General features: G+C 33.6%; 55 protein-coding genes, 1 tRNA gene and 1 rRNA gene (1 of these 57 running past the window's edge). 31 read left to right on the top strand and 26 right to left on the bottom strand.

Annotation, left to right across the window (positions count from 1 at the left end; genetic code table 11):
- Window positions 1-441, top strand: partial view of an NAD(P)-dependent oxidoreductase gene (locus EG814_RS18590; RefSeq protein WP_125723383.1) — the 3' portion only. It extends 201 nt beyond the left edge of the window; 441 of the gene's 642 nt are visible here — the last part of the coding sequence; its start codon lies beyond the left edge, outside the window; it ends in the stop codon at window positions 439-441.
- Between the two features lie 300 nt (window positions 442-741).
- Window positions 742-1836 carry a methylmalonyl Co-A mutase-associated GTPase MeaB gene (meaB, locus tag EG814_RS18585; protein WP_125723382.1) on the top strand — a complete coding sequence of 365 codons (1095 nt, stop codon included), beginning with the start codon at window positions 742-744 and terminating at the stop codon, window positions 1834-1836.
- Between the two features lie 52 nt (window positions 1837-1888).
- On the opposite strand, the gene EG814_RS18580 is transcribed toward meaB, so the two are convergent.
- From EG814_RS18580 to EG814_RS18570, 3 genes are read right to left on the bottom strand one after another with little or no spacing between them, the layout of a single operon-like run.
- Window positions 1889-3826, bottom strand: coding sequence for an LTA synthase family protein (locus tag EG814_RS18580; protein ID WP_125723381.1), 1938 nt, complete (start codon window positions 3824-3826; stop codon window positions 1889-1891).
- A 37-nt stretch (window positions 3827-3863) separates the two neighbouring features.
- Window positions 3864-4091: a hypothetical protein gene (locus EG814_RS18575; RefSeq protein ID WP_072973177.1), complete on the bottom strand. Its 228-nt coding sequence runs from the start codon at window positions 4089-4091 to the stop codon at window positions 3864-3866.
- A 28-nt stretch (window positions 4092-4119) separates the two neighbouring features.
- Window positions 4120-5505 carry an MATE family efflux transporter gene (locus tag EG814_RS18570; protein ID WP_125723380.1) on the bottom strand — a complete coding sequence of 462 codons (1386 nt, stop codon included), beginning with the start codon at window positions 5503-5505 and terminating at the stop codon, window positions 4120-4122.
- A 190-nt stretch (window positions 5506-5695) separates the two neighbouring features.
- Between EG814_RS18570 and EG814_RS18565 the strand changes: the two genes are divergently transcribed.
- A complete protein-coding gene (locus EG814_RS18565; protein WP_125723379.1) occupies window positions 5696-6214 on the top strand; it encodes a hypothetical protein in 519 nt (172 codons plus the stop codon).
- A gap of 176 nt (window positions 6215-6390) precedes the next feature.
- On the opposite strand, the gene EG814_RS18560 is transcribed toward EG814_RS18565, so the two are convergent.
- Window positions 6391-7269, bottom strand: coding sequence for a PPK2 family polyphosphate kinase (locus EG814_RS18560; protein ID WP_125723378.1), 879 nt, complete (start codon window positions 7267-7269; stop codon window positions 6391-6393).
- A gap of 220 nt (window positions 7270-7489) precedes the next feature.
- Here EG814_RS18560 and EG814_RS18555 point away from each other — a divergent pair, with 220 nt between their 5' ends.
- From EG814_RS18555 to EG814_RS18520, 8 genes are all read left to right on the top strand, one after another.
- Complete coding sequence (locus tag EG814_RS18555) at window positions 7490-8326, top strand: DUF6929 family protein (RefSeq protein WP_125723377.1); 837 nt, start codon at window positions 7490-7492, stop codon at window positions 8324-8326.
- 191 nt (window positions 8327-8517) lie between these two features.
- Window positions 8518-10674 (top strand): prolyl oligopeptidase family serine peptidase, encoded by a 2157-nt coding sequence (locus EG814_RS18550; RefSeq protein ID WP_125723376.1) that lies wholly within the window; start codon window positions 8518-8520, stop codon window positions 10672-10674.
- Window positions 10675-11084: 410 nt separating this feature from the next.
- Window positions 11085-11585, top strand: a complete 501-nt coding sequence (locus EG814_RS18545; RefSeq protein WP_125723375.1) for an RNA polymerase sigma factor — start codon at window positions 11085-11087, stop codon at window positions 11583-11585.
- A 2-nt stretch (window positions 11586-11587) separates the two neighbouring features.
- On the top strand, window positions 11588-12556 hold the full coding sequence (locus tag EG814_RS18540; RefSeq protein ID WP_125723374.1) for a hypothetical protein: 969 nt from the start codon (window positions 11588-11590) through the stop codon (window positions 12554-12556).
- 70 nt (window positions 12557-12626) lie between these two features.
- Window positions 12627-14786: a vWA domain-containing protein gene (locus tag EG814_RS18535; protein WP_125723373.1), complete on the top strand. Its 2160-nt coding sequence runs from the start codon at window positions 12627-12629 to the stop codon at window positions 14784-14786.
- Window positions 14787-15124: 338 nt separating this feature from the next.
- Window positions 15125-15712 (top strand): phospholipid scramblase-related protein, encoded by a 588-nt coding sequence (locus EG814_RS18530; protein WP_125723372.1) that lies wholly within the window; start codon window positions 15125-15127, stop codon window positions 15710-15712.
- Between the two features lie 114 nt (window positions 15713-15826).
- On the top strand, window positions 15827-16543 hold the full coding sequence (locus EG814_RS18525) for a 3-ketoacyl-ACP reductase (RefSeq protein WP_125723371.1): 717 nt from the start codon (window positions 15827-15829) through the stop codon (window positions 16541-16543).
- 93 nt (window positions 16544-16636) lie between these two features.
- Window positions 16637-17143 (top strand): hypothetical protein, encoded by a 507-nt coding sequence (locus EG814_RS18520; protein WP_125723370.1) that lies wholly within the window; start codon window positions 16637-16639, stop codon window positions 17141-17143.
- A 252-nt stretch (window positions 17144-17395) separates the two neighbouring features.
- Here the strand turns inward: EG814_RS18520 and mtaB are convergent, their stop codons facing one another.
- Window positions 17396-18730: a tRNA (N(6)-L-threonylcarbamoyladenosine(37)-C(2))-methylthiotransferase MtaB gene (gene mtaB / locus EG814_RS18515; protein WP_125723369.1), complete on the bottom strand. Its 1335-nt coding sequence runs from the start codon at window positions 18728-18730 to the stop codon at window positions 17396-17398.
- 484 nt (window positions 18731-19214) lie between these two features.
- Here mtaB and EG814_RS18510 point away from each other — a divergent pair, with 484 nt between their 5' ends.
- Window positions 19215-19739, top strand: a complete 525-nt coding sequence (locus tag EG814_RS18510; protein ID WP_125723368.1) for a hypothetical protein — start codon at window positions 19215-19217, stop codon at window positions 19737-19739.
- A gap of 68 nt (window positions 19740-19807) precedes the next feature.
- On the opposite strand, the gene EG814_RS18505 is transcribed toward EG814_RS18510, so the two are convergent.
- The 11 genes from EG814_RS18505 to hisS all read right to left on the bottom strand — a co-directional run bounded on the left by EG814_RS18505 (window position 19808) and on the right by hisS (window position 30062).
- Complete coding sequence (locus tag EG814_RS18505; protein WP_125723367.1) at window positions 19808-20338, bottom strand: GNAT family N-acetyltransferase; 531 nt, start codon at window positions 20336-20338, stop codon at window positions 19808-19810.
- A 6-nt stretch (window positions 20339-20344) separates the two neighbouring features.
- The gene (locus EG814_RS18500) at window positions 20345-21151 is read right to left on the bottom strand and encodes a Cof-type HAD-IIB family hydrolase (RefSeq protein WP_125723366.1); all 807 of its coding nucleotides are present in this window, start codon (window positions 21149-21151) and stop codon (window positions 20345-20347) included.
- A 124-nt stretch (window positions 21152-21275) separates the two neighbouring features.
- Window positions 21276-21494: a putative signal transducing protein gene (locus tag EG814_RS18495; RefSeq protein WP_125723365.1), complete on the bottom strand. Its 219-nt coding sequence runs from the start codon at window positions 21492-21494 to the stop codon at window positions 21276-21278.
- Between the two features lie 87 nt (window positions 21495-21581).
- Window positions 21582-22247, bottom strand: a complete 666-nt coding sequence (locus EG814_RS18490; protein ID WP_125723364.1) for a DEAD/DEAH box helicase — start codon at window positions 22245-22247, stop codon at window positions 21582-21584.
- A gap of 49 nt (window positions 22248-22296) precedes the next feature.
- Window positions 22297-23460 (bottom strand): sigma-54-dependent transcriptional regulator, encoded by a 1164-nt coding sequence (locus EG814_RS18485; protein WP_125723363.1) that lies wholly within the window; start codon window positions 23458-23460, stop codon window positions 22297-22299.
- A gap of 101 nt (window positions 23461-23561) precedes the next feature.
- The gene (locus EG814_RS18480; protein ID WP_125723362.1) at window positions 23562-24878 is read right to left on the bottom strand and encodes an ABC transporter permease; all 1317 of its coding nucleotides are present in this window, start codon (window positions 24876-24878) and stop codon (window positions 23562-23564) included.
- 70 nt (window positions 24879-24948) lie between these two features.
- A complete protein-coding gene (locus EG814_RS18475) occupies window positions 24949-25893 on the bottom strand; it encodes an ABC transporter ATP-binding protein (RefSeq protein WP_125723361.1) in 945 nt (314 codons plus the stop codon).
- 157 nt (window positions 25894-26050) lie between these two features.
- The gene (gene dnaJ / locus EG814_RS18470) at window positions 26051-27160 is read right to left on the bottom strand and encodes a molecular chaperone DnaJ (RefSeq protein WP_125723360.1); all 1110 of its coding nucleotides are present in this window, start codon (window positions 27158-27160) and stop codon (window positions 26051-26053) included.
- Between the two features lie 82 nt (window positions 27161-27242).
- Entirely contained in the window at window positions 27243-27821 is a 579-nt protein-coding gene (locus EG814_RS18465) for a nucleotide exchange factor GrpE (protein ID WP_125723359.1), read from the bottom strand.
- 328 nt (window positions 27822-28149) lie between these two features.
- Window positions 28150-28220: transfer RNA gene (locus EG814_RS18460), tRNA-Trp, on the bottom strand.
- A 414-nt stretch (window positions 28221-28634) separates the two neighbouring features.
- Window positions 28635-30062, bottom strand: coding sequence for a histidine--tRNA ligase (gene hisS / locus EG814_RS18455; RefSeq protein WP_125723358.1), 1428 nt, complete (start codon window positions 30060-30062; stop codon window positions 28635-28637).
- A 181-nt stretch (window positions 30063-30243) separates the two neighbouring features.
- Between hisS and EG814_RS18450 the strand changes: the two genes are divergently transcribed.
- Window positions 30244-31488, top strand: coding sequence for an ABC transporter permease (locus tag EG814_RS18450; protein WP_164515345.1), 1245 nt, complete (start codon window positions 30244-30246; stop codon window positions 31486-31488).
- 89 nt (window positions 31489-31577) lie between these two features.
- On the opposite strand, the gene prmC is transcribed toward EG814_RS18450, so the two are convergent.
- On the bottom strand, window positions 31578-32432 hold the full coding sequence (prmC, locus tag EG814_RS18445) for a peptide chain release factor N(5)-glutamine methyltransferase (protein ID WP_125723357.1): 855 nt from the start codon (window positions 32430-32432) through the stop codon (window positions 31578-31580).
- Between the two features lie 88 nt (window positions 32433-32520).
- Window positions 32521-33006, bottom strand: a complete 486-nt coding sequence (locus EG814_RS18440) for a GNAT family N-acetyltransferase (RefSeq protein WP_125723356.1) — start codon at window positions 33004-33006, stop codon at window positions 32521-32523.
- A gap of 131 nt (window positions 33007-33137) precedes the next feature.
- Here EG814_RS18440 and ribD point away from each other — a divergent pair, with 131 nt between their 5' ends.
- The 3 genes from ribD to EG814_RS18425 all read left to right on the top strand — a co-directional run bounded on the left by ribD (window position 33138) and on the right by EG814_RS18425 (window position 35521).
- The gene (gene ribD, locus EG814_RS18435) at window positions 33138-34184 is read left to right on the top strand and encodes a bifunctional diaminohydroxyphosphoribosylaminopyrimidine deaminase/5-amino-6-(5-phosphoribosylamino)uracil reductase RibD (RefSeq protein ID WP_125723355.1); all 1047 of its coding nucleotides are present in this window, start codon (window positions 33138-33140) and stop codon (window positions 34182-34184) included.
- Window positions 34177-34779 carry an HAD family hydrolase gene (locus tag EG814_RS18430; protein ID WP_125723354.1) on the top strand — a complete coding sequence of 201 codons (603 nt, stop codon included), beginning with the start codon at window positions 34177-34179 and terminating at the stop codon, window positions 34777-34779. Before ribD ends, EG814_RS18430 begins: the two co-directional genes overlap by 8 nt.
- 109 nt (window positions 34780-34888) lie before the next feature.
- On the top strand, window positions 34889-35521 hold the full coding sequence (locus EG814_RS18425; protein WP_125723397.1) for an IMPACT family protein: 633 nt from the start codon (window positions 34889-34891) through the stop codon (window positions 35519-35521).
- Window positions 35522-35552: 31 nt separating this feature from the next.
- Here the strand turns inward: EG814_RS18425 and EG814_RS18420 are convergent, their stop codons facing one another.
- Window positions 35553-35957 (bottom strand): acyl-CoA thioesterase, encoded by a 405-nt coding sequence (locus tag EG814_RS18420; RefSeq protein ID WP_125723353.1) that lies wholly within the window; start codon window positions 35955-35957, stop codon window positions 35553-35555.
- A 187-nt stretch (window positions 35958-36144) separates the two neighbouring features.
- On the opposite strand from EG814_RS18420, the gene dnaA reads away from it, so the two are divergent.
- The 12 genes from dnaA (at window position 36145) to scpA (ending at window position 47033) form a co-directional block, all read left to right on the top strand.
- Window positions 36145-37572 (top strand): chromosomal replication initiator protein DnaA, encoded by a 1428-nt coding sequence (gene dnaA, locus EG814_RS18415; protein ID WP_095931847.1) that lies wholly within the window; start codon window positions 36145-36147, stop codon window positions 37570-37572.
- 7 nt (window positions 37573-37579) lie between these two features.
- A complete protein-coding gene (locus tag EG814_RS18410) occupies window positions 37580-38047 on the top strand; it encodes a low molecular weight protein-tyrosine-phosphatase (protein WP_125723352.1) in 468 nt (155 codons plus the stop codon).
- Between the two features lie 61 nt (window positions 38048-38108).
- On the top strand, window positions 38109-38822 hold the full coding sequence (locus EG814_RS18405; RefSeq protein ID WP_125723351.1) for an SAM-dependent methyltransferase: 714 nt from the start codon (window positions 38109-38111) through the stop codon (window positions 38820-38822).
- Window positions 38823-38844: 22 nt separating this feature from the next.
- Window positions 38845-39276 (top strand): energy transducer TonB, encoded by a 432-nt coding sequence (locus tag EG814_RS18400; protein ID WP_125723350.1) that lies wholly within the window; start codon window positions 38845-38847, stop codon window positions 39274-39276.
- Between the two features lie 37 nt (window positions 39277-39313).
- Window positions 39314-40441 (top strand): methionine aminotransferase, encoded by a 1128-nt coding sequence (locus EG814_RS18395; protein ID WP_125723349.1) that lies wholly within the window; start codon window positions 39314-39316, stop codon window positions 40439-40441.
- A gap of 76 nt (window positions 40442-40517) precedes the next feature.
- On the top strand, window positions 40518-41399 hold the full coding sequence (locus tag EG814_RS18390) for an SDR family oxidoreductase (RefSeq protein WP_164515344.1): 882 nt from the start codon (window positions 40518-40520) through the stop codon (window positions 41397-41399).
- Window positions 41400-41775: 376 nt separating this feature from the next.
- Window positions 41776-42384, top strand: a complete 609-nt coding sequence (gene udk, locus EG814_RS18385; RefSeq protein ID WP_125723348.1) for a uridine kinase — start codon at window positions 41776-41778, stop codon at window positions 42382-42384.
- A 228-nt stretch (window positions 42385-42612) separates the two neighbouring features.
- On the top strand, window positions 42613-42945 hold the full coding sequence (locus tag EG814_RS18380) for an FtsB family cell division protein (protein ID WP_125723347.1): 333 nt from the start codon (window positions 42613-42615) through the stop codon (window positions 42943-42945).
- Between the two features lie 14 nt (window positions 42946-42959).
- The gene (locus EG814_RS18375) at window positions 42960-44324 is read left to right on the top strand and encodes a methylmalonyl-CoA mutase subunit beta (protein ID WP_125723346.1); all 1365 of its coding nucleotides are present in this window, start codon (window positions 42960-42962) and stop codon (window positions 44322-44324) included.
- A gap of 45 nt (window positions 44325-44369) precedes the next feature.
- The gene (locus tag EG814_RS18370; RefSeq protein WP_125723345.1) at window positions 44370-44606 is read left to right on the top strand and encodes a hypothetical protein; all 237 of its coding nucleotides are present in this window, start codon (window positions 44370-44372) and stop codon (window positions 44604-44606) included.
- Window positions 44596-44886 carry a type II toxin-antitoxin system RelE/ParE family toxin gene (locus tag EG814_RS18365; protein ID WP_125723344.1) on the top strand — a complete coding sequence of 97 codons (291 nt, stop codon included), beginning with the start codon at window positions 44596-44598 and terminating at the stop codon, window positions 44884-44886. Before EG814_RS18370 ends, EG814_RS18365 begins: the two co-directional genes overlap by 11 nt.
- A gap of 14 nt (window positions 44887-44900) precedes the next feature.
- Window positions 44901-47033: a methylmalonyl-CoA mutase gene (scpA, locus tag EG814_RS18360; protein ID WP_125723343.1), complete on the top strand. Its 2133-nt coding sequence runs from the start codon at window positions 44901-44903 to the stop codon at window positions 47031-47033.
- Between the two features lie 38 nt (window positions 47034-47071).
- Here scpA and EG814_RS18355 read toward each other — a convergent pair whose 3' ends face one another.
- The 4 genes from EG814_RS18355 to dapF form a co-directional block, all read right to left on the bottom strand.
- Entirely contained in the window at window positions 47072-47710 is a 639-nt protein-coding gene (locus tag EG814_RS18355) for a peptidoglycan-binding protein LysM (protein ID WP_125723342.1), read from the bottom strand.
- Between the two features lie 473 nt (window positions 47711-48183).
- Window positions 48184-49224: an endolytic transglycosylase MltG gene (gene mltG, locus EG814_RS18350; protein WP_125723341.1), complete on the bottom strand. Its 1041-nt coding sequence runs from the start codon at window positions 49222-49224 to the stop codon at window positions 48184-48186.
- 10 nt (window positions 49225-49234) lie between these two features.
- On the bottom strand, window positions 49235-49768 hold the full coding sequence (locus EG814_RS18345; RefSeq protein ID WP_125723340.1) for a GNAT family N-acetyltransferase: 534 nt from the start codon (window positions 49766-49768) through the stop codon (window positions 49235-49237).
- Window positions 49769-49847: 79 nt separating this feature from the next.
- A complete protein-coding gene (gene dapF, locus EG814_RS18340; protein WP_125723339.1) occupies window positions 49848-50630 on the bottom strand; it encodes a diaminopimelate epimerase in 783 nt (260 codons plus the stop codon).
- 160 nt (window positions 50631-50790) lie between these two features.
- Here dapF and EG814_RS18335 point away from each other — a divergent pair, with 160 nt between their 5' ends.
- Both EG814_RS18335 and EG814_RS18330 read left to right on the top strand, forming a co-directional pair.
- Window positions 50791-52191 (top strand): trypsin-like peptidase domain-containing protein, encoded by a 1401-nt coding sequence (locus EG814_RS18335; protein WP_125723338.1) that lies wholly within the window; start codon window positions 50791-50793, stop codon window positions 52189-52191.
- A gap of 173 nt (window positions 52192-52364) precedes the next feature.
- Window positions 52365-53813 carry a glyceraldehyde-3-phosphate dehydrogenase gene (locus EG814_RS18330; RefSeq protein ID WP_125723337.1) on the top strand — a complete coding sequence of 483 codons (1449 nt, stop codon included), beginning with the start codon at window positions 52365-52367 and terminating at the stop codon, window positions 53811-53813.
- Between the two features lie 56 nt (window positions 53814-53869).
- Here the strand turns inward: EG814_RS18330 and EG814_RS18325 are convergent, their stop codons facing one another.
- Window positions 53870-54328 carry an Lrp/AsnC family transcriptional regulator gene (locus tag EG814_RS18325; RefSeq protein WP_125723336.1) on the bottom strand — a complete coding sequence of 153 codons (459 nt, stop codon included), beginning with the start codon at window positions 54326-54328 and terminating at the stop codon, window positions 53870-53872.
- Between the two features lie 201 nt (window positions 54329-54529).
- Between EG814_RS18325 and ald the strand changes: the two genes are divergently transcribed.
- Window positions 54530-55648 (top strand): alanine dehydrogenase, encoded by a 1119-nt coding sequence (ald, locus tag EG814_RS18320; RefSeq protein ID WP_125723335.1) that lies wholly within the window; start codon window positions 54530-54532, stop codon window positions 55646-55648.
- A 123-nt stretch (window positions 55649-55771) separates the two neighbouring features.
- On the opposite strand, the gene pafA is transcribed toward ald, so the two are convergent.
- Window positions 55772-57391 (bottom strand): alkaline phosphatase PafA, encoded by a 1620-nt coding sequence (gene pafA / locus EG814_RS18315; protein WP_125723334.1) that lies wholly within the window; start codon window positions 57389-57391, stop codon window positions 55772-55774.
- 181 nt (window positions 57392-57572) lie between these two features.
- Window positions 57573-57671 (bottom strand): 5S ribosomal RNA (rrf, locus tag EG814_RS18310); the annotation flags it as partial.

Here is a 57671-nt window from a genome sequence, read left to right as displayed (position 1 = left end):
AACCCAGGATGGACTAACCCAAATATCTATGATGACTTTTTAGCTGGATCTAAAGCAATTCAGGAAGCGGTCAAAAAATCGGGTATAAAACGTTTTATCACTATTGGTGGTGCAGGAAGTTTATATGTTGCTCCAGACTTGCAAGCCGTTGATACGCCAGATTTTCCAAAAGAAATTTTTCCTGGGGCAAATGCAGCGAGACATTATTTAAATATCATTAAAGAAGAAAAAGATTTGGATTGGGCATTCTTTAGTCCTGCTTTTGAAATGCATGCAGGAACAAAAACTGGAAGAACTGGAAAATACCGTTTAGGTTTAGAAAATCCAGTTTTCAACGAGGAACAAAGAAGTATTCTTTCTGTAGAAGATTTAGCGGTTGTCATTGCTGACGAAGTTGAAACTCCAAAACACCACCAAGTTCGTTTTACTGCTGGTTACTAATTATTAAGCTACTAAGGCACTAAGACGCTAAGGTTCTAAGTTTTTTTTAGTCACGACTCGAGCGATAGCGAACAGGCGAAGCGATTCACGAATTTTCTTTTGAAAAACTTTATCTAGTATTATTCGAATTAATTCGAAAAAAAAATCTCAAAGATTTTAAAAAGAAAATTCCTGAATTCGTGGCTAACTTTTTTACACCTTTTGAGATTAACAAATTAGTGGCAATTCGTGTAATTCGTGGCAAACTAACTTTTTGAAACTGTTTTTGTTTTCTGTACTTTTACAAGAGAAAAAAATGCTGTGTCTGATTTAAAAAAACAATCGAGTGCTTTACATGAAAAAGCTGGGATTTCACAACCAGAAATTACCAATATTTCGGCTATTAATGAAATTAAAACCAGACGAAGACAGCAACCCTCTTCTCAAGAATTAATTGATGGTATTTTAGAAGGAAACAGAACTTCTTTGAGCCGTGCCATTACTTTAATTGAAAGTACCAATCCAGGTCATTTTGAAAAAGCCAGCGAAGTCGTTCAAGGCTGTTTATCTCGTGCGAATCAATCGGTTCGTATTGGAATTACGGGTGTTCCCGGCGTTGGAAAAAGCACTTTTATTGAAGCCTTTGGAAAACATCTGACGCAATTAGGAAAAAAAGTCGCGGTTTTGGCAGTTGATCCAAGCAGTTCGCTTTCGCATGGAAGCATTCTAGGTGACAAAACGCGAATGGAAGAATTGGTTAAAGATGAAAATGCTTTTATTAGGCCAAGTGCTTCTGGCGAAACTCTGGGCGGCGTGGCACGCAAAACTCGAGAAACAATTATTCTTTGTGAAGCGGCAGGTTTTGATACTATTATTATCGAAACCGTTGGTGTCGGCCAAAGCGAAACTGCGGTTCACAGTATGGTCGATTTCTTTCTGCTCTTAAAAATTTCTGGCGCAGGCGATGAACTTCAAGGCATTAAACGCGGTATTATGGAAATGGCTGATGCCATCGTAATTAATAAAGCAGACGGCGACAATATAAAAAAGGCCAATCAGGCGAAAGTGGAATTTAATCGGGCGCTACATTTATTTCCTCCAAAAAAGTCGAATTGGCAGCCCAAAGTAACGACTTGCAGTTCGTTGACAAAAGAAGGAATTCCTGAAGTTTGGAATACGATTTCAGATTATTTTGAATTGACAAAAGAAAGCGGATTTTTCGAAGAAAAAAGAAAAGAACAAAACCATTTCTGGATGATGGAAACCATCAACGAGCAATTGAAGCAAAATTTCTACAATCAACCCGAAATTATTTCACTTTTAGAAGAAAACAAAAAAGCAGTGCAAAACAATGAAATTTCATCGTTTGCAGCTGCTTCTCTTTTATTAAAATTATATTTTAATAAGAGGTTCTAAGGTACTGAGCCCCTAATCTTCTAAGGAAAAGCTCAGTAGCTTAGAAGCTTAGTTACTTAGAAGCTCTAAGTTTATACTTGCTTTCCTTGTAAAGATTCCCTGCGGTAATGACGTGCGCTAAAGCGTCTTTTGCTAAATCTTCATTTAATTTTACTGGAACCAAAGTGGTATCATTTTTAATTTCGAATTGAAGCGGTTTCAAATTCGGTTGCATAATAACTACCTGATTTTCTACTCTAAAAGCATTGATATCATTAAACTGCATGATAGATCTACCTTTTACTTTCGGATCTAATTTGGTTAAATTTCGTCCTACCATTGGTGTTTCAAACGGAATTCCTAAATAACCTAATAGTGTTGGCGGAATATCAATCTGACTTGCTAAACGATCGTAAACAGCTCCTTTTGCAACTCCAGGCCCCATAATAAATGCAGGAATATGGAATTTATTTATCGGAACTAAATTCTTGCCGTATGTTCTTGTATTGTGATCGGCGATTACAATAAAAATTGTATTCTTAAAATAAGCCTCTTTTTTTGCCATTTCGAAGAATTTTCCAATCGAGAAATCGGCGTATTTCATGGCGTTATTTACGGTCGCAGGCTTTTTATCGTAAGGCTTTATTCTTCCTGTCGGATATTCAAAAGGCTCGTGATTTGAAGTCGAGAACATTAAAGAGAAAAATGGCTTATCTCCTTTCGATTTAAAATATTGATTGGCTTTGGTTACCAAATCTTCATCAGAATAGCCCCAAGTTCCTTTAAAGGCATATTTATTTCCGTCAGATTCAAAATCTTCTTGATCGACAATATCGCTGAAACCATTTCCGTTGAAAAACGAAGCCATATTGTCAAAATTTGCCATTCCTCCATAAATGAAACTCGTTTCGTAACCTTTTTGTTTCAATGCTTCTGCCAATGTAAAAAAGCCTTGCTGCGAGTTTCCAAGCTTTACAACACTTTCTGATGGTGAAGGCAAAAATCCTGTTACGACAGCTTCAATTCCGCGAACGCTTCTGGTTCCGGTGCAATATAAATTGGTGAATAATGTTCCTTCTTTTGATAGTTTATCAAATTCTGGAGTTAATGGTTTTCCACCTAAGATTCCAACGTATTCTGCACCTAAACTTTCTTGCAAAAAGATAACCAAATTATATGGTTTCGCTTTAGCAGAATCTGGCTGCTGCACATGTAAAAACGGAATGTCAGCATCGGTAAAATCGTTTGGCTCTGCAACCATGTATTTCTTTACACGGGCAATCGCTTCGGCTTCCTCCATTTTACCATACATTTTGGTATTTCCTTCATTTTTGATAGAATAAGCCGCAAAGGCAACCGTATAAAATGAATTTAATCCCAAAGTATTGGTTAACTGATCTGTAGAAAAAACGGCGTTACTAGCGTTAATTGGGCGTTTTGAAGTCAAGCTCGAGCGCGCTCCAAAAAACAGTAAAAAAGCCACTAATGGAAACACCATTAATTTGAATTTATAATCTGTACTTGTGGTATAGAATAATTGTTTTCCCTTTTTGAAAGCAAAATAAATTACCACTCCCAAAATAAGGAAAGTCACAATAATAGAAGTCAAATAGCTTTTTAAAAGCATTCCGACTACCTCTTTTGGATAAATTAGATAATCTAAGAAAATCTTGTTCGGGCGGGTATCGTATTGTTTTACAAAATCTGGCGAAGCCAATTCTACAAAAAGAATCAGAAACAGAAACAGAAAACTATAAATTACCAAAAATCTGTTGGTAAATTTCATCCACTTATTCGGCAGAAAAGTAATGAGTAATGCTGGAAGAAACGACAAATAACAAAGTAATATCAAATCCATTCGAAGACCGATCGGAAAAATATACCAGAAATCTGGTGTTTGCACTACTCTTTCTTTAAAAAGAAAAAATAAAAATATCCGGCTCAGAGTTGTAATCAATAATCCAATTGCAATAAAACTAAAAACCGGTTTTAAAAAACGTAAATTTTTCATTAAAATAATATAAGAACGTAAAATCAGAAATAATAGATTACTCTTCGTAACGGTTTATTTCTCTGTCATAAAACTCATTTGCTTTTTCAATTAAACCTTCCATTTCGGCATTTAATTCTGCTTCGTCAAGATCTTCTGCTTCTTCTAAAAACTCAACCTCATCATCTTTCAAATTGATAATAAATCTTGGATAATCTAGATGAATGATGAAAATATCATCTGGAAAATCAGTATTATCTCCAAGTAAAAATTTAGGTAATTCCATGTTTATTTTTGTTTTAAATATTTCAAATTTAGCTATTTGAAACTGAATTAATAATTAATTTTTTAGTTAAATAATGAAAGCGAATGTATAACGAAATCGCCGCTGCGGTTAAACCTGCCAAAAGTCCGATCCAAACTCCCTGCGCTTTCAATTCGGTGTGTTCTCCTAAATAATACGAAATCGGAAAACCAATAACCCAATAGGCTACAAAAGTAATGTACATGGGCACTTTTACATCTTGCAGTCCGCGGAGCGCTCCTAAAACCACAACCTGAACTCCGTCAGAAATCTGAAAAACTGCCGCAATTAAAAGCAGTTTTGAGGCAATGCCAATTACTTCTTCGTTATCTAAAATCTGCCCTGTATTTTCCATATTCAAGAAAATATTAGGAAGATATTCGTGGAAAACGATAAAGAATATTGCAAAAACGGTTTCCAAAAATATAGCAAGCAAAAAGATTGAACGCGCTACAACAATCAGTTTTTTGTAATCCATCAAACCTCTTTGATTGCTGATACGAATCATAGAAGTTACGCTTAATCCCATCGCAAACATAAAAGTAAGCGATGCCAAACTCAAGGCAATCTGATTTGCGGCCTGACTTGTTTTACCGATATTGCCACATAGCCAGATGGAAGCGGTAAACAAAACGACTTCAAAAAGCATTTGCATGGCAGAAGGAAATCCGATACTGATAATCTTTTTTATGGTAGCTTTTTTTATTTCGTTAAAATTAAAACCATTAAAGAAGCGTTTTAAATCTTCTCTTCGCGAAAGCATGATATGCATAAACATGACCAAAAATATTCTCGAAATTACGGTTCCTAACGCAGCTCCGATAATTCCCATTTCTGGAAAAATCCAAATACCGTAGATTAAAACATAGTTTATAGCCACGTGAAGTACGTTTGCCATTACCATCGCATACATCGAATATTTAGTCAGTGACATTCCATCTGCAAATTGCTTATATCCTTGATACATTACTAACGGAATCAAAGAAAAAGCTACCCAGCCTAAATATGGTTTTGCAAGCACGATAACATCTGCCGGCTGATTTAGCAATTCCATAATCGGTTTGGCAAACATGATGACGGTAAAAAGCACCAGACCTAAAATGGTACATAGAAATAAACCGTGATGAAAAGCAGATCTAATTTTAGTATCATTTTTTTCAGCATCACCTTCGGCAACAATTGGCGTAATGGCTGTAGAAAACCCAATTCCTAGAGACATTGCTATAAAAATCATACTGTTGCCAAGTGAAACTGCCGCCAATTCTGTACTTCCGATTTTACCAACCATTATGTTATCGACAATACCAATTAAGGTGTGTCCGACCATACCCAAAATTACAGGATATGCTAGTCTTAAATTATACGAAAACTCTTTGGTGTACTGCTTTAAATTCACTTCTATTCTATTTTAGTCGGCAAAGATAGTCAGAAGCTTCGAATTCTATCCTATTAATAAAAACATATCCCATTTTTAAGACAAAAATAAGACCATGTCAATATTATGTAACGATTTTTAAAAATTGTATAACAAACCCCAAATGCCTTCCATATAATTTTACATTATAGAAATTTCAAATATATAAGCCATGAAAAAATTACAGATGTTATGCCTAGCTACTTTTACGTTTTTATTTGCCAACACGACTTTCGCTCAGGAGACAGAAGCGACAAATTATGATCAAGGTTTTAGATTAGGAGTTGGATTAAATGGAGGACTTCCAACAGACAACGACTATGACTGGTCTCTGGGTGGAGATGTACGTTTACAGTACGATCTTTCTAAAAAAACATCATTAACCTTAACAACGGGATTTACAAATTTATTTATGGGGAAAGACGAACTTGGAAATGACGTAAAAGATCTTGGATTCATTCCAGCTAAAGCAGGTTTTAAAGCTTTTGTCCTAAAAGATCAATTTTATGTTTTAGGCGAGTTAGGTGCTGGTTTTGCAGTAACAAATGGTTATGACAAAACAACCTTTTTGTGGGCTCCAGGTATTGGATATGCCAACAAGTATATCGATTTAAGTGTTCGTTACGAAGATTATCATGACTTTAGAACCAATCAAGTAGCCTTACGTGTTGCTTATGGTTTTAAACTATAAAAAATAGGTTTAATTTATTATTTTGTTTTTGGTAAAAACCCGACAGTCTGAGGAGTCTGTCGGGTTTTTTAGTTTTTTTTTTAGTCCATAGTTTATTAGTGCCTAGTACTTATCTCTTAGGCTCATCCGTAGCATAAAAAAACTAAGGACTAAGAGCTAAGGACTAACGACTATTTCTACTTCTCTCCTAATTCCTTTTTATACAATTCGATATGTATTGCGGTTTTTTCGTCCAACTCTGGTTCTTTAATATCGGTATGTTTTTTCATTTCTTCCCAAATAATTTTAGCTACAATATAGCGAGCCATATCTTTGTCGTCGGCAGGAACAATGTACCATGGCGCATGAGGTTTAGAAGTGCTATTGATGGCTTCTTCGTAATATTTCATGTATTCGTCCCAATAGCCGCGCTCTTTTAAATCGCCAGGCGAAAACTTCCAATTGTGCTTTTCTTCTTCTAAACGACGCAGTAAACGCTGGCGTTGTTCTTCTTTACTTAAATGCAGATAAAACTTCATGACAATTGTTCCGTTTTCACAAATATGCTTTTCGAAATTATTAATCTGGTCGATTCTTTTTTGCCAAAATTCTGGCGTAATGTCATCTACAGAATTGATGTCTGGTAAATTTTCAGCCAAAATATATTCAGGATGCACGCGTGTTACGAGAACATTTTCATAATGCGTTCTGTTAAAAATGCCAAATTTTCCTTTTTCTGGAAGCGCAATATAATGTCTCCACAAATAATCATGCTCCAGTTCGGTTGAATTGGGTGTTTTAAAACTATGCACCACAACCCCACGCGGATTAAATTCTTTGAAAACTTCTCGAATCAAACTATCTTTTCCCGAAGTATCCATTCCCTGCAGACAGATCAAAACGCTATATTTATTGTGCGCGTACATGACATCTTGCAAATCGCTTAATTTGGCTTGAACTTTATCTAGTTTTTCTTCTTTTTCTTCATCATCGGCTTCGATGTTTAATAAAGTCGGAATATGTTTTAATTTAATTTCATTTACAACTTTAAAATCTTTCGGGTCTATTGATTTCATATCTTTTTCATTTTTTGTCTTATAAATATAGTAATTTTACGAAGCATATTCCTGCTATTCATTGCAATACTTTTCAATAAATTGCTTTTTTCCAAAGCCATAACAAGAGCTTCCGCTGGTCGCTTTGTTCTGTCAGGAAAAAATGCAATTTCTTTTCAAAGCATTTCTTCCGAAATTTCGGGACTATCAGGGCTAGGCACTCATTTTCAAAACAACATTCATGGAAAAATTCACATTAGAAATATTATTTCAAATTATCGGAATCGGTTCTGCATCAGGATTATTTTACAACAATGACGCGCTTTACGTAATTGGCGACAACAGCGGATTCTTGTACGAATACAATATGCAGAATAAAGAATTAAATCAGCATGCTTTAATTGATAACCCAACTGCAAATATTCCGAAAAATCTGAAACCTGACTTTGAATCTCTAACACACCATAACGATACGCTGTATGTTTTTGGTTCCGGTTCTACCGAAAACCGAAACAAAATGATTGAGTTTGATATTAAATCTAAAACGGTTTTACAAAAAAATAACTTAGTCGATCTGTATGCTGTAATGCAGAATTTTGGCGAAATAAAACCAGAAGATTTTAATCTCGAAGGCGCTATTTTTGATGGCGAAAACTGGTATTTATTCAATCGCGGAAATGGCATTTCCAACAAAAACACCATTTTTACGATTCATGCTAAAAATCTCGGAGAAGAATTTGCACTGATTTCTGTCAATTATAAACTTCCAAAAATAAAAGGCGTTCGTTCTAGTTTTACCGATGCCGTTTTGGTCGACGATAAAATCTACTTTCTTTCAACCGCAGAAGACACTAAATCTACTTACGACGATGGCGAAATCTTAGGAAGTTTCATCGGAAGAATTGATGTAAAAACGATGAAAATAGATTTTACTCAAAAAATTACAGCAACCAATAAATTTGAAGGCCTGACTTTATTCAAAAAAGAAAATAATAAAATCGAGTTTTTGCTTTGTGAGGATAATGATACCGATCTTTTGGAAACTAAAATTTATAAATTGACTTTGCCAATTAAATAAAATTCCAATAAAAAAATTCCAAATTCCAATTTTACAGTTTCGCAGTTTCGCAGAGATGCACAAAAGAAGACACAGAGATACACAAAGTTTTTTTCTCTCGCAGATTTCGCAGATCAGGCAGATTTTTTATTATCTGCTAAATCTGCTAAAAAAATTAAACACCAAACAAACTATAATACCAATAGAAAACTATGATCAAAAAAACAACTTTAGCATTTTTACTTCTTACTGCCTGTCAAATATCTCAGGCTCAATTTAAATATCCTGCAACACCCGAAAGACCTGTCGTAGATGATTATTTTGGCACAAAAGTTACAGATTCTTATCGATGGCTGGAAGACATGAACAGCCCGGAAGTTCAAAAATGGTTTAAAGACGAGTCAGATTATACTAACTCTATTGTAAAAACAATTTCTGGACGCGATATTCTTTTTAAAAGAATGAAAGAAATTCAAGCGTTAGGTGGAGATCAATATGGTTCAATCAAACAGGTTGGAGACAATTATTATTATGTCAAGAACAAAAAAGAAGAAAGTGTAAATAAATTGTATTTCAGAAAAGGCAAAAATGGAACTGAAATTTTATTATTAGATCCTAATACCATCAAAAAAGGTACAACTATTACTAATTTTATTATTAGTCCTGATAATAAAAAATTAGCCGTAACTATATCTGAAGACGGTGCAGAAGTTTGTGATCTCAAAATTATGGATCTTCAGTCGAAAAAATTCATTACTGATAAACTTACTCCGATATGGAGCGAATTTAATTTTGAATTTACGCCTGACAGCAAATCCATTATATATACTCAAATGGCTACCAGAGATAATAAAAGTGATGATTTTTTGAAGAACATGAAATCTCTGCTGCATATAATTGGAACTGATCCAAAAACAGATAAAATACTGGCATCTAAGGATAATAATCCCGAACTTAATCTTTTGAAGGAACAGTTTCCTGAAACAAGCTTTTCTGATAATTACGATTATATCGTCTTAAATATTGGATCGACAAAAAATGAAGAATTCTCTTTTTATGCACCAATATCTGAGCTTTCTAAATCAAAAATAAACTGGAAACCCTTAGTTAAATATGAAGATGAAATAACGGGCAGTCATATTCTTGGCGATAAAATCTTTTTTATCACGCATAAAAATGCGCCTAACTATAAAATTGGATATACAAGTATAAAAAATCCTGATTTTGCTAATCCAACAATCTTAGTCCCAGAAACAGACAAAGTATTACGAAGATTACGAAAATCTAAAAATTTTATTTTTTATGCTTTAAGCGACGGAATCAATCAGGAAACTTTCCAAATTAATGTCAAAACTTTTGAAAAGAAACTTATTGAATTGCCAATTGGTGCCAATGGAGGTTTTGCTTTAAATCCTCGTCAAAACGATGAGATGAAACTTTTTAACAACAATTGGATCACTCCTACAGTAGATTATGATTATAATGCCATGACTGGTAAATTAGAAAAAAGTACACAATTATCTTCAAATGGTGCTTTTCCAGATTTTAACAAAGATTATGCTGTCAAAGAAATAGAAATACCAAGCCACGATGGTGTAATGGTTCCGTTATCAATTATTTATCCAAAAAATATTAAAATGGACGGTTCTACACCATGCTATATTACGGGATATGGCGGCTACGGATTTAGTCAATATCCCTATTTTGTTGGGCCTACTTTAATGACATTATTAGAACAGAATGTTGTTGTTGCTTTTGCCCACATTCGTGGTGGTGGAGAAAAAGGCAATAAATGGCACACCGACGGTATGAAAGCAAATAAACCAAATACTTGGAAAGATTTTATTGCCTGTTCAGAATATTTGGTAAAAGAAAAATATACTTCTAAAGAAAAACTAATTGGCAACGGCGTAAGTATGGGAGGTGTTTTAATTGGAAGATCAATTACCGAACGTCCTGATCTCTATAAAGTAGCACTTGTTGAAGTTGGCTGTACCAATAGTCTTAGAATGGAAACAACTCCAAATGGTCCAAATCAGATTCCTGAAATTGGAACTTTAAAAAATCCAGAAGATGTAAAACACATTCTGGAAATGGATTCTCAAAGTAAAGTAAAGAAAGGCGTAAAATATCCAGCGGTTCTAGTTCGTACGGGAATCAATGATCCGAGAGTTACTCCTTGGGAACCAGGAAAATTTGCTGCAATTTTACAAAACAGCACTGCATCAGAAAATCCAATTTTATTGCATGTTAATTACCAAAATGGACACCATTCAAGCGATCTTGATGTTTGGTATGGTGATGAAGCAGATATGTATGCCTTTGCTTTATGGCAGGTTGGCGATCCTAGATTTCAAATTAAAAAGTAATAATTGCTTATAAAAAAAATCCAATTTGGGTTTCGCAGAAATGCAAAAAGTTTTTTTCTCTCGCAGATTACGCAGATCAGACAGATTTTTTATTATCTGCTAAATCTCCAAAATCTGCGAGAGTATTTTTTTTAAATTCTATAAATTATTTAAGAATGTTTATCTGTAGCAAATATAATTTGTAAAAATTCGTGGCGAAAAAACTTCGTAGCAAAACAAAACGTTAGACGCACTGCAGTGCGTCTCTACAGAAAAACCTATGAATCTTTGTAACTTTGTCTCTTTGAACCTTAAAAAAAATATTTTAATATTTTTTTCACCCCTGTCCCAACCTTTTTATCTTTTTATCTCTCTATATAAGAAAGACAACAATTGTGATAAACGAGACTCAAATAGCAAACTGTAAAAAAATGCACCGCGATGCCCAGCGCGAGGTGTACGAATACATGGCGCCTAAGTTGTACCGCCTTTGCAAAAGATATTTAAAAAAGGAAGAAGAAATCGAAGAAGCGCTAGCCGATGCTTTCTTTACTATTTTCACCAAACTAGATCAGTTAAAAGAGGCTTATGCTTTTGAAGCTTGGGCTAAAAGAATAACTGTAAACCATTGTTTGGCATCCATTAGAAAAGCAACCAACTTTAATATGTATCTCGACGACGTAAAGCTGATTTCTCAGCCTTCTGTCGACGAATTAAATACGTTGGAAGAAGAAGATTTACTTAATTTATTAAACCATATTCCCGACGGCTGTAAAACTGTTTTTAACCTTTTTGTAATTGAAGGTTTCTCACATAAAGAAATAGCCGAAATGCTGAAGATTTCTGAAGGCACCTCAAAATCACAATTGAATGCCGCTAAGACCAAACTGAAAGAACTGGTTAATAAACTGTATTATCAAAAAGCAAAATAGTCATGGACAATCAAGATAAATTATTCGATAAAATAAAAGAAGCTTCGCAAAAAGCCGAGTTTCAAGACTTTCCAGGAATGGAAAAGGTCTGGTCGCGCGTTGAAGAAAAACTGGACAAAAAAGAAGATAAAAAAACAATTTCTCTATGGAAAAAAATCGCTGTTGCGGCTTCTCTCCTTTTACTTGTTTCATTAGGTTATCAGTTTTTACATTCAGATAAAGAAGTGGAAAACGAAACTCCAAAAGTAGTTTTAGAAGAAAAAGAAATTTTACAGCCTGAAAAACCGGCTTTAAACGAAAAAGCGATAACTACATCTTCAGATTCTGGAATTGTTTCTAACGAAGAAGCAGTTAAGATTTTAGAAAAACAAAACAAAAGTAAAGAACGAGTTGCTGTTCAAGAAGTGCTAATTCCGCAGGCAGAAGCTGTTCAATCTGTACCAGCGCCAAAAATAGATGCAGAAGTTGTCGTAACAGCAAATTCACTTCGTAAAAATGAATATTACGAAGAAGATAATAATCTTTCAAAAAAAGAAGTAACTCCAGATATGGGTTCTTCAAGTTATCCAGAAAGAGCGGCTGCTAAAGTTGCTTATTCTGCCGCACCGTCAGCTCAAAAAGCGAAGAGAAATGCTCCTTTGGTGGTTTTTAACGGAAATGCAATTGCCCATAGCGATGATGCCAAAAGAGATAAAATGATGCAGGCCGAAATGTCAAATTTTGAGCCCGAAAATGTAGATTCTCTAGTCGTTTTAGATGAACCTTTGTACATTATTGACGGCATTTATTATTCTGAACAAGATCTTTTTGGCAAAAACCCAACGAGTCCGTATGCGCCTTTAGATAAGCAGGAAATAAAAACAATAACCGTTTTGCAAGATCTTGAAGCTACTTCTAAGTATGGCGAAAAAGGTAAAAAAGGAGTTGTCATAATCACCACTAAAAACGGAAGACCGGCTCCTAAAAAATAATCTCAAGCTTTGTCAAAGTCTGCAGCTTTGACAAAGCAAAATCAAAACATTAATTCTAAAACTTATTATCATGAAAAGTCTAAAACTTATTTCATCAGCCATTGCTATGCTTATATGTTTCGTAACCATGGCGCAAGAAAGAACGATTACTGGAATCATTTCAGACGAAAATAAACAAGCAATTCCTGGTGCAACCATTTTCAATCAAACATCAAAAGCGACTGCTCAAACCGATTTTGATGGAAAATATAGCATTCAAGCAAAAACAGGAGATATGTTGGTTATCACTTTTATTGGTTATAAAACCCAAAGACAAAAAGTTCAAAACTCCAATATCATTAATATAAAAATGCTTCCAGAAATGTCAACCTTACAAGAAGTTGTGGTTGTTGGCTATGGCAGAAGCGATTCGGAGTACGAAGATCGTAGTTATGAACGCGCTGAAAGAAAAGCAAAAAAAATGGTTCAGACACAAATGCTTCAGGGATACGTTGCTGGAGTTCAAGTGCAAAGCAGCGCCAATTATACGCCAAGCCCAACACTTACTATTCGTGGAAACGCTAATATTGCTCCAAAAAACGAACCGATGTACATTATTGATGGAGTTCCTGCAAAAGCCAATCAAATGTCAAAAATTAATCCGAATGATATTGATAATGTTTCTGTTTTAAAAGATCAAGCAGCGACCTCAGTTTACGGAAGCAGAGCCGCAAATGGCGTTGTGGTTATTTCTACAAAAAATGAACTTTACAAAAATCTTACGGAAAAACAATTGGATAAAAAATTAAATATCATGCCAATTCCGACTGAACCGACTCAGGAAGATTACGATACTTTTGTTGAAAATGCTTTTGAAAGTCCAAAAACAGCACCACTTTCTACATTTTCTATAGATGTTGATAATGCTTCTTATACGAATATCAGACGATTTTTGAATAACGGCCAGCAAGTTCCGAAAGATGCCGTTCGTGTGGAGGAAATGGTGAATTTCTTTAAATATACGTATCCGCAGCCAAAAAACGAGCATCCATTTTCTATCAATACAGAAGTAAGCGACTCGCCTTGGAATTCGAAAAACAGAATATTGAAAATTGGTTTGCAAGGAAAAAATATTCTAACCGAAAATTTGCCTGCTTCAAATCTCGTTTTCTTAATTGATGTTTCGGGTTCTATGAGCGACATGAACAAATTGCCTTTATTAAAACAATCTTTAAAAATTTTGGTAAACGAATTAAGACCAAAAGACAAAGTTGCAATTGTTGTATACGCGGGCGCTGCAGGAATGGTTTTGCCACCAACTTCTGGCGATGAGAAAAAAACTATTATTGATGCTCTAGATAAATTGCAATCTGGAGGAAGCACTGCGGGCGGCGCTGGAATTGAATTGGCGTACAAAACAGCAACAGAAAATTTTATTAAAGGCGGAAATAATCGTGTAATTCTAGCAACAGATGGCGATTTTAACGTAGGCAGTTCTTCTAATTCTGATATGGAAAAACTGATTGAAGAAAAAAGAAAAACAGGCGTTTTCTTAACATGTTTAGGTTACGGAATGGGAAATTACAAAGACAGCAAAATGGAAATCTTAGCCGATAAAGGAAACGGAAATTATGCTTACATCGATAATATTCAGGAAGCAAATCGTTTTCTTGGAAAAGAATTTAAAGGTTCGATGTTTGCTATCGCGAAAGATGTAAAAATCCAGATCGAATTTAATCCGAAACAAGTTCAGGCGTATCGTTTGATTGGTTACGAAAACAGAAAACTTCGTCCAGAAGATTTTAAAAATGATGCTATTGATGCAGGAGAATTAGGAAGCAATCATACCGTTACGGCTTTGTATGAAATTATTCCTACTGGTATAAAAAGCGATTATTTAGCCGAACAGCCAGATGATTTAAAATACACTAAAACAGAACCTAATTCCAATAATTACAGCAGTGAATTGGCAACAATAAAATTCCGTTACAAAAAACCTGACGGCGAAAAAAGTATCGAAATGGTTCAGGTAATCGAAAATAAATCTGTTGTTTTAGAAAAAGCAAGCGATGATATGAAATTTAGTTCTGCCGTTGCTTGGTTCGGATTGAAATTGAGAGATTCAAAATTAATTTCAAATAAATCTTCAAATGATATTGCTCTTTTGGCAAAACAAGGTTTATCAAATGATGCTGATGGTTATAAAGCTGAGTTTATTAGATTGGTTGAAACTTCAAAACAATTTAATTAAATTCACATAATACAGAAGATCTTTGTCGAGGTTTTAAACTTTGACAAAGATTTTTCTTTTTTTTTACTCTGAATTAGACGCACTGCAGTGCGTCTCTACGAAAAAATCTTTGCGAACCTTTAAAATCTCTAATAAAAAATCTTTGCGAATCTTTGCGAAAAATCTTTGCGATCTCTGCAGTAAAAAAGATTGGGATAGACATATTATCGTCTCCACAGTGAATCTTTAAAACATAAAACTCTTTCACTTTTGCAAGCAGTATGAGGAATCCCTCAAAACATTCCATAAATATTTTTTTACATTTGATTTTTATTTACACAAATTTATTTTACACACGTATGAATCCTATTTTAAGCCAAAATCTATTTTTAGTAAAAGAACATATCGGAATGTTTAAAGCTGCAAACAATTACGATATCTACCATCCCGAAACCAATCAAATCATTATGAATTGCCGAGAAAACAATCTTGGTTTTTTCACTAAAGTATTCCGATTTACAGATTATAAAAGAGCCACTCCATTTAATGTTGAAATTACAACTGCTGATGGCGAAAAGTTAATTACAGTAAGAAGAGGCGTTGCCATTTTTAGATCGACCGTAGAAGTTTTAGACGAAAAAGATCGTTTGATCGGAACTTTCAAACAAAAATTCTTTTCTATTGGAGGAAGATTTGAAATTATGGATAAAAATGAAAAACCAGTTGCAACGCTTCAAGGAAAATGGACGGGCTGGGATTTTAAATTTTCTCACGAAGGAAAACAGCTTGCTCAAGTAAATAAAAAATGGGCAGGATTAGGAAAAGAGTTTTTTACGAGTGCCGATAATTATGCGCTTCAAATTGAAGATACCGTTGCAGCTGACAGTCCGTTGAGACAGTTAATTCTAGGAGCTGTAATGTGTATTGACATGGTTTTGAAAGAATAACCAAAAGTTGTTAAACTTAGATTAAGAATACCTTTTAAAGCATCATTTTAGTTTTCAAAAGCTTATTTTTGTAAGACTTATAATGATGCTTTCTGCATTCTAAAAATTACCATCATGACCGACTTAAAAAATAAAAATGCCTTTATTACGGGCGCAGGAAAAGGAATTGGAAAAGCTGTGGCAATTGCTTTGGCAAAAGAAGGTGTAAACCTGATTTTGGTTTCAAGAACTCAAAAAGACGTAGAACAATTGGCTGACGAAGCTTCTAATTTAGGCGTAAAAGCTTTGGCTTTATCTGCTGACGTTTCTGACATTAATTCTATCAATGAAGCCGTAGAACAAGCTTTAGTACAATTTAAACACATCGATATTTTAATTAACAGCGCCGGAATCGCTTCTTTTGGAAAATTCTTAGAGCTAGAACCAGAAGCCTGGGAAAGAATTATTAAGGTGAATTTAATGGGAACGTATTATACTACTCGTGCTATTATTCCAAACATGATCGAAAGACAAACTGGAGATATTATCAATATTTCGTCTACTGCTGGTTTAAACGGAAATGCTTTGACAAGTGCCTACAGTGCTTCTAAATTTGCTGTTTTAGGATTAACCGATTCTTTGATGCAGGAAATGAGAAAACATAATATTCGTGTGACAGCGCTTACGCCAAGTACTGTTGCGACTGATATGGCAAAAGACTTAAACCTGACAGACGGAAACCCAGAAAAAGTAATGCAGTCTGAAGATATGGCAGATTTAATTATTGCGCAATTAAAACTAAACCGAAGAGTGTTTATTAAAAACAGCAGTATTTGGTCGACGAATCCTTAAAAATAAATTCCAAATTTTTAAATTCCAAATTCCAAATCTCACCAAACGAGTTGGAATTTGGAATTTCAGTATTGGAATTTTAAAATAAAAAATATGGAACAATATTTAAGACAATTGGTCGAAATAGAATTTCAGGATAAGAAAGAAATCTTTACTGGTTTTCTAATTGATTATTCTGATGACTGGATTTTGCTTCGAAATAATCCGGTAGATTTTATTTTGGATGGTTTCGTGATTTTGAAAAATAAAAATATTGAAGCTGTAAACCGAGATCATGATTTGGCTTTTACCGAAAAAGTGATTCGGATGAAGGGTTTAAAAATCAATTCAGATGATATTATTCCGATTCGTGATTTAGCTTCGATTATCCATTATATTTCTGAAAAGTATGGCATTTTTCAAATTGCGAAAAAATCGTCAAAATCTGCTTATTTAGGAAAATTAATAGAATTGAATGACGAAGAATTGACCATTGATTTTCTAGATATCCGAGGTCAATTTGGCGGGGAATTAAGTTTTAATCCTGAAAAAATTCGCGTTATCGAATTTGATACGGATTATATTAATTCTTTGAAATTGGTGGTTGGGGAAAAGGAGTAATTTTTTATCCACAGAGATTCACGGAGATTTTTCGCAGAGATTCGCGGAGAATTTTTAATAAAAACGACAAAGCTCTTTATTAAATTAAAGAGCTTTGTCGTTTTTTTGTCATTTCTTCTTTTTTGAAAAATGACAAACTGTATGTCTAAACTTTGCCTTAAACGCACTGCTGTGCGCCTCTACAATATTGCAATTTCAAATTAACTTTGTGTATCTCTGTGAATTCTTTGCGAATCTCTGCGAAACAAAAAACTAAACCTCAGCCAATTTATTTAAAAACTCCAAACGAACACTTCCGTCTTCGTCGATTTTCGTTAGATTAATTTTCTGCAAAGTATTCACCAATTCAGGATTCCAAGGTGTTTTTACTTTTACGTAATTCTCTGTAAATCCGTGAATATAACCTTCTTTATTTTCTCCTTCAAAAAGAACTGTTCTATTAGTTCCCAACTGGCTTTCGTAAAAAGCACGACGTTTTTTTACTGATAATCCGCGAAGCATTTTACTACGTTTTGCCCTTACATTTGAAGGAACAACTCCTTCCATATCTACTGCATCTGTATTATCTCTTTCAGAATAGGTAAAAACGTGTAAATACGAAATATCCAATTCGTTTAAGAAATGATACGTTTCTAAAAAGTGCTCGTCTGTTTCTCCAGGAAAACCAACAATCACGTCAACGCCAATGCATGCATGAGGCATTACTTCGCGAATTTTGTTTACACGGTCAATATAAACTTCACGCAAATAACGGCGTTTCATTAATTTTAAAATATCATTGCTTCCGGATTGAAGCGGAATATGAAAATGCGGTACGAAAGTGCGGCTTTTTGAAACAAACTCAATGGTTTCGTTTTTCAATAAATTCGGCTCGATAGACGAAATTCTTAAACGCTCAATTCCTTCTACTTTATCTAAAGCTTGAACTAAATCTAAGAAAGTATGTTCGTGTTTTTTGTTTCCAAACTCCCCTTTTCCATAATCTCCAATATTAACTCCCGTTAAAACAATTTCACGGATATTCTGAGCCGAAATTTCTTTAGCATTTTTGAGTACATTTTCTAAAGCATCACTTCTCGAAATTCCTCTTGCTAACGGAATAGTGCAATAGGTGCATTTATAATCGCAGCCGTCTTGAACTTTCAAAAATGCACGCGTACGATCTCCAATAGAATAACTTCCTACGTAGAAATCAGCTTCAGCAATTTCGCAGGAGTGCACTTCACCCATGTCATTTTTGCTCAAATCATGAATATAGTCTGTGATTTTGAATTTTTCTGTTGCACCCAAAACCAAATCAACGCCATCAACAGCGGCCAATTCTTCTGGTTTTAATTGAGCATAACAGCCAACTGCTGCAACAAAAGCTTTTTCGTTAAGCTTCATTGCTTTTCTCACTACTTGCTTAAATTGTTTGTCTGCATTGTCTGTTACAGAGCAAGTATTAATGACATAAATATCTGCTATTTCTTCAAAATCGACGCGATCAAAACCTTCGTCATTAAAATTTCTGGCAATTGTAGAAGTCTCTGAAAAATTCAGTTTACAACCCAGCGTATAAAAGGCAACTTTCTTTCTATTTTCCATAATCTGTCTTAAATTAATGAAATCGTTGTCAAAAAATTTAAGGCTGCAAATTTACAAACAATATTCATCAAAAGAAAGCAATTAATGGACTTCGAATCAATAATTTGCATTAATGTTAATTTAGAAAGATTCAAAAGTTAATCTTTTCTCTATTTTTTTTGAAAAAAGAAGCTCTTGCATTTTTAACACTTTAAGATTGTGATAAGAATAAAATGACAAATAATCGATTAAATGCAAATTTTACCGATTAAATGCATTTTTTTAAGTTTTAACTTCAAAATTTCTTACATTTACCTTTGTTATAAATCTAGGGTGCAATAAATTCATATTAAGGTTTTTAATACGCTTTAATTAATTTAATAATAATTCCGGCATAACAATTTTGAATTTTACTCGTTATGTTGTTGTTTTGTATTACAAAATGAAATGGGAAAGCCGAAAACCAAAGAGAGTAGGCAAAATTAAAATACAAATACCACGCTTTATGAAAGCATTTTTACCCACGATCTGCTTGATGTTCTTAACCCTATTTAGTTCGCAAGCGCAAACTAATGCTCCAGCCGCAAATGCAAATCCATTTCCTACCATTAGCACATTGACGACTTGGGCGAGCTTTAACTCTCAACAGCAATTTGATGTTGCTATTCGTGCAGTTGGGTTTAAGTTTGAAGTTAAAGAACCAGGTGAAGGATCTACAGCTTATACCTACATTCGTAAAGTAACTGTTAATGAAGTAAACTATACAGATAGAATTGTATACAGAATTACAAATAATAATTCTGCAAGCATTATTTCTTTAGTTACTGCTTCTACTGACTTAGTTAGCTTATACACACCACAATTGGCAAGCTTTAAAAACAACAACTGTAAAACAGAAATGTCTAAAGACAAAAACACAACTTGCAGCTGTTACGAAAGTGCAAATTTTGCAATCGACCTTTGCGATGAGCGTGTAAAATTAACAATGGGTGACGGAAATAAATACTTCGTTTCTGTAGCCAAAAAATAATATTTAACTCTGATTTGTTTCCAAATCTTTACTGACTTTTAAGTATGTAAAGATTTGGAATACATTTCTTAGTTTGAGTTTGGATTTTTGAGTTCGTACCAAACTTCTAATTCTTCTTGATAAGTAAAAGAATTCACAAAGTGGAAACCTAATTTTTCGAGAATCTTTCTTGAGTTTTCATTTCCCGCATCTGCATAAGCATAAAGCGCTGCAACTTTCATTTCATTAAAAGCGTAATCTACAAAAGCTTTACCTGCCTCAGTTGCATATCCTTTTCCCCAGTGTTTTTCGATAAAACGGTATCCTAATTCATAAAAATCTTTATGGTTATTGATTTCGTCTGTAATATATTTAATTCCAGACCAGCCAATAAATTCATTCGTTTCTTTTAATACAACAGCCCATCTTCCAGTTCCGAAATCTTTGTATTGTTTTTGAACAAACTTGATGTATTCTATACTTTCTTCTATATGTTTTACCGGTTTATTCCCCACAAACAAATGCACATTCGGATTCGAATCTAGCTCGAACATCCCTTCAGCATCTGAAGCTACAAACTCCCGTAAAATTAAACGTTCGGTTTCAATTGGATTTTTCATCTCTTTTTAATTTAAAATAAAGCGTTGCACAACCTCAGCCACTCCATCATTATTATTGGAAGATACGATTAAATCTGCTTTATCGCGCAATTCTGGCGTCACATTATCTACCCAAACCCCTAAACCTGCATATTCTATCATTGTTAAGTCATTTCCTGCGTTTCCGACTGCAATTATTTCACTTCGATGAATTCCGAGTTTTTCCTCGGCTAAACGTTTTAAGCTCGCTGCTTTATCAATGCCTAATTGTGCTACTTCCAGAAAAAAAGGTTTTGATGTAGAAACGCTTAAATGTGGCATAAAATCGATTAGATCTTTTTCGACTGTTTTCAAATATTCTGGATCCTGCAATAAGATACATTTAACCGCAGGTCTGTCTACATACTCTTTAAAGCTAGAAACTTTACGATGCGCCATTCCCGTAATCTCTTTTTCGATTTCTATGTATTCAGAATCTGTTTCGCTAATAATTTCATCATCTAAATAAGTGATGATATGCGTATTCATTTTAACGCTGTAATCGTATAAAGCATGAATTTGTTCCACAGTTAATTTCTGTTCGAACAAAACTAAATTGTCTTTTACGCGACTTATTATCGCTCCGTTAAAAGAAAGCATATACGAGTCGTTTAAATCCAGCTGTAATTCTTTCGCGTAAGCGGTCATTGCAATTGTAGGCCTTCCAGAAGCCAAAACCACATACACACCTTTGGCCTGTGCTTCTAAAAGTACTTTTTTATTTAAATCTGAAATTCTGTGGTCATCAGTCAACAAGGTATCATCCATGTCGAGCACAATCATTTTGTATTGCATTTTTTATTAGTTTTCAGTGTTCAGTATTTTAGTGTTCAGTTTCTTCACTTTATTACCCAGCGTTCATTTTTTATTTCATTATCTAATTCGACTGAACACTAAAATACTGAACACTGAATACTTCTTAAATACTCATTCTAAACTGTTCAACAACTGGATTCGCTTTTGCGAAATCTGTTTCCTGAATAAATAATTCAACCGCCAAATCTGTTTGTCCAAATCCGCCCAAACGAGCCGATTGGATATTATCTTTTTTTACCGTTTCTACTCCAGCTTCTTCTAATCTTTCCTGCAAAGCAATTGCTAGTACTTCGCTTCCTGAAAACACTTTCATTAATCCCATGATATATTCTTTTATTTTAATTATGATTTTATTAAAATAAAAATCTCGGTTTTAGTTTAATGCAAACTGAAAACCGAGACTTATTATTTATTCTTCCTCTTCAATATCGTCTTCTTCTTCATCGAGCTCTTCTTCGCCTTCTTCGTCCATATCAAATAAGTACGGTTCCACAAGCATTTTATCTGCCAAAATTTCGATACGTTCTGTCAATTCTTCAGCAAAAATGATACGCTGTACTTTAGCAATACTATTCGAAATACGCATGATTTTTGTTTCATGACGTAATTTTAAGATCGGATCTGCATCATCCAGAATCATCATTTTTAAACGGTTTACATTGTAACCTGCCGTTGTAAACATATCATTCAGTTTAACTGGCGTACCAATTAAAACATCAATTCCTGTAGAAATATAGTTTTTATCATAATCCATATCTCCTTTTTCGTGTACACCGTAAATTTCCAGATTGGTATATTTTCCGTACTTGTTAAAAAGGTCTACCATTTCCAGAACCTTCGCTTTATCTTCTACAATAACCAAAGCTCGAGGCGATTCTTCTGTTTTTCCTGCCAATTGCTGAATCACATTCAAAACAATTGTAGTTGTTTTTCCGCTTCCTTTTGGAGAAATAATGACACAGTCGGCACCACTTTTTATGGTCGAAAAAGTTTCCATCTGCAAAGCATTGGCTTCTGTCAAACCATTTTCAATTAAACCGTCTTGTAATTTCTCGTTTATTTTTTTTAGTTTCATTTCTAATTTTAGAATTTAGATTTTAGATTTCTGATTGAAAACTAAATCATTATTTGCTTGCGAACATTTTCACGTCGGTTTCAGAGATTTCGTTTCCTCCCAAAATGATCAGTCTTTCTACCACATTACGAAGTTCGCGAATGTTTCCTGTCCAATCGTATTCCTGCAATAATTTTATGGCCTCCGCCGAAAATGACTTAACTGCATTTCCTTGTTCTGAAGCTATCTTTTCTGTAAAATGCGAAATCAAAGCAGGAATATCATCACGTCTTTCATTTAATGGCGGAACTTTAATCAAAATTACCGCTAATCTATGATATAAATCTTCACGGAAACGGCCTTCTGCAATTTCTGTTTTTAAATCTTTATTGGTTGCTGCAACAACACGAACATCTACTTTAATATCCTTATCTGCACCAACCCTTGTAATCATACTTTCTTGAAGGGCGCGCAATACTTTGGCTTGCGCCGAAAGGCTCATATCACCAATTTCATCTAAGAAAATGGTTCCTTTGTCTGCTGCTTCAAACTTTCCAGCACGATCTTTCACTGCCGATGTAAAAGCACCTTTCACATGCCCGAACAATTCACTTTCAATCAACTCGCTAGGAATCGCCGCGCAATTTACTTCAATTAAAGGAAAAGCAGAACGCTCACTTTTTTCATGTAATTGATGCGCCACTAATTCTTTTCCCGTTCCGTTTGGTCCCGTAATTAAAACTCTGGCTTCTGTTGGTGCCACTTTATCAATCATCACTTTGATATGATTAATCGATTCGCTGTCCCCAATCATTTCGTAGTTTTTGCTTACTTTTTTCTTCAGAATTTTATTTTCAACTACTAATTGTTTTTTGTCCAAAGCATTGCGAACCGTATTTAGCAAACGATTCAAATCTGGCGGTTTAGAAATATAATCGAAAGCTCCTAAACGCATGGTTTGAATTGCTGTTTCCATATCGCCATGACCAGAAATCATAACCATCGGAATTTCGGGTTTTATTTTTTTTACTTCTTCTAAAACCTCAACACCGTCCATTTTTGGCATTTTGATATCGCACAAAACCAAATCGTAATCGCTGTTTTTTATTTTTTCAAGTCCCACAGCCCCATCTTCAGCTTCATCTACCTGATACGAATCATTTTCTTCTGATAAAATTTTTACCAAAACTCTTCTGATCGCCGCTTCGTCTTCTATAATTAGGATTTTACTCATTTTTTTAAGGTTCTAAGGTTCTGAGATGCTAAGCTTCTAAGGTTTTTCTTTAGGGCTAAAATCTTAGCACCTCAGAACCTTAGTGTCTTAGCACCTTTAAATCAATATTTCAGCCATTTATACAATTCTTTCCACGTTGGTTTTTTGCCGTACATTAAAATACCGACGCGGTAAATTTTTGCAGCGAACCAAACCAAAAGGAAAAATGTAGCAAACAATAATGATACCGAAATTGCGATTTGCCACCACGGCACACCAAACGGAATACGCATTAACATTACAATTGGAGACGTTAACGGAATCATTGAAAAAATAACGGCAACACTTCCGTGCGGATCGTTTACTACTGTAAAAAAGCCGATGTAAACGCTCAAAATCAGCGGCATTAAAATTGGAAGCATGAACTGTTGAGAGTCGGTTTGATTGTCGACAGCCGCTCCAATTGCTGCGTAAAATGAACTGTATAAGAAATAGCCTCCAATAAAATAAATTACAAAGCCTATTATAATACTTGCTATCGGCAGATTCCATAATTCAGCAATATACATTTGCGCAGAACCCGAAAACTCATGTTGCGTAGACTGCATTAGTTCTGGCGAAATTCTGGCTGCCGGCCCAACATTTACTCCAAAAAACGCCGAAGCCGCAAACATTAATCCTAAACCAATTATGGCCCAGATTACAAATTGTAGAATTCCTGCCAATGAGGTTCCTACAATTTTACCAATCATTAGCTGAAATGGTTTTACTGATGAAATAATGATTTCGATAATACGGTTTGTTTTTTCTTCGATGACGCTTCGCATTACCATATTTCCGTAAATGATAATAAACATCATAATTAGATAACCAAAAGCGCCGCCAATTCCGATTTTAATTTCGTTTAAACCTTTCAGACTTTCTTCTCCAGAAGCTTTAATCAAATGAATATTCACATCTGATTGCGCTTTTTGGATGGCCAAAGTATCTAGTTTTGCCTCTTCAAGATTTAGCTTTGTAATTTTATTACCTATAATATCCTGAGTGTTTTCGATAAAAGAAATACTCGGACTATTATTAGAAATAAACTCGATTTTACTTTCTAATTCTTTTATATTTTTCGTTTTCGGAATAACAATTAATCCAGCGAAATTTTCTTTTGTAATGCTGTCTTTCAAAGCTTTTACCTCAATTTCAGATAAATTGAGATATTTAAATTCGGCTCCTTTTTTATTTTCCTTTAAAAAATCTGAGGCAAAAAGTCCTGTCTCGTCATGAATTGCAATACGTTTGGTTTCAGCTTTCATTGAGCTCAAATAACCAATAAAAATGGCAATAGCTACAAATAAAAGCGGACTCAAAAAAGTCATGACAACAAAAGATTTATTGCGGACTTTGGCAATAAATTCTCTTTTTATAATTAAAGAAATAATATTCATTTATATCTTAAATTTCAAATCTCAAATTCCAAATTCCAACTCTCAAAGTCTCAAATTTGGAATTTGGAATTTAATTATTGGAATTTAAATTTTTGTTTTCAGTTACCGTTTGAATAAAAATATCGTGAACACTCGGTATTTTTTCTACAAAATGCGTCACCTGCCCTCGTTGCGTCAGAAGATGTAACAACTCGTTTGGCGAGGCATTTCCAATCTGTATATTCAATTTCAAATCATCATTTAATGATTTAAAACTCGCAGGAGAAACGGTAAATTTTTGTGTAATGTCATACATCAAACCTTCAACATTATTAGTCAGAATTCCAACTTCAAAACTGTTGGTTCTAAATTGGCGTTTTACATCTCCGATTTTACCTTCTATCAGTTTATTTGATTTATGAATTAAAGCAATATTTTCGCAAAGCTCTTCTACGCTTTCCATTCTATGAGTCGAAAAAATAATCGTAGAACCTTGTTCTTTCAATGCCAAAATTTCATCTTTAATTACATTAGCATTTACAGGGTCAAATCCAGAAAAGGGCTCATCTAAAATGAGTAGTTTTGGCTTATGTAAAACACAAACCACAAACTGTATTTTCTGTGCCATTCCTTTAGAAAGCTCCTGTATTTTCTTGTTCCACCAGCCTTGAATTCCTAATCGGTCAAACCAATAATCTAGCTGTTTTTTAGCTTCAGCTTTAGAAAGGCCTTTCATTTGAGCCAAATACAGACATTGCTCTCCAACTTTCATAGAGCTATAAAGACCTCTTTCTTCAGGAAGATAACCAATAGTCTGCACATGTTTGGGCTGTAGTTTTTCTCCATCCAAAATTACTTCGCCACTGTCTGGCATTGTAATTTGGTTTATGATTCTGATAAGGGAAGTTTTTCCGGCTCCATTTGGGCCTAAAAGTCCATATATACTGCCTTTTGGTACATTTAATGAAACTTCGTTAAGTGCTACATAGTCGCCGTATTTTTTTACGACTTTATGTACTTCTAGTAAGTTACTCATGCTATTTTTAAGGATTTACTGCGTCACTTTGCCTATTACGGTTCAGCGACTGTAAAAGTAAATAATTCGAAGCGAAATTGTGTTATATTACGCAAAAAACCCATTCTAATTTATGCTAGAATGGGTTTTTATTATTTATAATGTTAGAAAGTTCCGATTATGAGAACATATCTTTCACTTTTTCAAAAAATGATTTCTCTGATTTCTCTGGACTTGGAGCAAAATGGTCGTCTGTCAAAGCATTTTCAAAGAATTGTTTTTGTTCTTTATTTAAGGTTTTTGGTGTCCAAACATTTACGTGAACTAGTAAATCTCCGCTTCCGTAACCGTTTAAACTTGGAATTCCTTTTCCTTTTAATCTTAAGATTTTTCCAGACTGAATTCCTTCTTCTAGCTTAATACGAACTTTACCGTTAATTGCTTCAATGTCTTTAGAAGCTCCCAAAACTGCTTCAGGGAAACTGATATATAAATCGAAATGAACGTTTTCACCTTCGCGCTTCAAGAATTCGTGCTCAACTTCTTCAATCGCTACAATTAAATCTCCTGGAATACTGTTTCCTGGCGCATCGTTACCTTTGTTGGCAACTTTTAATTGCATTCCGTCAACAACTCCAGCAGGAATTTTGATTGATACTGTTTCGTCTTCTTGAACCATTCCTTGAGCATCTGCTTCAGAAGGTTTTTTATCTAAAATTTGTCCAGAACCACCACAAGTATGACAAGTAGACGCAGATTGCATTCTTCCCAAAATAGTGTTAGTTACACGCATAACCTGACCTTGACCGTTACAAGTCGTACAAGTTTTATACGTTACGCCTTTAGCCTGAACTTTACGTTTTACTTTTACTTTTTTCTCAACTCCATTTGCAATTTCTTCCAAAGTAAGTTTTACTTTGATTCGAAGATTGCTTCCTTTCGCACGGCGAGGACCACCGCCTCCACCTCCAAAACCGCCAAATCCACCTCCGAAAATATCACCAAACTGGCTGAAAATGTCATCCATATTCATACCGCCGTGACCTCCGCCAAATCCGCCAGAACCATCAAATGCTTGATGTCCGTACTGATCGTATTTCGCTTTTTTCTGCGGATCACTTAAAACTTCATAAGCTTCTGCCGCCAATTTGAAGTTTTCTTCTGCCTCTTTGTCGCCTGGATTTTTATCAGGGTGGTATTTTAAAGCACTTTTTCTGTATGCTTTTTTTATTTCGGCAGCATCAGCATTTTTTGAAATGCCTAGTATTTCGTAAAAATCTTTTTTCATAATCTAGATTAAATCCCAAATTTTAAAATTCCAAAATCCAACTTTAGAAAGTTGAAAATCAAAATATAATTTTTGACTTTTTTTAGTTTCCAGTAACAACTTTAGGGTAACGAATAATTTTGTCACCTAATTTGTATCCTTTTTCAATAACGTCAACAATTTTACCTTTTAACTTATCAGAAGGTGCTGGAATTTGAGTAATAGCCTCAGCAAAATCTGCATTAAAATCATCGCCTGCTTTTACATCAACCTGCTCTAAACCTTTAGAAACCAAAGTACTTTTCAGTTTTTCGTGAATTAGCTCCACTCCTTTTTTAAGATTTTCGTCGTCAGATTTATTAATTTCTACAGCAGCTCTGTCAAAATCATCTAAAACTGGAAGCATAGCCAATAAAACTTCTTGGTTTGCTGTTTTAAATAATTCAAGACGCTCTTTTGAAGTTCTTTTTTTGTAATTTTCAAATTCGGCAAATAATCTCAAAAACTTATCTTTTTCTTTAGCTAAGTCTTGAGCTAATTGCTCCTCAACACTTAATTCTTCAACAATTAATTGCTCTCCATTAGCGTTATTCTCTATCGTTGCGTCATCTAATTCCTGATCGAATTCTGTATTTTCCGTAGTCATATTACTTTTATTTTTAAAAATATTTTTAAACTTCATTTTTTATTTCTGTTAGATTGCAAAAGTACTGCCAAATCTTAGAAAATGTCAAATTGTCACTTTATTAATTATGAGACATTTAAAAAACATAATTAAGTTGAAAAATTTATTATAATTTTAAGACTATTACGTTTTAGTTTATCTTATCTTTGAAACCAATAAAAAACATAAATTTTTACCACTAAAAATTGAATTTAAGGGTTGGCTTCGGCCTCTAAATAATTATTAATTCAAGTTTACCTTATATTAAAAAAAGCTTCGCCTATAGAGACGAAGCTTTTTTTTTTGCTTGAGCTTTTTATGACAGAGCTGTCATTTGTATGTTTTGCACGGGCGGAGGGATTCGAACCCCCATCAACGGTTTTGGAGACCGCTATTCTACCCTTGAACTACGCCCGTAACTTGAGGTGGCAAATTAAAAGCTTTTTTTCTTCTCTACCAAGTTATTTTATACCGATTTAAACCGATTTTAGTCAAGTCACTCTGAATCTTTAGATTATAAAAGCAAATAATTTATTTAAATCTTTAAAATCCGCTTGGAACAAGAAAATCTTTGCGTTCCCACGGTTGAAACCGTGGGCTATGTTTTAAATCAATTCAGGAAAATTGGTGCAATTTGTGGCAAAAAAATCTTCTTAATCTTTTAATCTGTGGCAAAAAAAACCTTGCGTTCCCACGGTTGAAACCGTGGGCTATGTTTTACAATGAATTTGTGAAAATTTGCGCAATTTGCGGTTAAAAAAATCTTTTTAATCTGTGGCAAAAAAACTTTATGCTCTTTGTGTAAAACCTTGCGCTTTTTGCGGTTAAACCTTACCCCAACAAAGCATTTTTCAATCCTTCAAAATCTACAGTTATCTGTTCTCCTGAAACTAGATTTTTTAACGCATAAGAATTTGAAGCAATTTCCTGATCTCCAACCAATACTGCAAACGGAATTAAACGTTTGTCTGCGTATTGAAACTGTTTCCCAACTTTTACACTATCAGGATATAATTCTACTTTTATATTTTCTTGTCTCAATTTTTGAATTGCCTGCGAAGCGTACAAAGCTTCTTTATCACCAAAATTTAAGAATATTGCTTTAGAAGTTGCTGCAACAGTTTCTGGGAATAATTGCAATTCTTCTAAAACCAAATAAATTCGATCCAAACCAAAAGAAATTCCAACTCCGCTCATATTCTTTAAACCAAAAATACCCGTCAAATCGTCGTATCTTCCGCCACCGCCGATAGAACCCATCGCTACAGTTTTTGGCGCTGCAACTTCAAAAATAGCTCCGGTGTAATAATTTAAACCGCGAGCAAGCGTCACATCCAAATCTAAAGTAGCTGTCGATAGTCCTAAAACCGCAACGTTGTCACAAATAAATTTCAATTCTTCAACACCTTTCATTCCTTCTTCAGAAGATGACAATAATTCAGAAAGCTGTGCTATTTTGTCTGTAAAAGTTCCTGAGAAACTAAAAAGTGGCTGCACTTTTACTAACGCTTCTTCAGAAATTCCTTTTTCGATCATTTCTTTTTTAACACCGTCTTCTCCTATTTTATCCAGTTTATCCAATGCAACTGTAAAATCAATTAATTTATCTGAAGCCCCAATTACCTCAGCAATTCCAGATAAAATTTTACGGTTATTGATTTTGATTGTAACGCCTTCTAAATCTAAAGAAGTAAAAACAGTATCATATAATTGAACCAATTCCACTTCCTGCCAAAGTGATTTTGAACCTACAACATCGGCATCGCATTGAAAAAATTCTCTAAAACGACCTTTTTGCGGATTATCTGCTCTCCAAACTGGTTGAATCTGGTATCTTTTGAAAGGAAATTCAATTTCACTTTGGTGCTGCACTACATATCTTGCAAACGGAACGGTCAAATCGTAACGCAACGCTTTTTCAGAAATTTTTCCCGTGAATTTATTTAATTCAATTCTTTGTTCTAAAGTTATTTTCTCAGCAGAATTCAGTTGTAACTCTTCAATTGATTCTGGCAATTCAATTTTACTTTTATTGTAGAAAAAGTTTCCAGAATTCAATATTTTAAAAATCAGACGGTCTCCTTCTTCTCCATATTTCCCCATTAAGGTATCTGAATTTTCAAACGAAGGCGTTTCAATTGGCTGAAAACCAAATTTTTCGAAATTCGCTTTTATAGTCTGAATAATATATTGACGTTTTGACACCTCGGCTGGTGAAAAATCTCTTGTTCCTTTTGGTATACTTGGTTTTGAAGCCATCTTCTTTTTATTTTAGATTGTTGATTTTAGATTTTAGATTTGTTGAAACCTTATATCTAAATTCGTTGACATTATTTTCTTTTAATTTGAATCGCCTGCAAATATCTTACTTTTTAAAATAAATAATAACACTTCGAAAACAAACTTGTAACAAAAACCGTATTTTCGTGACAAATTGGTCATGATGCTAAAATTATTTAAAGAAAATATTCGAATTGCGTTTGGTTCTATAAAAACCCAATTGCTACGTACCATTCTTACCGTTTTAATTATTGCTATCGGGATTACGGCTTTGGTCGGAATCTTAACTGTTGTTTCGGCTTTGGACAATACCATTTCGAACGACTTTGCATCGATGGGAGCCAATACTTTTAATATTAATCAATATGAAAATAAAGTTCGAAACCGTGGCGGAAACGAACGTGAAGTAATCAACCCGATTATTTCTTATCCAGAAGCTGTTGCTTTCAAATCAAAATACAAATACCCCTTTACAGAAACTTCTCTTTCTTTTACTGCAACTTCTACTGCAGAAGTAAAGTATTTAGGCGAAAAAACAGATCCTGAAATTACTATAGTTGGTGTCGATGAACACTTTATTACCAATTCTGGACTTGAAACTAGTTTAGGAAGAAGTTTTAACCAATTTGATATTGACAACAATACGTATTCTTGTATCGTAGGTTCAGATTTTGAAAAAGGACTTTTGAAAGATGTTAATCCGATAGATAAAATCATTTCTATTCGTGGTGCCAGATTTAAAGTTATTGGAGTTTTAAAAGAAAAAGGATCAACTTTTGGAAACAGTCAGGATTTAAGAGTTTTAATTCCGATTCAGGTTGCAAGATCTTTATTTACAGCACCCAACATCAATTACACGATTAGTGTAATGGTTTCTAAAAAAGAAGTTTTAGACGAAGCTATTGATAATGCTACGAGCACAATGCGAAGAGTCCGAAAACTAAGTCCGGTTCGTGATAATAATTTTGGAGTGGTGAGAAGTGATGATTTGATTAACCGCATTCTCAGCATAACGCAATATTTAAGCTGGGCGGCTTGGATAATTTCTATAATTACTATTTTAGGTTCTTCTATTGCTTTAATGAATATTATGATTGTTTCGGTTACAGAACGTACTCGCGAAATTGGTGTTCGTAAAGCTTTGGGAGCCAAAAGATCTACCGTTGCTTTTCAGTTTTTTATCGAAACTTTATTAATTGGCCAAATTGGAGGTATAGTCGGAATCGTTTTAGGAATTCTGCTTGGTTTTGCTATTGCAACCGCCATGAGTTTTGTTTTTGTAATTCCGTGGATGGCCATTTTTGCTGCTTTTGCAACAAGTTTTATGGTCGCAATAGTTTCTGGTTTATATCCAGCTATTAAAGCATCGAAATTAGACCCAATTGAAGCATTGCGTTACGAATAGTTTTAGTGTTCAGTGTTCAGTTTTTTAGTGATCAGTTTAATTCAGACTATAAAGAAAACTGAATACTAAAAAACTGAACACTGAATACTCTAAATATTCCCTTTTATCATTCGGTCATTATCATAAATATCTTTTCGAAGCTCAATTTCAGCGAAATTCATATTTTCAAGAAGTTCAATCATTTCTTTTCCAAGATACTGATTGATTTCAAAATACAATTTCCCTTTTTCCTTAAGTCCATTTTGTGCTAGCGAAGCAATTTTTCTATAAAAAATAAGCGGATCGTTATCTTCTACAAAAAGCGCCAAATGTGGCTCATAATCCAGCACATTCTTTTTGATTTCTACTTTTTCTAAATTTCGAACATACGGCGGATTCGAAACAATAATATCAAACTGACAGGTAAACTCTTCTGCTTCTAAAATATTCAAAAGCATAAAAGTAACATCTACATTATTTGTGATCGCATTTCTTTTAGCCGTTTCAATTGCTTTTTTAGAAACATCAATTCCGAAAACTTCTGCATTTGGAAGATTTTTTGCCAGTGAAATAGCAATACAGCCCGTTCCTGTTCCGATATCGAGAATTTTTATTTTTTTATTTTTATCTGGACTTGCGTTTTCATTAATAATCCATTCGACCAATTCTTCTGTTTCTGGCCTCGGAATCAAAACATTTTCATTTACTTCAAAATCCAAACCGTAAAAGTGTGTTTTTCCAAGCAGATATTGAATAGGAACTTCTTTTTTAAGCTGTTTTAACAGTTCGTCCCATATCACAAAATCATTTTCATCAAAAGCTAATTCATGATTTAAAGCTAAATCAATCTGACGAAGCTGGTGTTTATCTTCCAGAATCAGATAAAAAAAGCTCTCCGCTTCGTACGCATCGTAAAAAGGAGATAATTCTTTAATAAACTGAGTACGATATTGTTTAATCTTCATTTTTAATTTTTGAGCATTTTATATCAGCCGAAAACTGACATTTTATCTTTCAATAAGTCTTGCTAATTAAAATTTGTTACAATTGGAATTACAAAACTTTCAGCATCCATACAGGACAAGAACTATGCCCAGTACGACCTAACGGAGCATCAAGATATTCAAAACCAGATTTTGTATACAGCTTTTGTGCGGCATGCATAAATGGCATGGTTTCGATATAACATTTTTTAAAACCAAAAGCTCTAGCTTGATCCAGACATTTTTCCATCATTTGTGTACCAATTCCTAAACCTCTTGTTTTTGGCAAGAAATACATTTTCTGTAATTCGCATATTTCAGGATCGCCATTTTCTAAAGGAGCAATTCCTGCACATCCTACAATCTCTCCATCATTTTCGACAACAAAATATGCCGATTTGGTCTTGCTGTATTCTTCAAACATCAAATCCAGATACGGATCTTCGTATGCAGTTCCTACTTTTGGAATTTCCATTTCATCAAAAACAGATCGTATCAAACTTGCAACTGCCTGATTGTCTTCTTTTTTAATTGCCCTTATTAGCCAATTTACCATTTTTTTTACTCTAATTCATTATAAATACAAAAATAAAGATAGTTTTTTGATCCTATTACAACTTTTGCGATTGTTTCATAACTTCAATTTTTTGAGCTGATGATCAACTCAAAATTAATTACTTTTGCACTGTGAATATACATGAAAAATACATAAAACGCTGTATAGAGTTGGCTCAAAATGGTTTTGGAACTACTTACCCAAACCCAATGGTTGGCAGTGTAATTGTCTATGAAAATCAGATTATTGGCGAAGGCTGGCATAAAAAAGCTGGCGAACCGCATGCTGAAGTAAACGCAGTTAATTCTGTCAAAGACAAATCTTTATTGCAAAAATCTACCATTTATGTAAGTTTAGAACCTTGCAGTCATTTTGGAAAAACTCCTCCTTGCTGTGATTTGATTATTGAAAATAAAATTCCGAATGTTGTCGTAGGAACGGTTGATCCTAACGAAAAAGTTGCCGGAAGAGGGATAAAAAAACTGATCGAATCCGGCGCTAATGTCACAGTTGGGATTTTAGAAAACGAATGCAACGAACTGAATAAACGTTTTTTTACTTTTCATCAAAAAAAGCGACCTTATATTATTTTAAAATGGGCAGAAAGTCAAGACGGCTTTTTGGCTCCAGAAAAAACCACAGATCAAGAACGCAAGCCAATTTGGATTACAAATGAATATTCCAGACAATTGGTTCATAAATGGAGAACGGAAGAACAAGCCATTCTTGTGGGAACACAAACTGTTGTTGATGATAATCCGAAACTGAATGCTAGAGATTGGTTTGGAAATAATCCGACTAGAATAGTCATAGATCAAAATAATCGAATTGACGAAAGCAGTTTTATTTTTGATGACAAGGTAAAAACAATTATTTTTTCTAAAATTTCGAAACCTTCAAAAGAAAATACACAATTTGAAGCAATTGATTTTGATAAAAATATCATTCCTCAGATTTTGGATGTTTTGTATCAGAATCAAATTCAATCTGTAATTATTGAAGGCGGAAGGCAAACGCTGCAATCTTTTATAGATGAAAATCTTTGGGACGAAGCCCGAGTTTTTGTTGGAAAAGCAAGTTTTTCGACAGGAACAAAAGCTCCAATTATTTCAAGAAAAAACAGCTCGAAAACCAACATTTTAAGTGACGAATTAATACTGATTAGAAATTATGATTAATGCGATAATTTTTGACTTTGGAGATATTTTTATCAACTTAGATAAACCTGCCACAATTTCTGGTTTGCAAAAATTAGGAATGACGGAATGGAATTCTGAATTAGATCAATTAAATCTTTCGTTTGAAGTTGGAGCAATTTCGCCAGAAGATTTTGTTGGCGGTTTTCAAAAACAACTGCCAAATGCTTCTAAAGAAGAAATCTTAAAAGCTTGGAATGCTGTTCTAGCAGATTTCCCTTTTTATAGATTGGAGTTTCTTCAAGAGTTGTCAAAAAAATATCGTTTATTTTTATTGAGCAATACCGATTCGATCCACATTAATACATTTGAAGAAAAAAGCGGCGTTTCTTTCTACAAAGATTTTTACGCCTGTTTTGAAAAAGTATATTTTTCATTTGATATCGGAATGAGAAAACCAGATCCGAAAATCTATCAATTTGTTTTGGATAAAAATAATCTAATTCCTGAAAACACCTTGTTTGTTGATGATAAAACTGAAAATACAGACAGCGCCGCCACTTTAGGAATTAAAGTCTGGAATCTTCAAGTCGGAAAAGAAGATGTGGTTGATCTTTATAAAAAAAATATACTTTAAGAAAAAAAAGGCCACAGATTAAAAGATTTACACAGATTTTTTAGAAAAGGAATCCTTTAAAATCCTTTAATCTGTGGCTAAAAATAAAATACAATTAAGATTATCTCTTTTGGAAATTAACGACACTTATCAAACTATTGCAACTGCGTCTGAAGAAATACTGTTTAAAGAAAAAGGCAGTAAATTCTTTGGCTATGCATTTCCGATTGATCATGAAGACGAAGTAAAACCTATAATAGAAGAACTTAAAAAACAGCATCCGCACGCAGTGCATTATTGTTACGCTTACCAAATTGGCGTTGGAAACAAAATTTCGTATCGTGCCAATGATGACGGTGAACCAAGCAATACCGCTGGCGCACCAATTTACGGACAAATACAATCTTTTGGATTAACTAACGTTCTTGTTGTAGTCGTTCGTATTTTTGGAGGAGTAAAATTAGGCGTTGGCGGTTTAATAAGCGCTTACAGAACTACGGCTCAAGAAACATTACAGATTTGCGAAATTGTTGAAAAAACCATTGATGTCGAATTTTTAATTTCTTTTGATTATAAAAACATGAATAAAGTAATGCGCGTAATTAAAGAAAAGAAATTAGAAATCGTTTCTCAAGAAATGGAAATGGATGAAGATTCAGGTTTGCCAATTGGTAAGATTGTGACCAAAACACGAAAAAAAAATGCCGAAATCGTGTTCAGCATTTTTGATTTAATGTTCGAAATCGATATTAAATTAGTATAAAACGTTACAAAAAAGCATCGTGTTTTAACAATTATTCAAGTGTTTTAAATATATCCAAAATGTACTCCGGAGGAGCTGTTGGACGACCCGTTTTTAACGCAACAAATACTAAAATAAACGTCGCAGTTGTTAATAACTCATTTGTCTCATTATAGATTGCGCAGTCAAATTCAATCTTAACAGAAGAGTGGCTTTTGAAAGTGGTATGAATTGTTAAAAGTTCGTCATATCTTGCCGATTTTTTATAATTGATATTCATGTTCACAATCGGAAGCCCAATTCCGCTTTCTTCCATGCTTTTATACGAAACCCCTTTATTTCTAAGCCATTCCACGCGTCCAATTTCAAAATAAGGAATATAATTGCCGTGATAAACGACTCCCATTTGGTCAGTTTCTGAGTAACGAACTCGTACTTGAGTCTGGTGATTTTTCATTGATAAAATATTAAAAAAATTCAAATTTAAAAAGTCTTGTTACAACTTTTTTTTATAAAATTAGATACCAAAATATTTTTTTTTACAGAAATTTGTTCACATATTTGTTATCCCGAAATACGGAATAAAATTGCTCCTCTTTTATTAGGAGAATCTTTATAACAATAATAAAAATTTATCTGAATCTATGACTAAAACTGCTCAATCGGTATGGGAAAACTGTTTGTCCTTTATAAAGGATAATATTCAAGACCAAGCATATAAAACTTGGTTTGAGCCAATCAAATCAGTTGAGCTAACCGATAACGCATTATACATTCAGGTTCCAAGTAAATTTTTCTACGAATGGCTCGAAGAGCACTACGTAAAATTATTGAAAGTTGCGCTTACCAAAGAACTGGGAAAAAACGCAAAGTTACTCTATAAAATTAAAATGGAGAACACTTATGGCAATAAACAGCCGTTTACCGAGCAGCTGCCAAGTGCCAACAGAGTGCCAATGAAACCGCAAGAGGTTGATGCTCCGTTTAAAAACTTAAATCCTGAACTTAAAAATCCGTTTGTAATTCCTGGAATTAGAAATTTAAAAATTGAGTCTCAGTTAAATCCGAACTACAGTTTTGATAATTTCTTAGAAGGAGATTCTAACCGTTTGGCTCGTTCTGCGGGTATGGCTGTTGCCAACAAACCTGGAGGAACTTCATTTAACCCATTATTGATTTTTGGAGGAGTTGGTTTAGGGAAAACGCACTTAGCACATGCTATAGGCGTAGAAGTAAAAGATAAGTATCCGGAAAAGACCGTTTTATATATTTCTGCTGAGATTTTTACGCAACAATATATTGACTCTGTTAAAAAGAATAATCGTAACGATTTCATTCATTTTTATCAGTTAATCGACGTATTAATCATTGACGATGTTCAGTTTTTATCTGGAAAATCTGGAACACAAGATGTATTCTTCCATATTTTCAACTATTTACACCAAAACGGAAAACAAGTAATTCTTACTTCAGACAAAGCTCCTGTTGATATGCAGGATATTGAGCAAAGATTATTGTCTCGTTTTAAATGGGGATTATCTGCAGAATTACACCAGCCTGATTACGAAACTCGTATCTCAATTTTAAAAAACATTTTATATCGTGATGGTGTAGAAATGCCAGAAGATATTTTAGAATATGTTGCAAGAAACATTAAATCTAACGTTAGAGAACTTGAAGGTGCTATTATTTCGTTAATCGCTCAATCTTCTTTCAATAAAAAAGAAGTTACGATTGAATTGGCTAAAAGTGTTGTAGAGAAATTTGTTAAAAACGTAAAGAGAGAAATCTCTATCGATTATATTCAGAAAATTGTTTCAGACTATTTCCAATTGGATATTGAAACACTTCAATCTAAAACCAGAAAGAGGCATGTGGTGCAAGCAAGACAATTAGCGATGTTCTTTGCAAAAAAATTCACTAAAGCTTCTTTGGCAAATATTGGTTCACAAATTGGAGATCGCGATCACGCAACTGTTCTTCACGCTTGTAAAACAGTAGACAATTTAGTTTCTACAGACAAACAATTCAAAAAGTTTGTTGAAGATATCAATAAAAAACTAACGCTATAACGCGATCATGCCAATAAAAGTTTTAATGGTTTGTTTGGGGAATATCTGTCGATCTCCTTTAGCAGAAGGAATTTTAGCTTCAAAATTACCTCAAGATAAATTCTTTGTAGATTCTGCTGGAACAGGTTCTTGGCATATCGGACATTGTCCTGATAAACGCTCTATTGAAGTTGCCAGAAAAAACGGAATTAACATCAGCGCTCAAAAAGGAAGACAAATTCAGGTTTCAGATTTTGATGAATTCGATTATATATATGTTATGGATAATTCGAATTTTCGCGATGTAGCCCAATTAGCCAAAACTCCCGAGCATAAAGCCAAAATCCGCATGATTCTGAACGAATTATTTCCAGATGAAAATGTTGACGTTCCGGATCCTTATTACGGTGCCGTAAATGGTTTTGACAATGTTTACCAAATGCTGGACGAAGTAACTGATGTTATTGCAGATCAGCTTCTTAAAAAACACTCCTAATACAATTCAATTGTTTCTATAAAAGAGATAATTGAATTTTTTAATTTAAAACAAATACATTATGAAATCTTTCGGAAAACTATATTTAATTCCAACCACAATGGGCGAAAGCGATCCGATGGATGTTTTACCGCAAACCGTAAGAAGAACTATAGAAGTTATTGACCACTATATTGTTGAAAATGACAAAACGGCAAGAAAATCTATAAAAGCAGTTTATCCAGAGAAAAAACAATCAGAATTGGTTCTTTTTACTTTAAATAAAAGAACTGAAACCAGCGAACATTTAGATTTCATCAAACCTTTATTAGAAGGGAAAAATATGGGATTAATGAGCGAAGCTGGCTGTCCAGGAGTTGCTGATCCTGGTGCTGTAATTGTAAAATTGGCTCATGAAAAAGGAATTCAGGTTGTGCCTTTAGTTGGCCCTTCTTCTATTCTATTAGCGATGATGGCTTCTGGAATGAACGGCCAGAGTTTTACTTTTAATGGCTATTTGCCAATTGATAAAGACGAAAAAAAATCGGCAATTCGCCATTTTGAGAAATTGTCTTACGATAAAAACCAATCACAGTTATTTATTGAAACGCCTTATAGAAACAATAAATTGATTGAAGATCTTCTGCAGATTTTAAATCCGTCAACCCACTTATGTATCGCGACAGATATTACTTTACCAACTGAATTTATCAAAACTTTAAAAGTTTCGGATTGGAAAAAATTGAAAATTGATATTGATAAAAGACCTACTATTTTTATTATTCATAAAATGTAAACTAATCTTAAAATCATCATTCATGAAGAAGTTTCTAATTTTGTTTTTTATTTGTTCCATACAACATGTATTTTCTCAAACTGAAGAAGTTAAAATAACTCCAGAAAATCTCCATAATTATAAAGGAGAAGTTATAAGAGAAGAAGAAAACCAAGTCTATAATACAGCTGGGATAGAAGTGAGACCTGAATTTCCAGGAGGTCAACAAGCATTAGAACTTTTTTTAAAAGAAAACTATAAAAATCAACAAAAAAACCTGAAAGGAAGAGTATACGTTACTTTTATCATTGAAAAAGATGGATCTTTAAGTGATATAAAAATTTTGAGAGATATTGGATATGGAACAGGTGCAGAAGCAATTAGAGTTTTAAAAAAATCTCCTAAATGGACTCCTGGAAAACAAAATGACAAAATAGTTCGAGTTCTTTATTCTATGCCTATAACAGTAAATTAACGATTTCTCACATAAGTTTTCCAAATCAAACTTCATCATGAGTAAACTCCCAAACGTAACCACGAGCATTTTCACTGTCATGTCAAAAATGGCAGCTGAGTACAATGCAATAAATCTTTCGCAGGGATTTCCAAATTTTCCTGTTGACGAGAGACTAACTGATATTGTCGCAAGATTATCAAAAGAAAACGTTCATCAATATACGCCAATGGCTGGTTATCCGCCGTTAATGAATAAAATTGCCAAACTAACTTTTGATTCTTATAAAAGAACAATCAATCCAGAAACTGAACTTTTGGTTACTGCTGGCGCTACTCAGGGAATTTTCACTACAATTTTAGCCTTAGTAAAAGAAAATGATGAAGTAATTATTCTCGATCCAAGTTATGATTCATATGAATCTCCTGTTTTACTTTGTAAAGCCAAGCCTGTTCGCGTGGCATTAAATGATGATTATACACCAAATTGGGAAAGAATCGAAAAAGCCTGTTCTGCAAAAACAAGGCTGATGATCATCAATAATCCGCATAATCCAACTGGAAAAATTTTAACTGAAAATGATTTTATTCAATTAAAAAATCTTCTCGAAAAATATCCTGACATTATTATTCTTTCTGATGAAGTTTACGAATACATCACTTTCGAAGAAAAACATATTTCGGCACACACCAAAGATTTTCTTTTAGATAAATGCGTCATGGTTTCTTCTTTCGGAAAATCATTTCATATTACGGGATGGAAAATCGGTTATACGATTGCGCCTGAACATTTGATGAAAGAAATCAAAAAAGTGCATCAGTTTTTGGTCTTTAGCGTTAATAGCATTTCTCAATTTGCGATTAGCGAATATTTAGATGTTGTTGATGTGAATTTACTTGGAAAATTCTATCAGGAAAAAAGAGATTATTTTCAGAAACTGCTTCAAAACAGCCGTTTCGAATTAAAGCCTTGCGAAGGAACTTATTTTCAAGTTGCTTCTTTTTCCAATATTTCAAATGATTACGATGTAACTTTCTGCAAAAATCTCATTATTGATCACGGAGTTGCTGCAATACCAATTTCAACTTTCTATTCTGATCATAAAGACCAGAAATTAATTCGTTTTTGTTTTGCAAAAGATAACTTCACGCTTGAGTCTGCAGCAAAAAAATTATCTGAAATATAATTTTTTTCAATATTTTATAACATTATTATGCATGCATCCTATTTTATTTAACTAATATTGCAAAAAAAGAAAAAGTATGAGCTACACAGATAAGATGTTACGTGACGATGCTTTACAAGGCAAAGTCATTGTCGTTACAGGCGGCGGAAGCGGTTTAGGTAAAGCTATGACCAAATATTTTCTCGAATTGGGAGCTCAAGTAGCGATTACTTCTAGAGATCTAGAAAAGTTAAAAACTACTGCTGCTGAACTTGAAAAAGAAACTGGAGGTAAATGTTTACCACTTCAATGTGACGTTCGTCATTATGAAGAAGTAGAAAATATGCTTCAGGAAACTTTAAAAGCCTTCGGAAAAGTAGATGTTCTTTTAAACAATGCGGCAGGAAATTTCATTTCGCCAACAGAAAGATTGTCGGCAAATGCATTTGATACTGTGATAGATATCGTACTTAAAGGTTCTAAAAACTGTACGTTAGCCTTTGGAAAACACTGGATTGACACCAAACAAACATCGGCTACGATTTTAAATATCGTTACTACTTATGCTTGGACAGGTTCTGCTTACGTTGTTCCTAGTGCTACTGCAAAAGCTGGAGTTTTAGCTATGACTAGAAGTTTGGCTGTCGAATGGGCAAAATACGGAATCCGTTCCAACGCCATTGCTCCAGGGCCATTCCCTACAAAAGGAGCTTGGGACAGATTATTGCCAGGAGATCTTTCAGAAAAATTCGATATGGCTAAAAAAGTGCCATTAAAAAGAGTTGGAGATCATCAGGAATTAGCCAATTTAGCAGCTTATTTAGTTTCTGATTTTTCATCTTATATCAATGGAGATGTAATCACAATTGACGGAGGTGAATGGTTAAAAGGCGCTGGACAATTCAACTTATTAGAAGCAATTCCAGAAGAACTTTGGGATCAGCTTGAAATGATGATAAAAGCAAAAAAGAATAAATAATTACAAGTGCTTACTAAATTCAGAATATTTTTTTAAACTATACTGATTGCACGAAATCCCGAAGGTTTACTTTCGGGATTTTTTTTAGTTTTTTTTACCATGTAAGTTCATATAAGGAATTATAAGTTTAGAGTTTATTTATAAGTTCATTTTAGCTTAAAGAATTACACAACTTATTATTGACAGTCTATGTAATGTTCAAAAGAAATATCTATTCTTTTCTCATTATATATGATATAAATTCAGTGAAAACTATTTTCATTATCATCCAGGACTAAAATTAACTTACATCACTTATATGGTTTAAAACAAACAATATGTTTATTCAATTCAGTTAAATTATTATTTTTGCGAAACAAATTATAACATCAAATTTATGCTCATTATAGGAATTGCAGGAGGAACAGGAAGCGGAAAAACAACGGTAGTACACCAAATCATGAACGAATTGCCACATACTGAAGTTGGGGTAATTTCTCAAGATTCTTATTATAAAGAAACTACCAATTTGTCTTTTGACGAAAGAGCATTAATCAATTTTGACCATCCGAGAGCGATTGATTTCGAGTTGTTGGTAAAACACTTAAAAGCCTTAAAAGCTGGCGAAACAATTGACCAGCCTGTTTATTCTTTTATTCAGCACAATAGAACCGACGACACCGTTTCGACTCATCCAAGAAAAGTAATGATTGTAGAAGGAATTTTAATACTGACAAATCCAGAATTAAGAGATATGTTTGATATTAAAATTTTCGTTCATGCAGATTCTGACGAAAGATTAATTCGTCGTTTAAAAAGAGATATTTCAGAACGCGGACGCGATATTGACGAGGTTTTAAATCGTTATCAAACAACATTAAAACCTATGCATGAGCAATTTATCGAACCATCTAAGGCTTTTGCAGACATCATTATCCCGAATGACAAATACAATACGGTAGCAATTGATGTAGTTCGAGCTGTAATTAATCAGAGAATTTCATAATTTTTATCGTAAATTTAAACCATAATAATTAGGAGCTGATTGCTACGCCAATTCGCTTCGCTCGTGTCCCGCTATTCGTTACAAACGAAGTTCACTGAACTCCGCTTGAAATAAAAAAATAAGTGAAGTAATCTTTTGTGTCTCGTTAAAAAAACGAGGCACAAAAGGATTTTCACTACTATCGGGGCTAAAGACAACACTCAAATTCAAAAAAATATTCGTTTAAAAATGAAATTTAAAAATCCATACAAAGACAAGAAATGGTTCAAATACCTAGGAAACAAATATGTTTGGGTTTTGCTATTTTTTATCGTTTGGATGTTATTTTTAGACAATTACTCCTATTTTGACCATCGCTTTTTAGATGGACAAATCAATGAACTTCAGGATAATAAAAAATATTATCAGGAAGAAATCAAAAAAGATCAAGAGCAGATCAAATTGCTTAAAAATCCTGAACAAATTGAAAAATACGCACGCGAGAAGTATTTTATGAAAAAAGACAGCGAAGATATTTACATCATTCAATTTGAAGGAGACACGATTCAAGAAAAAGAATAATCAAACAACATAAAATGGCCACTAACCTATTCGACGATTTTAATCCGATTTCATCCAAACAATGGAAACAAAAAATTCAGTTTGAATTGGATGGAGCCGATTACAATCAGACTGTTATTTGGAATTCGCCAGAAGATATTCAGGTAAAACCTTTTTATCATAATGATGAATTTACAAAAGCAGCAAATGTAAATACACAAGTCTCAGATTTTAAAATCTGTCAGAATATCTTTGTTTTTGATATAGAAAAATCAATTGAACGCGCTTTAAACACTTTAGAAAGAGGTGCAGAAAGCCTTCGTTTTACTATTCAAAACGAAAAAATCGACATTGAGAAATTATTGGAAAATCTTCCTTTAGAAAATAGAACCGTTTATTTTCATTTCAGTTTCATTTCAATCGATTTCGTAAAAAAATTAGATACTATTTCTTTACAGAAAAAAGCACTTTTTTATTGCAATTTTGATCCAATCGGGCAATTAGCACGTGAAGGAAATTGGTTTTCCACTTCTGAAAAAACAAATTTTGATACTTTAAATCTGGTTTTTAAAAATACAACTAACTTAAATATACTAAGTGTAGATTTAGGATTGTATCAAAATTCGGGAGCAAATATCACACAACAAATTGCTTACAGCTTAGCGCATGCAAACGAATATCTAAACCGTTTTACTGATACTGCAAAATCAATTGTTTTTCAAGTTTCAGTTGGGACAAATTATTTCTTCGAAATTGCTAAACTTCGTGCACTTCGAATGCTTTTCGACTTAACTGTTGCAGAATATAATTCAGAAATTAAATGCCATTTATTGGTAACGCCAACCAAACGCAATAAAACGATTTACGATTATAATGTAAATATGCTACGCACGACGACTGAATGCATGTCAGCAATTTTGGGAGGTGCAGATGCAATCGCTAATTTACCATATGATGCTTTATATCATAAAGACAACGAATTTGGCGATCGAATTGCTAGAAACCAGCTTTTAATTTTAAAACACGAAAGTTACTTTGACAAAGTAGACAATCCAGCCGACGGAAGCTATTATATCGAAAGTTTAACGATGCAACTCGCCGAAAAAAGTCTAGCCTTATTTAAAGAAATCGAATCAAACGGCGGATTTTTAAAACTTCTAAATGAAGGAACAATCAAAAAGAAAATTCAGGAAAGCGCCAATAAAGAACAAGAATTATTTAATGCTAAAAAAGAAATTTTAGTAGGCACAAATAAATATCCGAACAAAGAAGACCAAATGAAACACGATTTAGAATTGTTTCCTTTCGTTAAAATCAAACCAAGAAAAACATTAATTACACCGATAATCGAAAAAAGATTGGCGGAGAAAATGGAGCAAGAAAGATTGGAATTAGAATAGAAATTGATTTCAAAAATCTATATTTGAATATAAACCTAAATAATTATGGAAGCAATTAGACAAATAATAACGGTTAAAAACCATTCAGTAACTGTTATTTTACCTGATGATTTTAAAGCAGATGAAGTAGAAGTAATTATTTTGCCTATTCAAAATAATGAATACAAAATTCCACAGTGGCAAATTGACCAAGTGAGAGAAAGGACAGAGAAATACTTAAAAAATCCAAGCGATGCGACTGACATTGATGATTTTTTAAAGGAAATTGAAAATGAATTATAAAATAGAGATTATTACAGAAGCAAAGTCAGATTATAAAAAGTCATTGCTTTGGTACAAAGACATTCACCCTAATTTAGCAATAAGATTTAACGATTCATTTAAAGCAAGCCTTGCAATTCTAAAAAAAGATCCATTCTTATTCCAAATAAGATATGACAAAACAAGAATTATCTTTTTAAAGACTTTTCCTTACGCCATACATTATTCTATTTACGATAATAAGATTGTTATAAAATCCATTTTTCACACATCCAGAAATAGTGAACTAAACCAATTTTAAATAATATTTTACAATTGAGAAAAGACCTTAAACATATTACGCTTCAAAGTCAAAAGTTGAAAGTTGAAAGTCAAGAATTAGAAAACTTGACCGAAAACTTTACGACTGCTGAAGGAATTGAAATCAAAAAAAACTATTCGGAGAAAGATATCGAAGATTTAGAATTTCTTGATTTCGGAGCTGGTTTTGCGCCTAACTTACGCGGTCCATATGCCACAATGTACGTAAGACGTCCATGGACAATCCGTCAATATGCTGGATTTTCTACAGCAGAGGAGAGCAATTCCTTTTACAGAAAAAATTTAGCCGCGGGACAAAAAGGACTTTCCATTGCTTTTGATCTTCCTACACATCGCGGTTATGATTCAGATCATGAAAGAGTTGTGGGCGATGTCGGAAAAGCAGGCGTTGCGATAGATTCTGTAGAAGACATGAAAGTGCTTTTCGACCAGATTCCGTTAGATGAAATGTCTGTTTCTATGACTATGAACGGAGCTGTTCTTCCAATTATGGCATTTTATATTGTTGCAGCTGAAGAACAAGGTGTTTCTCCTGAAAAATTAGCAGGAACCATCCAAAACGATATTTTAAAGGAGTTTATGGTACGAAATACCTATATCTATCCTCCCACTCCTTCGATGAAAATTATTGCTGATATTTTTGAATTTACGAGCAAAAAAATGCCAAAATTCAATTCGATCTCTATTTCTGGATATCACATGCAAGAAGCTGGTGCAACCGCAGATATTGAATTAGCTTATACTTTGGCAGATGGTTTAGAATATATCAGAACTGGATTATCTACAGGAATGACTATTGATGACTTTGCACCACGATTGTCTTTCTTTTGGGCAATTGGTATGAATCATTTTATGGAAATTGCCAAGATGAGGGCTGGACGTATGATTTGGGCTAAATTATTAAAACAGTTCAATCCAAAAAGTGACAAATCTCTAGCATTGCGAACACATTGCCAAACCAGCGGATGGAGTTTGACCGAACAAGATCCGTTTAATAATGTGGCAAGAACTTGCATTGAAGCTTCTGCGGCGGTTTTTGGAGGAACGCAATCTTTACATACCAATGCTTTAGATGAGGCTATTGCACTTCCGACAGATTTCTCCGCTAGAATTGCCAGAAATACTCAAATATTTCTTCAGGAAGAAACTAAAATTACAAAAACGGTTGATCCTTGGGCTGGCAGTTATTATGTTGAAAGCTTGACTAATAATATCGTCGAAAAAACTTGGAAATTAATTGAAGAAGTAGAAGAACTCGGCGGAATGACAAAAGCTATTGAAGCTGGAATTCCGAAACTTCGAATTGAAGAAGCTGCGGCAAGAAAACAAGCAAGAATTGACAGCGGACAAGATATTATTGTCGGTGTAAATAAATATCGTTTAGAAAAAGAAGATCCGTTGGACATTTTAGATGTAGACAATCAGCTAGTTCGTAAACAGCAAGTCGAACGTCTTGAAGAAATAAAACGAACACGGGATTCTGAAAAAGTAAATAAGTCACTAGAAAAATTAATCCTTTGTGCACAAACAGGTCAAGGAAACTTATTAGAAAATGCCATTGAAGCCGCTAGAAACAGAGCAACACTAGGCGAAATAAGCAATGCATTGGAAACTGTCTTTGGCCGTTTTAAAGCGCAAATTAAATCTTTTAGCGGAGTGTATAGTGCAGCGATAAAGAATGACGAGAATTTTGAGAAGGCAAAAAATCTAGCAGATATTTTTGCCAAACAAGAAGGAAGACGTCCTAGAATTATGATTGCCAAAATGGGACAAGATGGACACGATCGTGGAGCAAAAGTTGTAGCTACAGGCTACGCCGATGTAGGTTTTGATGTTGACATTGGCCCTTTGTTTCAAACTCCCGCAGAAGCTGCAAAACAAGCTGTAGAAAATGACGTTCATATTTTAGGCGTTTCATCACTTGCGGCGGGTCATAAAACATTGGTTCCGCAAGTTATAGAAGAACTCAAAAAACACGGACGAGATGATATAATGGTAATTGTTGGTGGTGTAATTCCGTCTCAGGACTATCAGTTCTTGTTTGACGCTGGAGCATCGGCCGTTTTTGGTCCAGGAACTAAAATAAGTGAAGCAGCTATAAAAATCTTAGAAGCCTTAATAGATTAAAAAAGAAAAATCCCTTAAAGGGATTTTTCTTTTTACGTTTAGTCATTAACTGTTGCGTTACTGTCTGCTTCTATAAAAGAAAGATCGTAACCTGCAAAATCTCTCATATAGCTTCTCAAAGAAGTTCCAAAAGCATCTCTAAAATGTCTGCTTCCTTTGTTTTTGAAAAAGTTCTTTACAGAACCTGCGCCACCTAAATGCGCCGCAGCTAAAATTCCAGATTCGGTAATTTCAATACCACTAATGATTTTGCCTTCATACCTTTTGATTTCATTTCTTAAAATCCATTTGTTTTTGGCTAACAAAGCTGTGAAGGCTTTTTCTTGTAGAGCAGGATCTTTTAAAAAGGCTTTATTATCATTAATTCCGATAGCTCTTAAAGCTTTAGAACCAAATTGATATTTGCCCATATAACCAAGAGAATTTACTAATCTGTACTTCCCTTGCGATTCTTTAAAAGCTACTGCTTCTTTAAATCCTATAAGATGATTTCCTGTGAATGGGACGTTTGTATTGGGATAATCATCCTTTTCTTTAGATGGAAAAATATATTCTGATCCATCTGTTTTTTCAATTAAAAACCAAGGTTTGGTTTCGTGGCTAGAGGGAATAAATCCCAAACTTAAAAATGTAATAATAACGACTAAACTCGCATAAAAATACCATTTCTTTATCATAAATTGTTTTTCTTCAAGACACTGTCACTCTCTTGAAATTTCTACGGTGCAAAGATAAGACATTTTTAAAATATGCTTAAAATCAAGGTTTTAGCGTTTTTAGCATAATTTCAAAAATCGCTTTCATCCCAGCTATAGTAATAGATTCCGAAAGATTTTGGTAACAATTTTTTAACCTTAAAAACCAAAATTTAAGGCCAAAAAAAAATTCATTTTATATAAATTTTAAGCATTTTTTAATAAAAAGAAAGAATTATCTTACTTAAAAAGATTATTTTTTCTTCAAATTTTGAAAGACAGTTTTTGAATATTATAAAATTCAACTTTAAAAATTGCCTATTTTTTTATTAATAAATATCAAAAAAACATACAAATTAGGAATTTCATATTTTTGGTTTTTAAAATATTTTAGAATAAAAAAACCGAAGTGAAATTCACTTCGGTTTTAAATCTTTTTTAGATCACTAAATTTTTTATCTTGTTACGCCTTGACTAGCGATCCAATCTGAATATTTTTTAGCATTTACATTGTGTTCTGCCAATGTGGCTGCAAATTCATGATATCCGAAACGTTCAACACTTGCACAGAAATAAATATAATCGTTTTTTTCAGGGTTTAAAACCGCTTCCAGAGCTGTAATATCTGGCATTGCAATTGGCCCCGGCGGAAGTCCTTTATTTACATAAGTATTATATGGAGACCTCATTACCAAATCATTATAAAAAACTCTTTTAATCACTTGATCAAAATTATTATCTCTCAGTTTCAAAGCATAAATAACTGTTGGATCAGCTTGTAATGGCATTTCTAAACGAAGACGGTTTAAGTAAACGCCCGCAATACGAGGTCTTTCGTCTTTTTTAACAGATTCTTTGTGAACAATTGAAGCCAGAATAGTTGCCTGAACTGGAGTTAAACCCTGCGCCTTAGCTTTTGCAATTCTTTCATCTGTCCAGAAATTATGATATTCCTTTATCATTTTATCACGGAATTTTTCTGCAGAAGTATTCCAATAAACCTCATAAGTATTTGGAATAAACATGGCAAAAACATTCTCTTCATTAAATCCGTTTGCTTCTAAGAAAGCAGGATCTTTAAATGCTTTTACTAATGATGTACTATCAGCTTCGATTTCGGCACCAATTCTTCCGGCAAAATTCTCTAAACGTTCTTGATTATTAAAAACCAATTTAACTGGAATATTAGAACGCATGGCACGAACCAAATCGATATTGTTCATGTCTTTCTTTAAAAGGAAACGACCCGATTTTACATTTTCTGGATAATCTCTTTTTTCTGCAACCATTTCAAAATTGTCAAAATTTTTGACATAAGGTGCTAAAATCTTTTTTACATCAGCATAGTTAGCATCTGTTGGCACATAAACGTATACTTCTTTTTCTTCAAATTTAGTATTAGAACTAAAAATTTTACTGATTAAAATAAAACCATAAATCAATAAAACTGAAATTATGGCTACGGCACTTATTGTGATTATTTTCTTTAGACTCAAAGCTTAAAATTTAAATTTGTTGATTAATTAACTGAAAAATTGCTTCATCTTGATAGTGGTTATGATACAAAATCCAATCTTTTTTTATCCCGATTTTCTTAAAACCAAATTTAGTAAAAAGTGCGACACTGGCTACATTTTGCACACCAATATTTGCATACAATTGATGGAGATTTAAATTATAAAAAGAATATTTAATTAAAAGCTCTAAAGCCTCAGAACCAATGTTTTTCTTTTGATTTTCTTCTTTCTGAATTACAATACCAATTCCCGCTCTATTATTTCTAGGATCAAAATCAAACAAATCAATCAATCCGACAGCAGGAAAATCTTCGTCTAGACATATTGCCAAACGAAGCTGTTTCGCCTCATAAATATCTTGATGAGCATTTTCTAAATATTGTTTAATCAAAAAACGGCTGTAAGGACTCTGCGTATTGCTGACTTCCCAAATATTCTCATCATTTTCTATCGAATAAATGAACTCTAAATCCTGAGGTTCAAGTGCACGCAAATAAATGTTTTCGCCTTTTAATGTAATCATTGACAATTTTAGATTTTAGATTGAAGATTTTAGATTTGCATTATAAACTTGGAATTTGGAATTTAAAAATTTTGGGGTTTTATATTTCAATTGTTCCTTTAAAAACAAATTTTGCAGGTCCTGTCAAGAAAACATTCGTGTAGCCATCATTATCTTTATCAAAAGAAACAACCAATTTTCCGCCTTCAACATTTAAGTTTATCGAAGTTTTATCGGTTTCTCCAATCGCATTCATAGCAATTGCAACGGCGGTAGCGCCAGTTCCGCAAGCAAGAGTTTCATCTTCAACACCTCTTTCGTAAGTTCTTAAAGAAAAAGTATCGTTGTCTACTTTTTTTACAAAGTTGATATTACTTCCTTTTTCGCCATATAATTCGCCATAACGAATTGCGGCTCCGCTTTCTTTAACATTATAATGTTCTAAATCGTCTACAATTTGAACATGGTGAGGTGAACCTGTATTTAAAAAAGTATAAGAATCTTTTTTCTGAATTTCGTTCACATCAATCATTTGCAAAGAAACAATCGAATCAGCATTAACAGAAGCATGGTGTAATCCATCAGTTGCGATAAAAGTCGTTTTATCATCAATTACACCCAATTGATTGGCAAAAGCAACCAGACAACGGCCGCCATTTCCGCACATCGAACTTTGGTTTCCATCAGAGTTGTAATAAACCATTCTGAAATCGGTTTCAGCATCATTTTCTAAAAGAATTAATCCGTCAGCTCCAATTCCGAAACGTCTGTCGCACAGTCGTTCAATAAGTTTCACATCGTCTTTTGGAAAGAAATCTGTACGATTGTCAATCATTACAAAATCGTTTCCTGTGCCTTGATATTTATAAAATTCTACTTGCATTTTTTAGTTGTTAGAAGTACAAAAGTACAAACTATTAATTAATGAAATGTTAATCATTGTTAAAGAGCGTTAAACCGTTTTTACAAATAATTTTTTGAAGTAATTTTACGTTAAATAAAACATGAACGTAAATCCTAATAACTTAATTACAAATTCTAATATGAAAAGATTTTCAGCCTTATTTTTAGTGTCATTATTAAGTGGTGCTATTACTCTTGGTGCTTACAAGTTATTATTTGAAAGCAACAATTCTTTTTTTGGCAAAGGAAATTCTGTTGTAACTCTTGCCCCTAACTCTTACGGAAAAAATGTTGGTTTAGGTGCCGAAATACTAGATTTTACTGAAGCCGCAGACAAAACAATTCATACTGTTGTTCACGTAAAAAATGTTTCTAGAAGGACTGTAAGCAACCCAATGCTAGAGTTTTTCTACGGATATGGTGGACAGCAGCAACAAGAACAAGTAGGAACTGGTTCTGGCGTAATTATTTCTGAAGATGGATATATTGTTACGAACAATCACGTAATTAAAGACGCTACAGATATTGAAATTACTTTAAACAACAAAAAATCATACAAAGCGAAGTTAATCGGTACCGATTCTAAAATGGACATTGCCCTTTTGAAAATCAATGCTGACGAAAAACTTCCTTACACCGCTTTTGCAAACTCTGACACTGTAAAAGTGGGTGAATGGGTGCTTGCAGTTGGAAATCCTTATAACTTGACCTCGACTGTAACTGCCGGAATTGTTTCGGCTAAAGCAAGAAATTTAGACCAAAGCGGAATCCAGTCTTTCATTCAAACTGATGCTGCTGTAAACCCAGGTAATAGCGGTGGAGCGTTAGTAAATGCTCGCGGTGAATTAATTGGAATTAATACCATGATTTCGTCTATGACGGGTTCTTATGTTGGATATTCTTTTGCTGTTCCTTCTAATATTGCACGCAAAATTATTGAGGACATTATGGAATATGGAAATGTACAAAGAGGTATTCTTGGTGTTGAAGGTGGCGAATTGAATGCTACAGCTTCTAAAGAATTAGGAATTACAGAAACTCAAGGTTTTTATATTAATAGAGTTTCTAAAAATTCTGGTGCAGAAAAAGCTGGTTTAACAAAAGGAGACATTATCGTAAAACTTGATGAGCAGAATATTTCAACTTATGCCGATTTATCAGGCTACATTAATACAAAACGTCCAAACGATGTGGTTAAAGTAACTTATATTAAGGACGGAAAAACGAAAACAGTTCCTGTAACTTTAAGCAAAAACGAATTTTACAGCGCTGAAGTAAAAGGAATTGAATTAGAAAATATTGATGCTGCTGACAAGAAAAAATTCAGAATTGATTATGGTGTAAAAATTAAAAACATCACCAATGAGAATTTAATGCAATATCAAAACGAATTACTAGGAAACATCATTTTGAGCATCGATAATGTAAAAGCAACAAACGTAGAAACAGTTTCGAAACTTTTAAGTAAAAAAGACGAAGGACAAAGTGTTCGAATTGAAATGATCAACAGAAATGGAGAAATTTTCAGAATCATAATTTAATTTACAATTTACAGTTTTTGAACTAAGACTGATAACTTCAATAAAGGCCATCTTAAAAATTTTAAGGTGGCTTTTTTATTTTAAAAATAAATTCGAAAATAGTTTACGAAATCGATTGAAATAGATACTTTTGCCCAAAATTTTAAAATAGTGAGCATTTTATTTTTTCAATTATGAGTAACAAAACATTGTACCAAAAAGAGGTATCATTACAAGTCGACCGACGAAAAGCCGGCGTAGAATTAATCAAAACCATAAGCGATTTATGGTATGACAAATCAATCGAAATGGTTTTATTCAAAAATCAATTATTGGATAAAAACGTAAGCGACATTATCAATCTTCATCAATATGCTGGTGAATTTGTAGGCAAACCAATAACCATTTTCGATTCGGTTGAAATCGCAAAAGTGGTTTTATCTTTAGATCTTCCGCCAGCAAAAATAGATCTCGGCAAATTGACTTACGAGTATCGTTTAGAAGATGAAAAATATCCTGATGCAAGATATTTTGTTATTGAAAAATTGAAAAAAGCAAAATCTTCAAAAGAAATTCAGCCAAAAGATGTTGTTTTGTATGGTTTTGGAAGAATCGGACGCTTATTGGCAAGAGAGCTAATGTCTAAAACTGGAAAAGGAAATCAACTACGACTTAGAGCAATTGTAACACGTGATAAAAATGATGCATCGAGTTTAGAGAAACGAGCTTCTCTTTTAAGATACGACTCCATTCACGGAGATTTTCAAGGATCTGTAATAGCCGATTCTAAAAATAATGCTTTAATTATTAACGGCACAACAGTTCATATTATTACCGCAAATTCTCCTGAGGAAATTGATTATACCGCATACGGAATTAATGATGCTTTAGTGATTGATAATACAGGAGCATTTACAACAGAAGAAGCGTTAAGAAGACATTTAAACTCAAACGGAGCAAGCAAAGTTTTATTGACCGCTCCTGGAAAAGGCGTACCAAATATTGTTCACGGTGTAAATCATAATGATTTTAATCCTGATGAAACAAATATTTTTTCTGCCGCATCTTGCACAACAAATGCCATTACTCCTATTTTAAAAGTAGTTGAAGAAACATTTGGTGTTGTAAAGGGACATTTAGAAACGATTCATGCATACACCAACGACCAAAATCTAGTTGATAACATGCATAAAAAATACCGTCGAGGAAGAGCTGCGGCTTTAAATATGGTTATTACCGAAACTGGAGCAGGAAGCGCTGTCGCAAAAGCTTTACCAACTTTAGAAGGAAAATTAACTTCAAATGCAATTCGAGTTCCTGTTCCTAACGGATCTCTTGTAGTTTTAAACTTAGAGGTTAAAAAAGCAACCTCAATTGCAGGAATCAATAAAATCATGAAGAAATATGCTCTTGAAGGAGAACTGGTGGAGCAGATAAAATATTCTTTAAACAACGAATTAGTTTCATCTGATATAGTTGGAACTTCTGCGCCATCTATTTATGACAGCAATGCGACAATTGTTTCAAAAGACGGAAAAAACATCGTATTATACATTTGGTATGATAACGAATACGGATATAGCCATCAAGTTATTCGTTTAGCAAAATATATTGCCAAAGTAAGACGTTATACTTATTATTAATTCAACCAAACTAACTGTTTTTTAAAACCATCAAGTTAATCTTGGTGGTTTTTCTTTTATATAGGAAGTACAGTTGTGCTTTTTACTTCAGAAATAACAAAAACTGTATTTATTAAGGAAACTTCAGGAAGCACCGATAATTTTTTTTGATGAAAATGATGATAGCTTTCCATATCTGGAATTATAATTTTAAGCATATAATCAAAGTTTCCAGAAACATAATTACACTCCACAACTTCTGGCAAATTCAAAATGGACTGGTTAAATCCCTCTGAAGTGTCATAAGTCTGCTTAGTGAGAGTAACTTGACAGTAAACAGTCAAATTATTTCCTAATTTTTTCTTGTCTAAAAGGGTTACATATTTCTCTATAATCCCATCTTTTTCAAGACGTTTCACTCGATCGTGGACAGGCGTTAAAGACAAATTTATTTTGTTTGCAATATCTTTTAAAGTGTAATGCGCGTCTTCCTGCAAGAGACGTAAGATTTTTTTGTCAATTTCATCTAAAGGCATAACGAAAACGTTTTATTAAAATTAGTACTATTTAGTCTTTTTTTCTTTTTGAAGAATATATTTAGAATTAAAACAGAATATTTTTCTGTAAAAGTAAAAAATAAAATAATATTTTCTTATTTATCATGTCCTAAACCATAATTTATTCTCTATCTGTAGATTTGTAAAACAATTTCAACAAAAACAAAAAATTATAACAAAATGATAATAGGTGTTCCTAAAGAAATAAAAAATAACGAAAACAGAGTTGCTTTAACTCCTGCAGGTGTTTCTGAAATGAAAAAACACGGACATACAGTTTATGTTCAATCTACTGCTGGTTTAGGTAGCGGTTTCGCAGATGAAGAATATGTAGAAGCTGGTGCGGTAATTTTACCAACAATTGAAGAAGTTTATGCAATTGCAGAAATGATCATCAAAGTAAAAGAGCCAATTGCTTCTGAGTATCCATTGATCAAAAAAGATCAATTATTGTTTACCTACTTCCACTTTGCTTCTTCTGAAGAATTAACACATGCAATGTTAGAAAAAGGGGCTGTTTGTTTGGCTTACGAAACTGTAGAAAAAACAGACAGAAGTTTGCCATTATTAGTTCCAATGTCTGAAGTTGCAGGTCGTATGGCAATTCAGCAAGGTGCTAAATACCTAGAAAAACCACTAAAAGGAAGAGGAATTCTTTTAGGAGGTGTTCCTGGTGTACCGCCAGCAAAAGTATTAGTTTTAGGTGGAGGAATTGTAGGAACTCAGGCTGCAAAAATGGCTGCTGGATTAGGTGCTCAAGTAACTATTATGGACTTAAGCTTACCACGTTTACGTCAATTAGACGACATCATGCCTGCAAACGTAAATACCGAAATGTCTAACCACTACAATATTACAAGAGCAATTAAAGATGCAGACTTAATTGTTGGAGCAGTTTTAATTCCAGGAGCAAAAGCACCTCACTTAATTACTCGTGATATGCTTAAATTAATGCGTCCAGGAACTGTTGTTGTTGACGTAGCTGTAGACCAAGGAGGATGTATTGAAACTTGTACTCCAACTACTCACGAAAACCCAACTTTTATTATTGACGATATTGTTCACTACTGTGTAGCTAATATGCCAGGAGCTGTTCCTTACACTTCTACTTTAGCTTTAACAAATGCAACTTTACCATATGCGGTACAATTAGCAAACAAAGGATGGGAAAAAGCATGTGCAGAAAATGAAGAATTGAAAAAAGGATTAAACGTAGCTAATGGGAAAATCCTTTACAAAGGAGTTGCGGAAGCATGGAATCTTCCTTTTAACGAAGAAATAGTATTAGCAAACGCATAGGCTAATACTTAAACAAGTGCTTACTAAATCACTTTTACAAAAGGCTTTTCTTTATTGAAAAGCCTTTTTTTATGGCATAAAAAAACCTGTCACGAAGACAGGTTTTTAAAATATAATCAATGATTATTTTTTATTATCTAAAACTTCAGTCATAACCTTAGCTTCAGTTCCATTTGGAAAAGAAACTTTTATTTTCTGCGCTATAGTTGGAGCGATTTCTGTGATTGCTTTTTTATCGTAAGATTCACCTTTTTTAATGTGCCATCCGTAAAAAATTGCTGGAACATGCGTATCATAACTGTAAATAGTTCCATGAGATGTACCGGTAGATGTATACTCAATAACTCCTGGCTTATCTACAATAACCAAATCTCCATTTTGCGTAACGTCGTAACCTTTCGCTACAAAATTTAAAGAATAATCATTTCCAGCATTTGCCAGAACTTCTTCTTCCGTATAAACTTTTTTAACTTGTGGCTGAGTAATTAAGAAATCTTTGAAAGCTTTCTTTACACTTACAAGTTCTAATCCTTTATCTTTTATAATCTGTTTATTAAAAAACACATTAAAATTAGAATAATTTTGAATCAAATCTACTCCAAAAGCCTTAGTTGAAAAATCCTGTAGGCTTTTCTTAACCTCTTTAGAAGGATAATTATCTACATTATATTTACGATCTTTCAAATAAATTACGTTCTCAGCTCCTGCGTGATCTGCGGTTAAGAAAAGTAAATAATTACCTTTACCAACTGTTTTATCAAGATAAGCCAAGAAATCAGCAATTGTCTGATCCAATCTCAAATAAGTATCTTGCAATTCCATTGAACGGGGCCCAAGTAAATGCCCTACATAATCTGTAGAAGAAAAACTAACCGTAAGAAAGTCTGTTATATTATCTTTTCCTAATTCTTCTTTTTCAATCGCTCTTTTTGCAAATTCAGCAAGTAAATCATTCCCAAAAGGAGTAGCTCTAATAACACCAGCATCATTCTTCTCATACATCGATTTCAGATCATAAGGAAAAACTGGCGCTGCACTACCATATAATTTTCCTTCATAAGGATTATTATCTTGAAGACTTTCATTGTAAACCGAAGCTGGCTTATACAAATCCCAGCCTTTATTGATATATTTTAAGTAGTTCTTTTCATTATTGAATTCGCTAACCCAATCAGGTAATTTTTCACCGTAAAATGAACTAGAAATAAAAGATCCTGTTTTACTATACCAAAATGCCCAGTTAGCAAAATGACCCGCTGGCAATATAGCACCACGATCTTTTAAACTCATTCCAATTACTTTTCCATTAAAATTGGTAGCCATTCTAACTTCGTCAGTAATTGTAGTACTTTGAAGGTTTTTTGGAGACATTGCACCTTCTTCGGCAGTACCATCTCCTACAATTTTAACCTCTGCATCATCTGTGCAATACATTTCTTTTCCAAGAGTTCTACTAAACCATTCGTTACCGACAATTCCGTGAGTAGCAGGCGTAGTACCCGTATAGATTGAAGCGTGTCCAGGAGCCGTGTAAGTTGGCATATAATTATAATGCATATTTTGGAACGTAAATCCATCATTCATTAATCTCTTAAAGCCGTTTGGAGAAAAATCATCTGAAAAACGATATAAATATTCCATTTTCATCTGATCTACAACTATACCCACAACCAACTTTGGACGTTGTTGCGCACTTAAACCTGTTACAGCTAAAAGTGCTAACAATAAAATGTTTTTCTTCATATTAAAATAAATAATTTGAAGACAAAAGTACTCATTCAAATTCGAAAAGTCTAAAGTATCAATATTTACCTCAAACAATTGACTATAATTTAACACTTCTAAAACTAGGGTAAATATATTTTTCTCATAAAGATGTTATAAAACAGAAAACCCCGTTTCGCTGGAAACAGGGTTTTCAAAAGAAAGGCGACGACATACTCTCCCACAATGATGCAGTACCATCTGCGCAGGCGGGCTTAACTTCTCTGTTCGGGATGGGAAGAGGTGAGCCCCGCCGCAA

Source organism: Flavobacterium ustbae, from assembly GCF_003946915.1.
GTDB classification, from domain to species: Bacteria; Bacteroidota; Bacteroidia; order Flavobacteriales; family Flavobacteriaceae; genus Flavobacterium; species Flavobacterium ustbae.
The sequence above is the reverse complement of the archived record's forward strand: the minus strand, read 5'-3'. Positions and strand labels throughout refer to the sequence as shown.

What these genes read in the sequence shown, in the direction of transcription:
- EG814_RS18580 (WP_125723381.1), bottom strand. Translation starts at nt 3,826, where the DNA reads ATGAAAAATTTACGTTTTTTAAAACCGGTTTTTAGTTTTATTGCAATT.
- EG814_RS18575 (WP_072973177.1), bottom strand. Translation starts at nt 4,091, where the DNA reads ATGGAATTACCTAAATTTTTACTTGGAGATAATACTGATTTTCCAGAT.
- EG814_RS18565 (WP_125723379.1), top strand. Translation starts at nt 5,696, where the DNA reads ATGAAAAAATTACAGATGTTATGCCTAGCTACTTTTACGTTTTTATTT.
- EG814_RS18560 (WP_125723378.1), bottom strand. Translation starts at nt 7,269, where the DNA reads ATGAAATCAATAGACCCGAAAGATTTTAAAGTTGTAAATGAAATTAAA.
- EG814_RS18555 (WP_125723377.1), top strand. Translation starts at nt 7,490, where the DNA reads ATGGAAAAATTCACATTAGAAATATTATTTCAAATTATCGGAATCGGT.
- EG814_RS18550 (WP_125723376.1), top strand. Translation starts at nt 8,518, where the DNA reads ATGATCAAAAAAACAACTTTAGCATTTTTACTTCTTACTGCCTGTCAA.
- EG814_RS18545 (WP_125723375.1), top strand. Translation starts at nt 11,085, where the DNA reads ATGCACCGCGATGCCCAGCGCGAGGTGTACGAATACATGGCGCCTAAG.
- EG814_RS18540 (WP_125723374.1), top strand. Translation starts at nt 11,588, where the DNA reads ATGGACAATCAAGATAAATTATTCGATAAAATAAAAGAAGCTTCGCAA.
- EG814_RS18535 (WP_125723373.1), top strand. Translation starts at nt 12,627, where the DNA reads ATGAAAAGTCTAAAACTTATTTCATCAGCCATTGCTATGCTTATATGT.
- EG814_RS18530 (WP_125723372.1), top strand. Translation starts at nt 15,125, where the DNA reads ATGAATCCTATTTTAAGCCAAAATCTATTTTTAGTAAAAGAACATATC.
- EG814_RS18525 (WP_125723371.1), top strand. Translation starts at nt 15,827, where the DNA reads ATGACCGACTTAAAAAATAAAAATGCCTTTATTACGGGCGCAGGAAAA.
- EG814_RS18520 (WP_125723370.1), top strand. Translation starts at nt 16,637, where the DNA reads ATGGAACAATATTTAAGACAATTGGTCGAAATAGAATTTCAGGATAAG.
- mtaB (WP_125723369.1), bottom strand. Translation starts at nt 18,730, where the DNA reads ATGGAAAATAGAAAGAAAGTTGCCTTTTATACGCTGGGTTGTAAACTG.
- EG814_RS18510 (WP_125723368.1), top strand. Translation starts at nt 19,215, where the DNA reads ATGAAAGCATTTTTACCCACGATCTGCTTGATGTTCTTAACCCTATTT.
- EG814_RS18505 (WP_125723367.1), bottom strand. Translation starts at nt 20,338, where the DNA reads ATGAAAAATCCAATTGAAACCGAACGTTTAATTTTACGGGAGTTTGTA.
- EG814_RS18500 (WP_125723366.1), bottom strand. Translation starts at nt 21,151, where the DNA reads ATGCAATACAAAATGATTGTGCTCGACATGGATGATACCTTGTTGACT.
- EG814_RS18495 (WP_125723365.1), bottom strand. Translation starts at nt 21,494, where the DNA reads ATGGGATTAATGAAAGTGTTTTCAGGAAGCGAAGTACTAGCAATTGCT.
- EG814_RS18490 (WP_125723364.1), bottom strand. Translation starts at nt 22,247, where the DNA reads ATGAAACTAAAAAAAATAAACGAGAAATTACAAGACGGTTTAATTGAA.
- EG814_RS18485 (WP_125723363.1), bottom strand. Translation starts at nt 23,460, where the DNA reads ATGAGTAAAATCCTAATTATAGAAGACGAAGCGGCGATCAGAAGAGTT.
- EG814_RS18480 (WP_125723362.1), bottom strand. Translation starts at nt 24,878, where the DNA reads ATGAATATTATTTCTTTAATTATAAAAAGAGAATTTATTGCCAAAGTC.
- EG814_RS18475 (WP_125723361.1), bottom strand. Translation starts at nt 25,893, where the DNA reads ATGAGTAACTTACTAGAAGTACATAAAGTCGTAAAAAAATACGGCGAC.
- dnaJ (WP_125723360.1), bottom strand. Translation starts at nt 27,160, where the DNA reads ATGAAAAAAGATTTTTACGAAATACTAGGCATTTCAAAAAATGCTGAT.
- EG814_RS18465 (WP_125723359.1), bottom strand. Translation starts at nt 27,821, where the DNA reads ATGAAGTTTAAAAATATTTTTAAAAATAAAAGTAATATGACTACGGAA.
- hisS (WP_125723358.1), bottom strand. Translation starts at nt 30,062, where the DNA reads ATGGCTTCAAAACCAAGTATACCAAAAGGAACAAGAGATTTTTCACCA.
- EG814_RS18450 (WP_164515345.1), top strand. Translation starts at nt 30,244, where the DNA reads ATGATGCTAAAATTATTTAAAGAAAATATTCGAATTGCGTTTGGTTCT.
- prmC (WP_125723357.1), bottom strand. Translation starts at nt 32,432, where the DNA reads ATGAAGATTAAACAATATCGTACTCAGTTTATTAAAGAATTATCTCCT.
- EG814_RS18440 (WP_125723356.1), bottom strand. Translation starts at nt 33,006, where the DNA reads ATGGTAAATTGGCTAATAAGGGCAATTAAAAAAGAAGACAATCAGGCA.
- EG814_RS18430 (WP_125723354.1), top strand. Translation starts at nt 34,177, where the DNA reads ATGATTAATGCGATAATTTTTGACTTTGGAGATATTTTTATCAACTTA.
- EG814_RS18420 (WP_125723353.1), bottom strand. Translation starts at nt 35,957, where the DNA reads ATGAAAAATCACCAGACTCAAGTACGAGTTCGTTACTCAGAAACTGAC.
- dnaA (WP_095931847.1), top strand. Translation starts at nt 36,145, where the DNA reads ATGACTAAAACTGCTCAATCGGTATGGGAAAACTGTTTGTCCTTTATA.
- EG814_RS18410 (WP_125723352.1), top strand. Translation starts at nt 37,580, where the DNA reads ATGCCAATAAAAGTTTTAATGGTTTGTTTGGGGAATATCTGTCGATCT.
- EG814_RS18405 (WP_125723351.1), top strand. Translation starts at nt 38,109, where the DNA reads ATGAAATCTTTCGGAAAACTATATTTAATTCCAACCACAATGGGCGAA.
- EG814_RS18400 (WP_125723350.1), top strand. Translation starts at nt 38,845, where the DNA reads ATGAAGAAGTTTCTAATTTTGTTTTTTATTTGTTCCATACAACATGTA.
- EG814_RS18395 (WP_125723349.1), top strand. Translation starts at nt 39,314, where the DNA reads ATGAGTAAACTCCCAAACGTAACCACGAGCATTTTCACTGTCATGTCA.
- EG814_RS18390 (WP_164515344.1), top strand. Translation starts at nt 40,518, where the DNA reads ATGAGCTACACAGATAAGATGTTACGTGACGATGCTTTACAAGGCAAA.
- udk (WP_125723348.1), top strand. Translation starts at nt 41,776, where the DNA reads ATGCTCATTATAGGAATTGCAGGAGGAACAGGAAGCGGAAAAACAACG.
- EG814_RS18380 (WP_125723347.1), top strand. Translation starts at nt 42,613, where the DNA reads ATGAAATTTAAAAATCCATACAAAGACAAGAAATGGTTCAAATACCTA.
- EG814_RS18375 (WP_125723346.1), top strand. Translation starts at nt 42,960, where the DNA reads ATGGCCACTAACCTATTCGACGATTTTAATCCGATTTCATCCAAACAA.
- EG814_RS18370 (WP_125723345.1), top strand. Translation starts at nt 44,370, where the DNA reads ATGGAAGCAATTAGACAAATAATAACGGTTAAAAACCATTCAGTAACT.
- EG814_RS18365 (WP_125723344.1), top strand. Translation starts at nt 44,596, where the DNA reads ATGAATTATAAAATAGAGATTATTACAGAAGCAAAGTCAGATTATAAA.
- EG814_RS18355 (WP_125723342.1), bottom strand. Translation starts at nt 47,710, where the DNA reads ATGATAAAGAAATGGTATTTTTATGCGAGTTTAGTCGTTATTATTACA.
- EG814_RS18345 (WP_125723340.1), bottom strand. Translation starts at nt 49,768, where the DNA reads ATGATTACATTAAAAGGCGAAAACATTTATTTGCGTGCACTTGAACCT.
- dapF (WP_125723339.1), bottom strand. Translation starts at nt 50,630, where the DNA reads ATGCAAGTAGAATTTTATAAATATCAAGGCACAGGAAACGATTTTGTA.
- EG814_RS18335 (WP_125723338.1), top strand. Translation starts at nt 50,791, where the DNA reads ATGAAAAGATTTTCAGCCTTATTTTTAGTGTCATTATTAAGTGGTGCT.
- EG814_RS18330 (WP_125723337.1), top strand. Translation starts at nt 52,365, where the DNA reads ATGAGTAACAAAACATTGTACCAAAAAGAGGTATCATTACAAGTCGAC.
- EG814_RS18325 (WP_125723336.1), bottom strand. Translation starts at nt 54,328, where the DNA reads ATGCCTTTAGATGAAATTGACAAAAAAATCTTACGTCTCTTGCAGGAA.
- ald (WP_125723335.1), top strand. Translation starts at nt 54,530, where the DNA reads ATGATAATAGGTGTTCCTAAAGAAATAAAAAATAACGAAAACAGAGTT.
- pafA (WP_125723334.1), bottom strand. Translation starts at nt 57,391, where the DNA reads ATGAAGAAAAACATTTTATTGTTAGCACTTTTAGCTGTAACAGGTTTA.